Source organism: Aeromonas sp. R10-2 (genome assembly GCF_040908445.1).
Classification (GTDB): Bacteria; Pseudomonadota; Gammaproteobacteria; order Enterobacterales; family Aeromonadaceae; genus Aeromonas; species Aeromonas veronii.
On the sequence record NZ_JBFODS010000043.1, the window covers coordinates 1 to 55,479 of the forward strand.

Here is a 55,479-nt window from a genome sequence, read left to right on the forward strand (position 1 = left end):
GAGCCGGTTGATGCGGGCTTCCAGCTCCTGAATTTTTTGCTGCTCCGGAGTCAGTGCTTTTCCGATTGGGGTTGTACCAGTTCGTTCGGATTGCAATTGCTGAACCCAGCGGCGCAGTACGGTTTCACCGACATCCAGTGAACGGCTGGCTTCAGGGGCAGAATATCCCTGGTCGAGCACCAGGGATGCGGCTTCGAGTTTGAATTCGGCAGTAAATGAGCGACGTAATCTTGTCATTGAACACCTCAGGTCATGGTGGCGACTGTACCACCTAAAATGGTGTCCGGGATGATTAGACCACTACACTTTTTTTGTCTGGTTGGTCGCTCTGGTTGAAAATGCGCCTGCCTTTCCTGGCGGGCAGCCTCTATAATAGAGTCGATTAATAATCAGATGGATATCAGCGTATGGCGAGTATATTGGATTCCGTTGATCAACGAACTCAACTGGTGGGGGAAAACCGCCTCGAGTTGTTGATGTTTCGTCTCGGCACCCGTCAGATGTTCGCCATCAACGTCTTCAAGGTACGGGAAGTGGTCAAGTTGCCCCATCTGAGCAAGATGCCGGGCTCCCATCACAATATCAGCGGGGTGGCCAATATCCGCGGTACCTCGATCCCGGTGATCAACCTGCGCAGCGCCATCGGTATGCGCCCCATGCCCATCGACAGTGAATCCAACCTCATCATCACCGAGTACAACCGCACCATTCAGGGCTTTCTGGTGGGGCAGGTGGCCAACATCGTCAACATGACCTGGAAGGATATACTGCCACCGCCGCGCTCTGCCGGGCGTGCCAACTACCTCACCGCCATCACCCGCATTCCCGAAGATGGAGTGGATCAGATCGTCGAGATCATCGATGTGGAGAAGGTGCTGGCGGAGATCATCACCTATGACATCCGCATCTCCGAAGAGGTGCTGGATCGGGAGATCCTGCCCGAGATGCATGGCCGCAAAGTGCTGATCGTCGATGACTCCAGCACCGCCCGCAATCTGGTGCGCGAGACCCTGGGCCAGCTTGGGCTTGAGGTGATCGAGTGTCAGGATGGTTTGCAGGCGCTGACCCTGCTCAAGGGGTGGTGCGATGCTGGCAAGAAGGTGACCGACGAGATCCTGCTGATGATCACCGATGCCGAAATGCCGGAGATGGACGGCTACCGCCTGACCCACGAGGTGCGCAGCGATCCGCGTATGTCCGATCTCTTTATCACCCTCAATACCTCCCTGAGCGGCAACTTCAACGAAGCCATGGTCAAGAAGGTGGGGTGCGACCGATTTATCTCCAAATTCCAGCCAGACTTGCTGGTCGGCGTGGCCCAGGAGCGGCTGCGCCAGGTGCTGGAAAGCTGAGACGCTGCCTGCCGGTTATGCTAAATCATTAACAACACATCCCGCTTCGGCGGGATGTGTTGTTATTGGGTATTGGCGATGGATTGGTTGAATCAAGGTGCCACGCAGAGATCGTCGACCATTCAAAACATCCGATTTTGGCGGGATATTTTGTTATGGGATATTGGTGATAGACGGCGGGCTTATTGGCTGAGCAGCGGCTCCATAAAGCGGGCGACTTTATCGCGGATTTGGGGCTGGGCCGCCGGGGTGGGATGAATGCCATCGTTCATCATAAGTTCAGGGCGCAGCGCAATATCATCCATAAAGAAGGGCAGCAGGGGCAGATCGTTAGCCTGGGCCAACTCGGGAAAGATCTGTTCGAACTGGCGCAGATAGCGGGCACCGTAGTTGCGGGGCAGCTGGATTTGGGTCAACACCACACGGGTCTGCTGCTCCTTGGCGAGCGCGATCATGCTGGCCAGATTTTGGCGGGTAATGGTCGGTGCGAAGCCGCGCAGGCCATCGTTGCCCCCCAGTTCGATCAGCAGCCAGTCCGGCTTGTGCTCCTTCAGCAGCGCGGGCAGACGGGCCAGCGCCCCTTGTGTCGTTTCACCGCTGATGCTGGCATTGAGCAGGGTGTGTTTTCCCCCCTCCTCCTGCCATTTCTGGTTGAGCAGGGCGGGCCAGCTCTGCTCAACCTGCATCTGATAGCCGGCGCTCAGGCTGTCTCCCAGTACCAGCAGGGTCTGGGCCTGAGCCGACGAGAGCAGGCTGCCGAGGCCAACGAACAAGACAAACAGAATACGCACCATCAATTCAACTCCCGCTATGGATTGTCATCAAGGGATTGGAACAAAGGATACAGAGCATGAGTTCAACCCCCATTATTGTCGTCAAGGGCCTCGGCAAATCGGTTCGCCTCGGCCAGGAAAGCCTCACCATCCTTGAAGGGATCGATCTGCAAGTCAATAGCGGCGAGACGGTGGCTCTGGTCGGTGCCTCCGGCTCCGGCAAGTCCACCCTGCTGGGGCTGCTGGCCGGGCTCGATCTGCCGAGTCAGGGAGATATCGAAATCCTCGGCAAATCCCTTGGCGAGCTGGATGAGGAGGGGCGGGCCCGATTGCGCGCCGAGCAGATCGGCTTTGTGTTCCAGTCGTTCCTGCTGCTCCCGACCATGACGGCGCTGGAGAATGTGATGCTGCCCGCCGAGCTGCGCGGCGAGCGGGATTGCGAACCAAGAGCCCGCGAGCTGCTGGCAGCGGTCGGGCTTGGTGAGCGGTTGCATCATCTGCCGCCACGGCTCTCCGGCGGTGAGCAGCAGCGGGTGGCCATTGCCCGCGCCTTTATGACTCGTCCCAGCCTGCTGTTGGCGGACGAGCCGACCGGCAACCTCGACAGCAAGACCGGCGAGAAGGTGATCGAGCTGCTGTTTGAACTCAATCGCAAGCACGGCACCACGCTGGTGGTGGTAACCCATGACCATCAGCTGGCCGAACGCTGCCAGCGGCAAGTGGTCATGACGGCGGGTCGGCTGGAGCGCGAGGTGCCCCATGATGTGGTGTAACGGGGTGAGCTGCGGGTCAGGTGGGAGATGCAAGGGATGATGCAGTGGCGATTGGGATGGCGACTGCTTCGCCGGGAAGGTTTCAGCGGCGAACTGCGCTGGTTTGTGCTGGCGCTAGCGCTTAGCGTGGCGTGCGTCTTGAGTGTGGCGCTGGTAGCGGATCGGCTCGATGCCGGACTCAAGGCGTCGGGCCGCGACTTTATCGGAGCGGATCGGGTGTTGCGCACTGTCGCTGCACTGCCGGATGGCTGGCTGGCCCGAGCGAAACAGGATGGCTTGGCGGTGCAGACCACCGTCAGCTTCAACAGCATGCTGTTTCACGGTGATGCGTTGCAGCTTGCCTCCATTCGGGCGGTGCCCGACGGTTTCCCTTTCTACGGCAAGCTCATTCTGGAACCTGCCCGCGCCCCGGCTCCCGGCGAGATCTGGCTCTCCGCCCGGGTGATGCAGCTGCTCAAGGCTAAAACGGGGGATGAGCTGGAGGTGGGCAATACGGTGCTCAAGGTGGCAGGCTTGCTTGGCGAGGAGCCGGATCAGGGCTTCAGCCCCTTCCTGCTGGCGCCGCGTGCGCTGATCCACAGTGCCGATATCGAGGCGACCGGCGCCCTGCTCCCCGGCAGCCGCCAGCAGTGGCGCTATCTGTTCAAGGGGCCGCGAGAGTCGCTGGCCCGTTACGAGCAATGGTTGTTGCCGAAATTGCAGGCCGGACAGAAGTGGATCAAACCGGATGACAGCGAATCCCAAGTGGGCCGCTCGCTGGCCAATGCCGAACGTTTCTTCCGGCTCGCCTCGCTAAGCGGGGTGTTGCTGGGGGCGTTGGCGATGGGGATTGCGGTGCGCCACTTTGCCGAGCGCCAGACCAATATGGTGGCGCTGCTCAAGACGCTGGGGGCATTACGTCGCTCGCTCTGGCAACTGATGGGAACCCTGCTGCTGTCGCTGACGCTGATCGGTGCGCTGCTGGGTCTGGTAGCGGGTACCGTCATGCAGTGGATCACCTTGCAACTGCTGGGGGACCTGCTGCCGCCGGATCTGCCGCCCCCCTCCTGGCGCCCCTTTGCGCTGGGGGTGGCGGTGGCGCTCTTTATCACTCTGCTGCTCGCTTTTGTGCCCTTCTTGCGGCTGCTGAAGGTGCCGCCGCTGCGGGTATTGCGCCGGGAGCTGGAGGCGGGGATTCCCCCCTGGCTGGCCCTGCCGGTCGGCCTGTTCGGGCTGTTTGCGCTGGTCTGGGGCTTTACCGCCGATGTGCGGCTGGCGCTGGGTCTGGTGGGTGGCATGGGCTTGCTGATGGGGCTGTTGGCCCTGCTGGCAGCCCTGATGTTGCGGTTGGGGGCAAGAGTGAGCGGGCCTCATGCCTTGCGGCTGGCGCTGGCCCACCTGTCGCGCGAGCGCAGCAGTGGCCTGTTTCAGCTGGCGGGCTTTGCGCTGGCGCTGATGCTGTTTGGCTTGCTCTGGGCGGCCCGGGTCGATCTGCTGGATGAGTTTTCGGCCCGTCTTCCCGTCGATGCGCCCAACCGTTTTCTGGTCAATGTGGCCGAGAACGAGCGGGAGGGGATCCTGAGCGAACTGGCGGCAGCCGGGGCCACCACTTCCGACTTCTACCCCATGGTGCGCGGCAGGCTGACCCATATCGCCGGTGAGGCGGTGGGCGAGGGGGCCAGCAGTGGCCGCGAGGGGGTCGATCGGGAGCTCAACTTCACTACCACGGCAACCCTGCCAATCGACAACAAGCTGGTGGCCGGGAAATGGCTTGCCGGACCCGGCGAGGTGTCGGTGGATAGCGAGCTGGCCAAGCGGCTCGATATCAAGCTGGGGGACATGCTCGCCTTTACCATCGAGGGGCGCAGCTTTGGCGCCAGGGTCACCAGTTTGCGCAGCATCAAGTGGGACAACATGCGCCCCAACTTCTACATGATCTTCTCCGAGGATCTGCTGGCACCCTTCTCCCGTACCTGGCTTGGTAGTTACCGATTGCCCGAGGCGGGGCGCTCTGCCGAGGTGGAGTTGATCCGCCGTCACCCCACGGTGAGCCTTATCGATGTGGATGACCTGATTGCGCGGCTCACTCAGGTCTCGGAGCAGGTGAGTAGGGCGCTGGCGCTGATGCTGGGGCTGGTGACAGTGGCCGCGCTGCTGGTGCTGCTGACCCAGACTCAGGCCAGCATGGCCCAGCGTCGGCGCGAGCTGTTGCTGATGCGCACCCTGGGTGCCAGCAGCGGACTACTGAAAAAGATGCTGCGTTGGGAGCTGGTGGCCAGCGGTGCGCTGGCGGGGCTCTGTGCCAGCATGGTGGTGGAGCTCTGCTCCTTTGGCCTGCAGTGGTGGTGGTTCGAGGGGCAGTGGCAGTTCCACTGGGCCATCTGGCTCGGCCTGCCAACGTTGGGGGCGCTGCTGGTGACGCTGGCGGGGCAGGGGATGCAGCGCCAGCTGCTGGCTGGCACCCTGAGCGATCGGCTGCGGGGTCTGGGCCAGGGGTTGTTGTAATCCCGCCAGCGCGAGCCGATGCACACAAGGAGCAATAGCGCAGCCACAATAAACCAGCAGCCCGGCAATTGGCCGGGCTGCTTGCTATGTGAAGTGCTGACGAGCGGACGCCGCGAGCGGGTGTGAGTTAGCGGGGCTCGCGCAGCAGATTGGCGAGGGCGCTCGGCAGTTCGGGATAGCTGAAGTGAAAACCGGCCTGTTGCAGCCGTGCTGGTATAACCTTTTGTCCGGTCAGCAGCAGATCTGCCGCCTCCCCCATCACCAGTTGCAACAGCGGCGCCGGCACGAAGAAGAGGTGCGGACGGTGCAGCGTGGTGGCAAGGGTCTGGCTGAATTCCCGGTTGCTGACCGGATGAGGGGCAGTGCCGTTGAAGATGCCGCTGCACTCTTCGTGCTCCAGTATGAACAGGATGGCGCGCACCAGATCCTGCACATGGATCCAGCTCATCATCTGGCTGCCCGACCCCATGGGGCCGCCGAGTCCGAGTCGGTATGGGGGGAGCATTTTGGGTAGCGCTCCCCCATCCATGCCGAGCACCAGCCCGATCCGCACGATACAGACCCGGGTCTGCTTGCTTTGTGCTTCCAGTGCCAGGGTCTCCCACTGTTGGCAGAGTTGGTGGGTGAACTCGTCGTTGGGAGAGCGGCACTGCTCGTCGAGGGTTTCGGTGCCCTGTCTGCCATACCAGCCGATGGCGGAGGCGTTGATCAGCACCTTGGGCGGCGTTGTGGAGAGCTTGATGAGATCAACCAGCTGCTCGGTCAGCAGCCAGCGGCTGTCGCAGAGCAGCTGTTTACGCGATTCGCTCCAGCGTCCGGCGGCGATGGGTTCACCCGCCAGATTGATCACCGCATCCACGTCATTGAGGTCATCGAGCCGGTCAAGGTTATCCAATACCTTGATATCGTGACCGAGCAGGGAGTAGGCGCGGCTCCCCTGCCTGCTCAATACCACGACCTCGTGATTGACCTTGAGATGGGCAACCAGCTTGCGGCCGATAAAGCCGGTTCCTCCGGTAATCAGAATCTTCATCGTTGCACGCTCCTGCTGCCGTTTGCTCTACTCTAATGGCGTCGTCCTCCTTCAACAAGTGGACGAGTTTGACACGTTTTGTTCATTCGACTGATGTTAACTCTATCCTCTTCTTGCGACATATTGTTGAACAATAGTTTGAATTGATTGATTTTTGTCGGGTGGACATTTGTTGTTCAATCGCTATTATGGCGACCCTTTCGCCTGTCCACCGGGGCTGTCACCCACCATCCGAGCATCAAAGAGGCCGCCATGCCATTTCGTCGTTTAAAACTTCGCCAGCTTTACTCGAGGATTCTGGTGGCACTACTGATGGGGGGCGGGATCCTGCTGCTGGGGGTTGTTGCCGTTATCTGGCAGACAGTGACCGAGATAGAGCATGATTCCGATTCACGCTTGCAGCATGCCCGGATGATGTTTGATCGCTCCATCGGCCATGCCCGGCAAGCGGCCATCAATGTGGAGGGGATGCTTGGTCACCCCTGCAAGGAGGCGGCACAACTGCTGCGCGAACAGGTGGCCACTGTGCCTGATGTCCGCTCTGCCAATCTGGCTATAGGAAATCGTATCTATTGCACCTCGCTCTATGGTGACTACGATGGCCCCTTCAACCCTGACAGTTATGTGGATGGCAGGCTGCAACTGCTGCCAGGCAATGAGGTCACACCGGATCGCCCCCTGATCGTGCTGCGCCACGAAACGGACAAGGGGAGTGTGCTGATCGGTGTGGATGGCTACTACCTGCGCAATACCCTGGAGATCTCCAGCAAGAACTCCCCGATGGCTCTGGTGGTGGGGCAGAGGGCACTGTTTGGCTCAGGTCAGTTCGGGGCGGCGCCCTCTCCGGCAGAAGAGGGTTATATTGCCCTCGCTTCGGCCGATTTCCCCTATCAGGTCGTCACCCGGATCACGGTGCATGATTACTTGAGCCACGCATGGCGCTACTCCAGAGATACCTTGATCCTCTCTCCACTGCTGGCGCTGCTGATTGGATTCGGCACCTTCAGGCTGATGGGGCGTAGCAGCTCACCAGCGGAGGAGCTCAAGCGGGCGTTGATCGAGGAGGAGTTTATCCCCTACCTGCAGCCGGTGGTCTCCGGTGAGGATGAGCAGTGGCGTGGCTGTGAGGTGCTGATGCGCTGGCAGCATCCCAAGCAGGGGATGATCTCGCCGGATCGCTTTATCCCGCTGGCGGAAGATAGCGGCCTGATCGTGCCCATGGCCAGCCTGTTGATGGCCGAGGTGCGTGACCACTTCTCCCCTTATGCCCGCAAGCTGCCGGCAAAGTTTCATTTTTGCTTCAATATCAGCGCCAAGCACTTCCAGGATCTCGACCTGTTGGCTGACTGCAAGGCCTTTCTCGACGCGTTTAAGGACAATCCCGTTGATTTGGGGTTGGAGCTGACGGAGCGGGAGCTGCTGGTGGCTGATGAGACAACCGCCCGGATGTTTGCCGAGTTGCGCAAACTGGGCGTGTTGATCGCTATCGATGACTTTGGCACCGGTCACTCCAGTCTGACCTATCTGCAGCAGTTTCAGGTCGATGCAATCAAGATTGACCGTAGCTTTGTAGAGATGATCGGTACGGATGCACTCTCCAGCCATATCGTTGAAAACGTGATTGATCTGGCGAAGCGACTTGAATTGATCCTGATCGCGGAGGGGGTCGAGAAGCAGTCGCAGGCGGACTACCTGCGGGCTCGCCACGTTGACTATCTGCAAGGATATCGCTACGGCCGCCCCATTCCGATGAAGCAGTTTTGCAAGACCCTGTTTGGCTGAACGGGTGAATGGGGAGCATAAAAAAAACCAGCGAGCGCTCGCTGGTTTTTTGTTAATACGGTTTGGCTTGGGCGTTCAGAGCATCCGCTGGAGGGAGCGGGCCAGCCGCTTGACCCCCTCCTCGATGGTCGCCTCATCGACGCAGGAGAAGCTCAGGCGCAGGGTGTTCTTGATTTCGGGGCGTACATAGAAGGGGGCGCCGGGCACGAAGGCTACCTTCTCCTTGATCGCCTCATCAAACAGGGCCATGGCGCTGATGTGGGCTGGCAGAGTCAGCCAGAGGAACATGCCCCCTTCCGGTCTGGTGTAGCTGACGCCGGGCGGGCAGTGACGGGCCAGTGCAGCCTCCATGGCAGCACGCTGGCGACCATAGACCTCCTTGATCTTCTCCAGATGGGCATCCAGTGAATTGTCGGTCAGGAAGCGGTGCAGCACCTGCTGGCTGAAGGCGTTGCTGTGCAGATCGGTGGCCTGCTTGGCGATGGTCACCTTCTTGCGCAGCCACTCCGGCACCAGCATCCAGCCCAGACGGAAGGCGGGCACCACGGTTTTGGAAAACGAGCCGAGCAGCACGGTATTGTTTGGCGCCAGCTTGGCAATGGGGGGCAGATGCTCCCCTTCGAAGCGCAGCTCGCCGTAGGGATCATCTTCCACCATCAACAGCTCGTGGCGCACCAGTCGCTCGGCCAGTGCCTCGCGGTTGGCACGGTTGTAGGAGACACCGCTCGGGTTCTGGAAGTTGGGCACGCCGTAGAGCAGCTTGGCATTGGATCCGCTTGCCAGCAGCGCATCCAGCGCCGCCAGATCCAGACCCTCTTCTTCAAGGGTGATCGGCTTGAAGGTGGGTTGATAGACAGAGAAAGCCTGAATGGCGCCAAGGTAACCCGGCTCTTCGATGATGAGATCCTGACCCTCGTCGATCAGCACCTTGCCCAGCAGATCCAGCGCCTGCTGGGAGCCGCTGGTGATGAGGATGTTGTCCGGATTGACCTGCATGCCGTGGCGGGTCAGATAGCGGTCGGCAATATATTGGCGCAGCGGGGCGAAGCCTTCGGTCGCCGCATATTGCAGGGCGGCAGCCCCTTGCTCGCGCAGCACATCCTGACAGGCCTGATCGATCGCCTTGACCGGAAACAGGTGGGGATTGGGCAGGCCACCAGCGAAGGAGATGATCTCCGGATTGGCGGCAACTTTGAGGATTTCACGGATAAAGGAAGGTTCAACCTTCTCGAAGCGCTGGGCAAAAAACGGCTGCATAGACAATTCTCTCGGCATGTGGGCGGTCGCTCCATTCGACCGCCAGGTTATCCGTTTGTATCAGATTTCAGAAATGAGGCAATGATTGTCACAAAAATCGCCAAAAAAGGGCTGGAACGACTCTACTGCGGATTATATTGGTCGGTTAGTCGGTATGGTGATGCCAGTGAGGGAGCAGGGAAGTGGATGGCCGGAATATTTGTTGCGCGAAACACTTGCGCCTTGGGCCTATCTTGGGATAATTCGCTCCCCTGTTTTCGCGGGTCGATGAAATGACGAACCGCGAGCGGTCCCACTCGGGATCGGACACAAGATGTATTACCCGGATTGATGAAATAACGAGACCATTATGCCTGTGACCCAAGATGTATTTAACGAAGACGGCAAGTTCATGCGCAAGATCCGCAGCTTTGTCCGTCGCGAAGGCCGCCTGACCAAAGGGCAGGAGAAGGCCCTGGAAGAGCTCTGGCCGGTCATGGGCATCGATTTCGAGCCAAAGCAGCTCGATCTGGTCGCACTGTTTGGCCGCGAGGCACCTGTGGTGCTGGAGATCGGCTTTGGCATGGGCGCCTCTCTGGTGGAGATGGCCAAGAATGCCCCCGAGAAGAACTTCATCGGCATTGAAGTGCACTCCCCGGGCGTGGGCGCCTGTCTGGGCACCGCTCAGGAAGCGGGCGTCACCAATCTGAAGGTGATCTGCCACGATGCGGTCGAGGTGCTGGAGCACATGATCCCGAACGGTTCACTCTCCTGCCTGCAGCTCTTCTTCCCGGATCCTTGGCACAAGAGCCGTCACCACAAGCGTCGCATCGTACAGCCTGCGTTTGCCCAGGATATTCGCCAGAAGCTGGCCATCGGTGGCGTGTTCCACATGGCGACCGACTGGGAAAACTATGCCGAGCATATGCTGGAAGTGATGAGCGCCGCCGAGGGTTACGAGAACACCTCTGCCACCGGCAACTGGGTGCCTCGTCCGGACTGGCGTCCGCTGACCAAATTTGAACAACGTGGCCACCGTCTCGGCCACGGGGTTTGGGATCTGATTTTCAAGCGTGTCAGCTAAGCTGGCACGTCAACACACCTAGCGTATCAACTAACTTGAGGAGCTATCATGGCCAATCGTAGCCGCCGCCTGCGCAAGAAACTGCGCGTCGATGAATTCCAGGAAATGGGTTTCGACATCAGTTTCAACTTCCCGGTCGGCACTGCCGAAGAGACCATCGATGCGGTAGTCGATGCGATGATCGATGAGGTTGTTGAACCCCGTAAACTGGCTTTTGCCGGCTCCGGTCACCTGGCCTGGGAAGGGATGATCTGCACCCAGCAACTGGGCAAGTGTACCGAAGAAGACCGCGCTGCCGTCAAATCCTGGCTGGAAGGCAAGGGGATGGAAGCCGTGGTCGTTACCGAGCTGTTCGACCTCTGGTACGGTGAACCGGCCTGATACAAGGCTGCCGCATCTGGCGCCTTGTTGTGGGTAACTGAAAAATCCCGCCGCTGGCGGGATTTTTGTCAGTGGGGATGGGATCTCCACCGCTGTTTTAGTCATGGAATCGCTTATTGCTTATGGTGTTGTCATCCGAATTACTGGCCAGCATCCTTGAAGAGGTGCGCCCGTTGCTGGGACAAGGCAAGGTGGCCGACTACATTCCGGCACTGGCTCAGGTGCCTGCCGATCGGCTGGGTATTGCAGTCTGTACCGTCGAGGGGGAGCTGTTCACCGCCGGTGACGCTTTTGAACCCTTCTCCATCCAGAGTATCTCCAAGGCCCTGAGCCTGACCCTGGCACTCACTCTCTATCAGGAGGAGGAGATCTGGGCCCGGGTTGGCAAGGAGCCCTCCGGCCAGCCCTTCAACTCGCTGGTTCAGCTCGAGTTCGAGCAGGGGATCCCCCGCAACCCCTTTATCAATGCCGGGGCGCTGGTGGTGAGCGATCTGCTGGAGACCCGCCTCACTGCGCCCCGTCAGCGTACCCTCGAGCTGGTGCGCCGTCTTTCCGGCAATCCGGCTATCATGGCGGATCAAGTGGTCGCCCGCTCCGAATATCAGCACTCTGCCCGCAACGCCGCCATCGCCTATCTGATGAAGGCCTATGGCAACTTCGAAAACGAAGTGGACAAGGTGCTGCAAAGCTACTTCAATGCCTGTGCCATTCGCATGAGCTGCGTCGATCTGGCGCGGGCATTCATCTATCTGGCCAACCGTGGTGTGCCACTGGGCGAGAGCGTGCCGCTGCTGCCCGCCCGCACCACCAAACAGGTCAACGCCCTGCTCGCCACCTGCGGTCTCTATGATGAGGCGGGCGATTTTGCCTATCGTGTCGGCATGCCGGGCAAATCGGGTGTCGGCGGCGGTATCATCGCCCTGATCCCGGGCGAGCTCTGCGTCTGTGTCTGGTCGCCCGAGCTCAACAAAGCCGGTAACTCGCTGGCGGGCACGGCGTCGCTGGAGCTGCTGGCCGAGCGGCTGGGTCGCTCCATTTTTTAACCTTGTTCACTATGAATCGAGAAATCACCATGAAACGACATCTTCGCTTCCTGCAGGCCGCGCTGGCGACCTTACTGCTCTGGTGTGCCCTGCCCGCCGTGGCAGGGGAGTTGCCACCGCTCTCGCTTGCCGATGCCAAGGCCAAACAGGCTGTCATCCTGGATACCCGCGCCAGCTACTTCTATCAGGGGTGGCCGATGGAAGGGGAGAAGCAGGGCGGTCATGTGGCGGGCGCCGAGAACCTCTCTGCCGAGTGGAAATACAGCGATGAAGAGTGGCCAAAGGCGCTCGAGATCAAGGGGCTGAAAGCCGATCGTCCGGTTGCCCTCTACGGTGCGTCCCGCGAAGTGGCCGAGGTGGCCCGTCTGCTGCGCAAGCAGGGGATCAAGCAGCTGTTCGAGCTGCAAGGGTGGCAAGCCGCACCGCGCGAGTCGCTGGCACGCTGGCAGCAGCTGGTCTATCCGCGCTGGTTGGCGGACCTGCAAGAGGGCAAGCCGGTTGCGGCGGCGCCCAAGGGTGACTGGAAGCTGTTTGAAGTGGATTGGGGTTCACCCAAGGCCTACCTCATCAGCCACATCCCGGGGGCCGGATATATCGATACCAACAGCCTCGAAGAGGAGCCGCTGTGGAACAAGGTCTCTGACGAAGCGCTCAAGAAGCTGCTGCTGGATAACGGCATCCGTCACGACACCACCGTCATCCTCTATGGTCGCAACACCATGGCGGCTGCCCGTGCCGCGCACCTGATGATGTATGCGGGGGTGAAAGATGTACGCCTGCTGGACGGTGGTCTGGATGCCTGGTTTATCCAGCACCTGCGTACCGAAACCGGTCTGCCCAACAAATATGAGCCGGTGAAGGAGTTTGGCGTAGCCATTCCCGCTCACCCCGAGTACTACACCACGTTAAGTCAGGCAAAAGAGCTGCTCAAGCAGCCCGATAGCGCACTGGTCAGCGTGCGTACCTGGGACGAGTTTGTCGGCAACACTTCAGGTTACAGCTACATCAAGCCGAAGGGCGATATCCCGGGGGCCAAGTGGGGTCACGGCGGGGTGGATGCCAACAGCATGAGCGATTTCCACAACCCGGACGGCACCATGAAGCCGGCCCGCGAGATCCTCGCCATGTGGGAGCAGTGGAATATCGAGCCAACTCAGCAGGCGGCGTTCTACTGCGGTACCGGCTGGCGTGCCTCCGAGGCTTTCTTCTACGCCTGGCTGATGGACTGGAAACAGATCAGCGTCTATGACGGCGGTTGGTACGAGTGGAGTTCCGATCCCAAGAACCCGACCGTGACCGGTGAGCGCCAGCCTGCCAAGTCATGATTGCGTTCTTGCGCTGAACAGAAGAGGGCGGACAGAGATGTCCGGCCTTTTTCATTGCGCTCGCCACCCTGCCAGATAACTAGGCTAAGTCGCTGATTATTGACGGCGATCCCGCTTTACTCATCCCGCCATCCCGTGCCGTGCGATTGAACTAGGCTTCAAGAAACATCCTCGTGGTGAGGATGATCGCAGAAGAGGCCGCAATGAAAAAACTGATGATGATCCTGGTGTGTGCCCTGGGGCTGGTGGCATGCAGCTCCCAATACATCATGAGCACCAAGGATGGCAAGATGATCACCACAGAGAGCAAACCCAAGCTGGACGAGAGCACCGGCATGTATCGCTATTACGATCATGAAGGGCGCGAGGTAATGATCAAGAAAGATGACGTGACCCAAATCATGGAACGCTAAGCGCTCTCTTGCCGCAAGGGCCGCTATCTGCGGCTCTTCTCTTTTTGCCGAAAAGTAGTACTGTTTTCTCTGTTGATCCCCGCACATTCGCAGCAAATTCAGCTGTGATACAGCTTCCGTTATGGTTTAGCCCTTATCATCACACTCCATTTTTAATTGGAGGTGTTATGTCCTTGATGTCTATCTGGAATTCCCGTTTTTCTGCACGCAGCTTGCTGGGTGGTGCCTTGCTGGTGGTGGCGTCAGCCAGCCATGCCGGTGACGATCAGTTTACGCTGGGGCGGACTATTTTACTGGGAGCCGGTGATCATGGTGCGACAATTCCTTTGGTGGTTTGCCGTCAGACCAAATATATCAAGGTGAAGGCGGAGCGTGATTTGACCCTGGATCGGGTGGTGGTGACCTATGGTGGTGATCGTACCAAGACCATTCGTTTCGATCGGGAAATGAGCAGCGATAAAGAGACCGAGTGGAAATCACTGGGCTCGCGCCGTTGTGTGAAAAAAATCGAAGTGTACGGTAATTCAGAGCGCAGCAAAGCGGGCGTAAAAGTATTCGGCCGCAAATAATTGATGCGGTTTTTCTGCGCAGACAGATGAGTTAAAAATAATGGCGAGCCGTGGCTCGCCATTATTTTTTATGGTCGGGTTCGCTATTTTTTCGGCCGAAACGGCTTGATGACAGTTTCATTGCACTCGAGATACGGCCCTTCCATCAAATCGATACAGTAGGGGATGGCGGGGAAGACTGCATCCAGACATTCGCGGATTGATTTGGGCTTGCCCGGCAGATTGACGATCAGGGTATCGTCGCGCAGTCCGGCAGTCTGGCGTGACAGAATGGCAGTCGGCACAAATTTGAGGGATTCGGCCCGCATCAGCTCGCCAAAGCCCGGCATCATGCGATCACATACCGCCTCGGTCGCTTCCGGCGTGACATCCCGCTTGGCCGGGCCGGTGCCGCCTGTGGTGACGATGAGACAACACTGCTCCTCATCCGCCAGCCGGATCAGGGTCGCTTCAATCTGATCCTGCTCATCGGGGATCACCTGATAGACAGGTTCCCACTCCGAGGTCAGATAGGCGTTCAGGGTGTCGATGATGGCCTTGCCGGAGAGGTCTTCATAGATGCCCGCGCTGGCGCGATCGCTGACGGTGACGATACCGATTTTTGCCTTGCTCATGGTCTGCTCTTGAATGTCCGATAAAAGTGGCAATTAAAATAACATAATCAGTGAGATATGTTAAACCGTCAGGAGATGACGCGGGTCGGTGAGGGAAGAATAAAGTGTCGAATGAAGCAAAATAAGGCCACCCGGATTTTATTTGCAATAAAAAACAGAAAATCACAACCTAAAATGTATAAGTGTTTTATCTCGCCTGAATTAAAAACAATCGCTTGTTTCCAAACACAATTAAAATAGATAGACACCCTCGTAGTGACCATTGTCCGGTTTAGTCGCCAGTGGATGGATTGAACCCTTTTTAGCCGCGTCGTATATACAGATTTATATGGCTGGGACGTGATGGTGTGGTACCGCAGTGTGTTGCCAGCAATAGTCGCCAAGGAGGGCATATGGAGTTGCCTGATTTTGACACCCTGAAGGAGTTGGCTGCGAGTGAGCCCTCCCGGCTGGATGCGATTCTGGAGCAGCAGATCGACCAGTTGATGGCCCGAGCGAGCCCCGATCAGCAGCGCCGTCTGCGCGGGTTGCAGTTCAAAATTGATGGTCAGCGCCGTCTGGCGAAAAACAATCTTGATAGCTGTATCCGGATTACCAACATGATGCGGGAATCTTTTTATTTGATGCGCAGCGAAATGAGTCAGTTCAGAGAAGAGGGGGTGCCTCCTCCTGAAAGCGATGGCAGTGGTAAAATAATCCGTCTGGCGGACTATCGACGTCGTAAATAATCTGCAATAACCCACTTGGTTGATATTTCAGCCAAATCGGTGAGGCCATGATAAAGGGAATTGCTGGCGACCTGATTGTTATGGTTTTTAATGTTAGTCGTAATGTATTTGTGATGTAATTTCTTTTCTCCTTCTTGTAATAACTTATTAGTCAGGTTGTGATAGGGGTGGATGAATAACAGTAAAAGTTAGGCTAATATGGCCGAAATTTTTATTGCTACGACTCGAAGGGATTATGAGAAGTATCACACCAAGACGGGTGTTGTCGCGGGAGCAACAGACAGAGATCACCCGCATTATCGTCAAGGTGGGTCAGATGTTGGCCCAGTTCGGGGCGGAGAGCCGGATCATCGAGCAGACCACGGTGCGGTTGGGGATGGCACTGGGGCTGGAGAGTGTCGAGATGGCCATCTCTTCCAGTGCCATCGTGCTCACCAGCCTCTATCAGGGGGGCTGTGTTACTACTACCCGGCGGGTGCGTGAACATGGCATCAACATGCAGGTGGTGTGCGAGATCCAGCGGATCTGCATCATGGCGGAGAAAGAGCTGATCGGTGCCCGTGAAGTGCGCCAGCGCCTCGAGGCCATCGTCCCCTTCCACTATCACCCCTGGCTGGTGGTCCCCATGGTGGGGCTCTCTTGCGGCGCCTTCAGCCTGTTGTTTGGTGGTGACTGGCCTATCTTCCTGGTGACTTGCTTCTCGTCTGCCGTGGCGATGCGGGTGCGCCAGCTGATGGCCCGCCATCACCATAGCCCGCTCATCAACTTTGCCGCCACCGGCTTTATCGCTACTTTGCTCTCCTCCAGCGCCACCTTCTTCAACTGGGGTGACCAGCCTTATCTCGCCATGGCGGCCAGCGTGCTGCTGCTGGTGCCGGGCTTTCCGCTGATCAATGCGGTCTCCGACATGGTGAAGGGCTACTTCAACATGGGGCTGGCCCGCTGGGGGACCGCGACTCTGCTGACCATCAGCGCCGCCATAGGTATCATTTTGGCCATGTCGGTCACCGGTATCTGGGGGTGGAAAGTATGATGGACTTACTCTGGCTACTGGCCAAGGATGCCTTCTGGTCCTCCATCCCGGCGGTGGGGTTTGCCATGCTGTTCAACGTGCCACCACGGATGCTGAAGTATTGCGCCATGGGCGGCGCGCTGGCTCACAGCCTGCGTACCTTGCTGATCCACTATGGTATGCCCATCGAGTGGGCGACGCTGGCGGCGGCGACCACGGTCGGCTTTGTCTGCGTCTACTGGTCGCGCCGTCTGCTGGCGCCGCGTCCGGTGTTTAGCGTTGCCTCCATCATTCCGATGATCCCGGGGAGTTATGCCTTCAAGACCATGATTGCGGTGGTGGAGCTCAACATCAACGGCGTGACCATGGAGTTGATCCAGAGTGCGGTGGAGAACGGCCTCAAGGCGCTCTTTATCGTCGGTGCCCTCAGTTTCGGTTTGGCGATCCCCTCTCTGGTCGTGTACCGTAACCGCCCCATAATCTGACAGACGGTGAGAGGCCCCATGAAGATTTCCATGATTGTCGCCATGGCCCACGACAGGGTGATCGGCAAGGACAACCAGATGCCCTGGCATCTGCCTGCCGATCTGGCTCACTTCAAGCGTGTCACCCTCGGTAAACCGGTATTGATGGGGCGCAAAACCTTCGAATCCATTGGTCGACCGCTGCCCGGACGGCGCAATCTGGTGATCAGCCGCAATCCCGACTATCAGGCTGAGGGCATTGAGGTTGTGGACTCCGTCGAGGCGGCGCTGGCGCTGTTGGCAGGCAGCTCGGTGGAGGAGTTGATGGTGATCGGTGGGGGTCATCTCTATGCCGAGATGTTGCCGAGCGCAGATTGTCTCTACCTGACCCGCATCGATCTGGCGGTGGAGGGGGATACCCGCTTCCCTGCTTTTGACGATGGTCAGTGGCAACGCGTTGATTGCGAGAGCCACCCTGCCGATGAGAAGAACCAGCACCCCTATAGCTTCGAGACCTGGCAGCGCCGCTGACGGACGAATGCTAATGGGCAAATAACAACAAGGGCATCTTCGGATGCCCTTGTTGTTTTGTTGGGTTTTCAAGACGGGATTAGATGCCTGAGCCGTCGTTCTCGCCATTTTCCTCGTGCAAACCGCACTCGCGCTTGAGGCCGAAGAAGCGGGTCTGCTCCTCGCTCATACCCGGCTCCCACTTGGCGGTGGTGTGGACATCGCCCACCGAGAGATAACCCTGCTCCCACAGCGGGTGGTAGGGGAGGTCGAACTCCTTGAAGTAGTAGAAGACGTCCTTGTTGCTCCAGTCGATCACCGGCAGGAACTTGAAGCGGCCGCGCTGGATGCCCAGCACCGGCAGCTTGCCACGGCTGCCGGACTGCTCCCGGCGCAGGCCGGAGAACCAGGTCTGGGCCCCCAGCTCACGCAGGGCGCGGTCCATCGGCTCCACCTTGTTGAGCTGGTTGTAGCGGGTGATCCCCTCCCCCCCCTGCTCCCACAGGAGACCGAAGCGAGCCTCCTGCCAGGCAGGGCTGAGTTCGGCCCGGTAGATCTTCAGGTTGAGCGCGAGGCGCTCGGCCAGCTCGTCGATGAAACGGTAGGTTTCGGGGAACAGATAACCGGTATCGGTCAGCACTACCGGCACGTCGGCCCGCTCGCGGCTTACCAGATGGAGCATCAGCGCCGCCTGAATGCCGAAGCTGGATGAGAGCACATGCTCCCCCGGCAGATTGGCCAGGGCCCAGCGCACCCGCTCGGGGGCACTCATGGTATCCAGCTCCCGGTTGAGGGGCGCCAGCGCCTCGACTTGCTCCTCACGGCCGAGGGCCAGCAGTGCCTGCAGGTCAAGGCGGCCATCTTCAGTGACATTAAGCGGCAGATTAAGCGGCATAGAAGTCCCTCGCAGAATCGATAACGGGGGCAATTACCCCAACCCGGATCACGAAGTCGCCGAAGCACTCACCCTGATTTCGCTCGGTGGCCCAGCGGCCGATCAGCGCGTCCAGTTCGGCCAGGATCTGCGGCTCGGTGATGTTCTCCTGATAGAGACGCGGAATGCGGGTGCCCTCCAGGTTGCCCCCCAGATGGAGGTTGTAGCGGCCGGGCGCCTTGCCCACCAGACCCACCTCCGCCAGCATGGCGCGGCCGCAGCCGTTGGGGCAACCGGTGACCCGGAAAATGATGGCGTCATCCGCCAGCCCATGTTTGGTGAGCAAGCCCTCGATGTCGGTGACAAACGCCGGCAGCATGCGCTCCGCTTCAGCCATCGCCAGCGGGCAGGTGGGCAGGGCCACACAAGCCATGGACTGCTTGCGCTGCTCGCTTACTCCGTCATCCAGCAGGCCGTATTGGCGCGCCAGCCCTTCGATGCGGGCTTTCTCGCTGGCAGGTACCCCGGCGATGATCAGGTTCTGGTTGGCGGTCAGGCGAAAATCCCCCTGATGCACCTTGGCGATCTCCAGCATGCCGGTTTTGAGCGGCTTGCCCGGGAAGTCCAGCAGGCGGCCATTCTCGATAAACAGGGTGAGGTGATGCTTGCCGTCGATCCCCTCGACCCAACCGAAGCGATCGCCACGGCTGGTGAACTCATAGGGGCGAACCGGCCCGAACTGGATGCCGGCGCGGCTCTCCACCTCGGCCTTGAAGGCTTCGACGCCGACGCGTTCAAGGGTGTACTTGGTCTTGGCGTTCTTGCGATTGACCCGGTTGCCCCAGTCGCGCTGGGTGCTGACTACGGCCGCCGCCACCTCCAGCACGTGGGAGAGTGGGATGAAGCCAAAGTCGCTCGCCTTGCGCGGATAGGTGCTGGTGTCGCCGTGGGTCATGGCGAGCCCGCCGCCCACCAGCACGTTGAAGCCCACCAGCTTGCCGTTCTCGGCAATGGCCACGAAGTTGAGATCGTTGGCGTGGATATCTACGTCGTTGTGAGGCGGGATGACCACAGTGGTCTTGAATTTGCGCGGCAGGTAGTTGGAGCCCAGGATCGGCTCCTCATCCTGCCCCAGTTTTTCACCGTCCAGCCAGATCTCCACGTAGGCTCGGGTCTTGGGCAGCAGGTGTTCGGATATCTTCTTGGCCCACTCGTAGGCCTCCTGATGCAGCTCGGATTCCACCGGGTTGCTGGTGCAGAGCACGTTGCGGTTCACATCGCCGGCGGTGGCGATGGAATCGATGCCGGTGCTGTTGAGGGTCTGGTGCATCAGCTTGATGTCGCGCTTCAATACCCCGTGGAACTGGAAGGTCTGACGGGTGGTCAGGCGGATGCTGCCGTAGAGGCTGTGCTCTTCGGCGAACTTGTCGATGATCTGCCACTGGGCCGGGGTGATGATCCCACCCGGCAGGCGGGCACGCAGCATGACGTTGTGCAGCGGCTCCAGCTTCTGGGCAGCGCGCTCCGGGCGGATGTCGCGGTCATCCTGCTGATACATGCCGTGAAAGCGGATCAGCTGGAAGTTGTCGCCGTTGAAGCCGCCTGTGAGCGGATCCTGCAGATCTTGCTCAATGGTGCCGCGCAGGAAGTTGCTCTCGCGCTTGAGGCGCTCGTTGTCGGCCAGCGGCCCTTCGACCGGTCCCGCTTTTGGGTGAGAAAGAGGTTGTTTGCTCATCAATAGACATCCCTTTGATAACGTTTGGCACGACGCAATTCGCTCAAATACTCTTCTGCTTCCTCACGGCTCTTGTGGCCGTGTTCGGCAATCACTTCCAGCAGGGCCTCCTGCACATCCTTGGCCATCTTGTTGGCGTCACCACACACATAGAAGTGAGCGCCTGCTTCCAGCCACTGATAGATCTCCTGGCCCGCTTCGCGCAGGCGGTCCTGCACATAAATCTTGTGGGCCTGATCCCGGCTGAAGGCTAGCGAGATCTTCGACAGCAGCCCCGATTTCACATAACGCTGCCACTCCACCTGATAGAGGAAATCCTGGGTAAAGTGGGGGTTGCCGAAGAAGAGCCAGTTCTTGCCCTCGGCTCCCTGGGCTTCCCGTTCCTGCATAAAGGCGCGGAACGGGGCGATGCCGGTGCCCGGGCCCACCATGATGACGGGGGTGTCGGGGTTTTGCGGCAGGCGGAAGTTGTCGTTGTGTTCGACGAATACCCGTACTTCGCCATCCTCAATCAGCCGATCCGCCATATAGGAGGAGGCGGCGCCAGAGCGCACAGTGCCATCTTCCTGCGGGTAACGCACCACACCGACGGTCAGGTGCACCTCCTCTTCCACTTCGCGCTGGCTTGATGCGATGGAGTAGAGGCGCGGGGTGAGCGGGCGCAGCAGGCCAAGCAGCTGCTCGGCAGTGAGCGCGGTCGGGAAGCGCTTCAGTACATCCACAATCTGGGCTGAAGCGACCAGCGCATTGACCTGAACCTTGTCGCCGGCCAGATCTTTCAGCGCCGCGTTGCCTGATATGTCAGCAAGTCCTGCGATAAAGCCGCCGTGCAAGCGCGTCAGTTCCAGCTCGCGGCTGAGCACTTCGCGCAGTCTGCCGTGGGCGGTAGCCTCGTCGCCGGAGAGACCGGCTAGCGCCAGCACTTCAGTAACCAGTTCGGCATCGTTGTCGAACCAGACGCCGAGGGCATCACCCGGTTGATAGGTGAGGCCGGAGTCGGCCAGATTGATCTCGATATGGCGGATATCCTTGGTGGAATCGCGGCCGGTGATCTTCTGATTGACCGACAGGCGGGCAGGGAAGGGGTTCTCCTTGCTGTACTGGCTGTGGCCAACCGCCTGCTGCACCGCGCTGGCTACGCTGCTGCTGGCCGCTCCGGTAGAGAGGGTCGCGGTGATGGCATTGAGCGCCTGTTCGCCCCACGCCTTGGCGGCATCCTGATAATCCACATCGAGGCTGGCGAGTTCATAAATGCGCTCGGCCCCTGCTTTGGCGAGGAAGTCGTCAAAATCTTTGCCGGTCTGGCAGAAAAATTCGTAGGAGCTGTCACCCAGCCCCAGCACCGCGAACTTGAGCCCGTCCAGCTTGCCAAGTTTGCCTTTTTTAAGCTGCTCGAACAGATCGACGGCGCTCTCCGGCGGTTCACCCTCCCCGTAAGTGCTCACTACCACCAGCAGGTGGCTCTCTTTCTTGAGCTGCTTGGGTTTGTAGTCGGCCATCGACGCTAGGGTGACCGGTAGACCGCGGGCCTCGGCCTGCGCCTTGATGGCAGTGGCGACACCTTTGGCGTTGCCGGTCTGGGAGGCGTAGAGAATGGTCAGGCTGCCGCTGGGTGCAGCCACGGCGGCGCTGGTTGCAACGCTCTGCTGACCGGTCTGGGAGAGGCCGTAGAGATATCCGCTCACCCAGGCCAGTTGCTGGGTATTGAGGGTCGAGAGTACCTGACCCAACTGACGTTGCTGCTCGTCAGAGAGGGGGGAGAGGTTGAATGGGGAATCCTTCAATTGCATCACACGCGTCTTCCATGGTCTGATTTTTGGCCAGATTAAAGGGCGTGTTGGATAACAACAAAGAATAAAAATATCTTCTTTATTCCATTATTGAATTTATAAAGTGATTTGGCGGTAAAGGAGATAGAAAAACGCCCCGCAGTCGCGGGGCGTTTTTATTGGCTATCACGCTTGGGATTGACCCAAGGGATTTAGCTGGCTTCTGTGGGCCTTACTTCTGCGGATCTTACTTTTGTGGACGTAAGGCCGGGAACAGAATGACGTCACGGATGGTGTGGCTGTTGGTGAACAGCATGACCAGACGGTCGATACCGATACCCTGACCGGCAGTCGGCGGCAGGCCGTGTTCCAGTGCGGTGACGAAGTCGGCGTCGTAGAACATGGCTTCGTCGTCGCCTGCTTCTTTCTGATCAACCTGATCCTGGAAGCGCTTGGCCTGATCTTCTGCATCGTTCAGCTCGGAGAAGCCGTTGGCCAGCTCGCGGCCACCGATGAAGAACTCGAAGCGGTCGGTTACGTCCGGGTTCACGTCGTTGCGGCGGGCCAGCGGAGAAACGGCAGCCGGGTACTCGGTGATGAAGGTCGGTTGCAGCAGCATGTGCTCCACGGTCTCTTCGAAGATCGCGGTGATCACGTGGCCCAGTTCCCATCCCTTCATCAGATCGATGTGCAGACGCTTGGCAACGGCCTTGGCGCTCTCGAGGGTAGCCAGATCGTCCAGGGTTACATCCGGGTTGAACTTCAGGATGGACTCGACCATGGTGAGGCGCTGGAACGGCTGACCGAAATCGATGGTCAGACCCTCTTCGCCCTCTTTGGCGTAACGGATCTTGGTGTCGCCCAGAATGTCCTGCGCCAGGGTACGCAGCAGCTCTTCGGTCAGGTCCATCAGATCGATGTAGTCGGCGTAGGCCATGTAGAACTCGATCATGGTGAACTCGGGGTTGTGACGAACCGAGATACCTTCGTTACGGAAGTTGCGGTTGATCTCGTAGACACGCTCGAAACCACCGACCACCAGACGCTTCAGGTAGAGCTCCGGAGCGATACGCAGGTACATATCGATGTCCAGCGCATTGTGGTGAGTGACGAACGGACGCGCGGAGGCACCACCCGGGATGACTTGCATCATCGGGGTTTCCACTTCCATGAAGCGCTTTTCATTGAAGAATTTACGGATACCGGCAACCACCTGGGTGCGGATCATGAAGGTCTTGCGGGACTCTTCGTTGGCGATCAGATCCAGGTAGCGCTGGCGGCAGCGAGCTTCCTGGTCGGTCAGGCCTTTGTGCTTCTCGGGCAGCGGACGCAGCGCCTTGGTCAGCAGGCGGATATCGGAAACGTGAACGGAGAGCTCACCGGTCTGGGTCTTGAACAGGGTACCTTCGACACCCACGATGTCGCCCAGATCCCACTTCTTGAACTGCTCGTTGTAGAAACCTTCCGGCAGGTCGTCACGGGTGACGTAGACCTGGATCTTGCCGGCCATGTCCTGCAGGGTGGCGAAAGAAGCCTTGCCCATGATCCGGCGGGTCATGATGCGACCGGCAATCTTCACCCGTTTACCCAGGCTCGTCAGCTCCTCGGCGCTTTTGTCGTCGAACTCTGCGTGCAGATCGCCAGAGAGGCTGTCGCGACGGAAGTCGTTGGGGAAAGGATTACCCTGGGCGCGCAGGGCGGCCAGCTTGGAACGACGCTCGGTCATCTCGTTGTTGAGTTCGAGAGTTTGGTCGACTTCCGGAGTGATGGTTTGTTCAGACATGGTGATTCCTGCTTGTTTACAGACCTGATTTCAGGCTGGCTTCGATAAACTTGTCCAAGTCACCGTCGAGCACCGATTGGGTATTACGGGTTTCGACGCCGGTGCGCAGATCCTTGATACGGGAGTCATCCAGCACATAGGAACGGATCTGGCTGCCCCAACCGATATCAGACTTGGTCTCTTCCAGGGCTTGTTTCTCAGCGTTCTGCTTCTGAATTTCCAGCTCGTAGAGCTTGGCTTTCAGCTGCTTCATACACTGGTCTTTGTTTTTGTGCTGGGAACGGTCGTTCTGGCACTGTACCACGACACCGGTCGGAACGTGGGTAATACGTACCGCGGATTCGGTTCGGTTAACGTGCTGACCACCGGCACCGGAGGCACGGTAGACGTCGATCCGCAGATCCGCCGGGTTGATCTCGATATCGATATCGTCGTCGATCTCGGGGTAGACGAACACAGAACAGAAGGAGGTGTGACGGCGGCCACCGGAATCGAACGGAGACTTGCGAACCAGACGGTGTACGCCGGTTTCGGTACGCAGCCAGCCGAATGCATATTCGCCGGTGAACTTGATGGTGGCGGATTTGATACCAGCCACGTCGCCTTCGGAGCATTCAATCAGCTCGGGCTTGTAGCCGTGGGCATCGCCCCAGCGCAGGTACATGCGCAGCACCATGTTGGCCCAATCCTGCGCTTCGGTACCACCGGAGCCGGATTGAATATCGATATAGCAGTCGGAGCCGTCGTGCTGGCCGGAGAACATGCGGCGGAACTCGAGGTCCACCAGCTTGGCTTCCAGTTGCTCGGATTCGGCGATAGCTTCGTTGAAGGTCTCTTCGTCTTCTCCTTCCACGGCCAGGCTCACCAGCATCTCGACGTCATCCACGCCCTGGGTCAGGGTGTCGATGGTGCCGACCACGTTTTCCAGCGCGACGCGCTCTTTGCCCAGCGCCTGTGCGCGCTCGGGTTCATTCCATACGTCCGGCTGTTCCAGCTCGGCGTTGACCTCTTCTAGACGCTCTTTCTTGGCGTCATAGTCAAAGGTACCCCCTAAGAAGCTCGGTCCGCTCAGACAGCTCCTTAAGTTTATTTAATACGGGATTAACTTCGAACATCGTGAAAACTCTCAGGGTCGATGTGATTTAAAAACGGGATATTCTAGCCAATTGTGGAAGGAATAAACAGGGTTGCCTTGGCTTGTGCGGCTCATGCCGTCAATTTCTGGTGCACTTTTCTCCACCTCGGTAGAAAATATCGCCCGCCGACCCATTTTCAGGTTCAGTTTTGGCCATTCGGGTCGCTAATGACTACGTGTAGTGTTGTGCAATTTAGGGAAAAACCCGCTCCTCACCTCAATAAGAAGAACACATGATGAAAAACCTGTCACTCAAGCAGAAGATACTGTTGTCAGTGGTGATCGCCCTTTCGCTGGTGATCTCGTTGCTCTCCTGGCAGAGCTATAGCAGCCAGAAGAGTCTGTTGCTGCAAGGCAGCCAGGAGCAGTTGCAGCGGTTGGGCACCCAGCAGGCCGAGCGTGTCAGCGACTGGCTCGCCGCCCGTCGCGACGTCATTCAGGCGCTTGGCAACAAGGCCGGTGTCGACCCCCTCAATGCCTTGCAACAGGCACAAGTTTCCGGCCGTTTCCAGCTCACCTATTTCGGTGAGAGCAGCGGCAAGATGAATGACTCCGATCCCTCCATCAACCGCGATGGCTACGACCCGCGCTCCCGTGGCTGGTATCAGGAAGCAATGGGCAAGGGCGGCCTGATTGTCACCAAGCCCTATCTCGACGTGGCTTACAACATCATGGTGGTGACCCTGGCCCAGCCGGTTTCTGGCGGGGTAGTCGGTGGTGACCTCTCCATCGCCTCGCTGGTGGAGGACGTCACCAAGATGAAGCTGCCGGCCGATGGTTTTGCCATCATGATGCACAAAGACGGCACCATCATCGCCTACAAGGATGCCGCCAAGGCGATGAAACCGGCCACCGAGATCGACAACGATCTGACCAATGCGCTGATCGAGCAGAGCAAGGCCAGCAACGGTCTGGTGGCGGCCTACTTCGACAACGAAGGACGTGACAAGCTGCTGTGGGCGGTCGATATCCCCGACACCGACTGGGAACTCGTGTTGGTGCTGGACAAGGCCGCGCTGGAAGCGCCGCTCTCCTCCCTGCTGATGACCCAGCTGGGCATGGCGCTGCTGGTGCTGGTGGGCAGTATCCTCGCTATCTCCTGGCTGGTCAGCATGCTGCTGGGCCCGCTCAGCAAGGTCTCCCAGGCACTGGCACGCATTGCCGATGGTAACGGCGATCTGACCCAGCGCATCAAGATCGATGCCAACGATGAAGTGGGTCAGCTGGCGAACAGCTTCAACCGCTTCGTCGGCAGCCAGCACCAGCTGATCGGTAATATCCGCCAGCTGGCCAACGAGCTGAACGCCGATGCCGAGCGCAGTCTGGTGACCAACCAGGCCGCGGTGGACGAGCTGCAGCGTCAGCAGCAGGAGGTGACCATGGTCGCCACTGCGGTCACCGAGATGGCGAGCGCCACCATGGAGATCGCCGGCAACGCCGAGAACACCGCCGCCGCTGCCCAGCAATCTGCCCAGAGCAGTGAGCAGGGCAAGATGCTGGTGAACAAGACCCGCCAGTCCATCAATGGTCTGGCTGAAGAGGTGGGGCAGGCGACCGAGGTGATCGGCGAGCTGAGCCGTCACGCGCAGGCCATCACCAGCATCCTCTCCACCATTCAGGGGATTGCCGAGCAGACCAACCTGCTGGCGTTGAACGCGGCCATTGAAGCGGCCCGCGCCGGTGAGCAGGGTCGTGGTTTTGCGGTGGTGGCTGACGAGGTGCGGGTACTGTCTCGCCGTACTCAGGACTCCACCCAGCAGATCCAGTCCACCATCGAGACCCTGCAACAGACCACCGCCCGCGCGGTGAGCCTGATGCAGACCAGTCAGGGGCTGGCGGACAACAGCGTGCAGGATGCGGATCAGGCGGTGCGCGCACTGGAAGAGATCACCAGTGCCATCTCCCTCATCTCCGACATGGCGGGCCAGATCGCCACTGCCGCTGAGGAGCAGACCCAGGTGACCGGCGAGATCACCCAGAACACCACCGCCATCAAGGATGTGAGTGACGAGATCACCGCCGCCGCCATGCGCGATCTGGATCAGGCCCAGAGTCTCAAGGGACGGGCAGCTGACCTTAACCAGCAGGTGTCGACCTTTATCCTGTAAGGTGCAACTCTCGGCCTGTTCCGGCTGAGATAAAAAAGCCCCGCCCTCTGTCGAGTGCGGGGCTTTTTGTTGTTCGGGGAAGTGCGGGATATAGGGATTCCGGGTTGCTCGCGGGTCACCCTGGTGGCGGATACGAGCCCCGGCTCTGCCTGCGTCACCTGGCGAGTCGATAACAAACAAAGAGCCCACCGAAAGGTGGGCTCTGATCATATACGTCTGACGGAAAGGGAATTACAGGAATGGCATCGCCATAAACAGCTTGATCACCATGGCGTTGATGATGTCGATAAAGAAGGCGCCCACCATGGGCACCACCAGAAACGCCAGGTGGGAGGGACCGAAGCGCTGGGTGATGGCCTGCATGTTGGCGATGGCTGTCGGGGTGGCCCCCAGGCCAAAGCCGCAGTGACCTGCCGCCAGCACAGCCGCATCGTAATTTTTGCCCATGACCCGGAAGGTGACGAAGATGGCGTAGAGCGCCATCGCCACTGTCTGGGCGGCCAGCAGAATGAAGATGGGCAGCGCCAGGCTGGCCAGATCCCACAGTTTCAGGCTCATCAGTGCCATGGCGAGGAACAGCGACAGGCTGACGTTGCCCAGCAGGGAGACTTCTCGATCGCTCACCTCATGCCAGTTCAGCAGGGTCAGGACGTTGCGCAGCAGCACGCCGACAAACAGCACGCAGACAAAGATCGGCAGCTCGAAGGCGCCCCCTTTGAGGGAAGCAGAGAGCAGCTCGCCTCCCTTGAGGCTGATGGCGATCAGCGCCAGCGTCTCGATGACGCTGAAAGTGGTGAGGGGGCGCTCCATATCGGGCATTTCGAAGCCCTGGGGGGCCTCATCCTGATTGTGCTCCTCACCGGGCACCTGCACTTTCTTCACCAGATAGCGAGCGACGGGACCACCGATCAGGCCGCCCAGCACCAGACCGAAGGTGGCACAGGCGATGGCGAGTTCGGCGGCGGATTGCACGCCGTATTTCTCGGAGAAGGTGGCACTCCAGGCAGCACCGGTGCCGTGGCCGCCGGAGAGAGTGATGGAGCCGGCCAGCAGCCCCATGTGGGGATCCAGACCGAGCAGGGTCGCCAGACCGACACCCAGACTGTTCTGCACCAGCAGCAGGCCGGTGACCACCATCAGGAAGGTAACCACCGCCTTGCCGCCGCGTTTCAGGCTGGCGAGATCGGCGGAGAGACCGATGGAGGCGAAGAAGGCCAGCATCAGCGGGGTTTGCAGGCTGGTATCAAATTGCAGCTCCATCTGCAGGGTGGAGCGCAACAGCAGCAGTACCAGCGCGACCACCAGGCCGCCGGCTACCGGTTTGGGGATGTTGAAGGTACGCAGCAGCCCGACTCGGGTAACCAACACCCGGCCAAGCAGCAATACCAGAGTGGCAGCGACCAGCGTTGCGTAGGAATCAAGTTGTAACATTCAGTACTCCCATGTTGATTGGCTGTGTCTTTCATAGCAAAAGACTTACAGATTCAGCCGGGATGAAAACAGTGTGGCTTATGTGCCAGCAAAGAAGGGGAAACATCTCCCCGCCCCAGGAAAGATGGGGCTTGTGCGGGCCTGAAATGCTCAGGCATCCAGATGAGATTTTAGTAAAATCCGGCGGATTGTAGCAAAAAGCATCGTTTAATTCCATCTTTGTCGTATTAATGCTCGTTTTAGTGGTTTATTGTGACATTTAACACTATGTGGGTAGAGGGCAGAAAAGCCGAAAAGGGTGCATGGAACGGCTGTCATTTGGGGCGCCAGTCTCTATAATTCGCCGGTTTCCGCTGCACGCAGAGGCGCTGGCGGGCGTTGACATTGTGGTTCACCCCGACATGGTTCATGTTTTGGCGGTGTTCACTTCATCAAGAGGAGAGGGTGTGAAGAAGTCTATCTACATTGCCTACACAGGCGGCACCATAGGGATGCAGCGTTCCGATCACGGCTACGTGCCGATGGCGGGCTTTATGGAAGACTGTCTGGCGCGGATGCCCGAGTTCCATCGCCCCGAGATGCCGGATTACCATATCCACGAATATGCCCCTCTCATCGACTCCTCCGACATGACCCCGGCGGACTGGCAGCGCATCGCCGAGGATATTCGCGACAACTACGAGAAATACGATGGCTTCGTGATCCTGCATGGTACCGACACCATGTCGTTCACCGCCTCGGCGCTCTCTTTCATGCTGGAAGATCTGCACAAGCCGGTCATCATCACCGGCTCCCAGATCCCGCTGGCCGAGCTGCGCTCCGACGGTCAGCAGAACCTGCTCAACGCCCTCTATATCGCGGCCAACTACCCGATCCACGAGGTGACGCTGTTCTTCAACAACCAGCTCTATCGCGGCAACCGCAGCAAGAAGGTGCACGCCGACGGCTTCCACGCCTTCGACTCCCCCAACTATCCACCGCTGCTAAATGCCGGGATCGCCATCTCGCTGGAAGCGGGTGAGCTGGGTGTGCCCTCCGCGCGGCCGCTGGTGCTGCACGACATCACCCCCCAGCCCATCGGCGTGGTGACCCTCTATCCGGGGATCTCCAGCGAGGTGATCGCCAACATCCTGCAACAGCCGGTGAAGGCGCTGATCCTGCTGTCGTTCGGGGTTGGCAATGCGCCGCAGAACCCGGCCATGCTGGCGCTGCTCTCCGAGGCCTCTGCCCGCGGCGTCATCATCGTCAACCTGAGCCAGTGCCTGCACGGCAAGGTCAACATGGGGGGTTATGCCACCGGCAACGCCCTGTCGCGGGCCGGGGTGATCTCGGGCTTTGACATGACCGCCGAAGCGGCGCTCACCAAGCTGCACTTCCTGTTGAGCCAAGACTTGCCATCCCACCGCATTCGCGAGCTGATGCAGCAGTCCCTGCGCGGGGAGCTGACTCCCTGAGAAACTGTCCGCGACCTTACTGCGAAGCCGTGATCAAGGCTCATGTGCTGCTCGGAATCCTCACGTATATCTATACGCTCCGGTTCCTGCGCTGCGCTTCACCTTGCTGACGTCTTCTCGCTACAGATCGTGAACAGCTTCTGACCTCCCCACCATGGGGAGAGTGGAAAAAGAGGGGAGCCATCATGGCTCCCCTCTCTGTTGTGGCCGCTGTGAGCGGCCTGCCGGGTCAGGTTCAATGGTTAAGGTCGACCCGGACTATCTCTTCCTCGTCGCGATACTGACGCTTGAGCTCGCTCTTGCTCTTCATCACAATCTCGCCGTCACGACCGATGTTCATATGCTCGGGATTATCGAGATGCATCGCCTGCCAGGCCATCACGGCTTGCAGGGAGGTGGCCTTCTGCTCGTCGGTGAGGGGCTTGCCATCGGGCCACTTGCCCAGCTCGACAGCGGTTTTGAGCCGCTCATACACCTCTTCGGGCATCTGCCTGATAGCTTGTAAAAACTCACCCTGTTGAAACGACATCCGGCCTCTCCTTGAACTATGAGCCATAAACAGCGGGATCTGACGGGTCATGCAGGTAGACCCTATCGGTCTATGCCGGCAGATCCTGGCGGACTACGCCAGCCATCTGCTCCATCACCCGCACTACCTGACAACTGTACCCGAACTCGTTGTCATACCATACGTAGAGCACACAGTGATCTCCTTCGGCGATGGTCGCATGGGAGTCGACGATGCCCGCATAACGGGAACCCACCATGTCGGAGGAGACCAGCTCGGTGCTGGCGCTGAAGTCGATCTGGCGATGGAGGGCCGAGCTTAGCGCCATCTGTTGCAGATAGGCGTTGAGGCTCTCCCGATCGGTGGCCTGCTCCAGCGACAGATTGATAATCGCCAGCGAGACGTTGGGGGTCGGCACCCGGATGGCGTTGCCGGTCAGCTTGCCCTTGAGTTCGGGCAGCGCCTTGGCCACCGCCTTGGCGGCGCCGGTGCTGGTCATCACCATATTGAGGGCGGCACTGCGACCGCGGCGCTCCCCCTTGTGATAGTTGTCGATGAGGTTCTGATCGTTGGTGTAGGAGTGGACCGTCTCCACGTGGCCGTGGCGGATGCCGTATCGCTCCTGCATCACCTTGAGCACCGGGGTGATGGCGTTGGTGGTACAGGAGGCGGCGGAGATGATCCTGTCATCCGGGCCTATCACCTCATGGTTGACCCCGAACACCACGTTCTTCATTTCCCCTTTGCCGGGGGCAGTCAGCAACACCTTGCCGGCACCGCGCGCTTTCAGGTGCTCGGAGAGGCCTGCCTCGTCACGCCATACCCCGGTGTTGTCGACGATCAGCGCATCGTGAATGCCGTAGGCGGTGTAGTCGATGTCGGCCGGGCTATTGGCGTAGATCACCTGAATGAAGGTGCCGTTGGCGATGATGGCGCTGCGCTCCACATCCACCTCGATGGAGCCGTTGAAGGGGCCATGCACCGAGTCGCGGCGCAGCAGGCTGGCGCGTTTTTCCAGATCTCCGTCGCGACCACCGCGTACCACGATGGCGCGCAGACGCAGCGGATTGGCAGCGCCGGTGCGCTCGATCAGCAGGCGGGCCAGCAGGCGGCCGATGCGGCCAAAGCCGTAGAGCACCACGTCGGTCGGCTGCGGCATCTGGCTGCGGCCAAGGGCCGGTGCCAGTCGCGCTTGCAGATAGTCCTCGATCCCCGCTTCATCCTGATGATCCTGCCAGTAGCCGACTGCCAGCTTGCCAAGGTCAACCTCGGCGGCGGTGGGTTTGAGGGCAACGATGGCCTGAAGCAGAGGGAAGCTTTGCTGGATGGGGAGGGGGGCGCCCTGGTGGCGGCGGACGACCCGGTGGGCCTTGAGGATATCGATGGTGGAGGCGTTTTGCAGCGGGCGGCCGTAGAGGGTGATCTCGACTCCTTGTTGTCGGTAGAGGCGACCAATCAAGGGCTGCATGGCTTCGGCGAGCTCCTGGCTCTCCTGCCACGCTTGCAAGTAGTGCTCGTGGGTCATTGACCAGATCCTTTATTTCACGTTGTTGGTGTAAATAGAAAATTCGTCGAATGCAGATCAGTGTAGGGGTGTATATTTCGTTATATTATTCTGCAATCGCGGCCTTATATGGCGCGCGCATTGTAATGGATATGTAACCGGTTTGCTAGCCGGAGGTGGCCCGTAAAGGCGCCAGTTGTTACCAACCCGCGTTACCAACAAGATGTGAACCATGGCCAATTTCCCCCTGCGACAGACCTTCATCATGCTTTCAGTCGGCCTTGCCGTGGCTGGCTGCAATGACGACCGGATCCACAACATCTGTGGCAATCATCCCGAGCTCTGCCAGGATCTGGTGGACGATGGCTGGTGTCGCTACGAGCGTACCGATGTGATCCGCAGTCGCTTCTATCTCAAGGAGGAGGGGACGGATCGGCGCAAGTATGAGCTGATGCGTAACCTTGAGCGCTATCTCAAATGTGCCGAGCGTTCCACCAGCATTGAATACAAGAATGCCCGCGAGCAGAAGAGTCCACGGGTCGAGGGCATGCTGGCGGCCGGGGATCAGTTGGCTCAGCTCGATGCGGCGACCCGCAATTCGCAAGATCCCTACCTGCTGCTCTGGCACTGGACCAACAACACCAACGAGCTGGCTCGCCAGCAGTTTATGGCGCTGGAAGGTACCAAGGCGCTGGATGAACCCGAGCTGCAACTGGCGCTCGGCGGTATCTACGCCAAGAGCGACCCCGAAAAGGCCATCGCCACCCTGCAGCACGGCCTATCCCTCTATCAGGAGGGGGATAAGGTGAACAGCCGCATATTCACCTCCCTCAGCACCCTCTATATGGGCCAGAAACAGTATGGGCTGGCCTATCTGTGGGGCAAGGTGAGCGAGTCGTTTCAGGATGCGCCAGAGATCTCTGCCAAGCGTTTTGGCATCTACCACACCCTGAGCAAGACAGAGCAGGATGGCTACGATGTGCGGGCTGCCGAAATTGTCGAGCAGCTCAAGCATGGCAACTACCGGCCCTGAGGCAGTGATGACGACGCTCTCCCCGGCCAGCTGCTGGCCCAATCCGTTCGATCTCTCTTTCGTTCATGGCGAGATACGTACCGATGGCCGCACGCTTGAGCGCCTCACGGTGCGTGCCGTGGTGCCCCGTGGCGACGAGCTGCTGCTGGTCCACTCCCGGGTCAACGGCGATCTGATGTTCCCCGGGGGCGGCATTGAAGCGGGGGAGAGCCACCATGTGGCGCTCGCTCGCGAGCTGCTGGAGGAGTGCGGTGCCGAGCTGCGGGAAGTGGGGGGCCTGCTTGGCGAGACCCGTGAATATCGCGCCGCCCGCGAGCCGGGGTTCGATGCCTACTGCATCCGCTCGCTCTACTACTTGTGCCGGATTGGCGATCAGCTGGTGGCCCCGCAGCCGCAGCCCTACGAGATCCGCCTTGGCTTCGTGCCCGGCTGGTTTGCCCTCGACGAAGCGTTGCAGACCAACAAGACCCAGCTGGCGGGGCCCTGTCCCCAGTGGACGGCGCGAGAGACCCGGGTGCTGGCCCAGCTGCAACGCTGGCATCAGCAGGGGATCTTCGACCACGGCTACTGAAGTAGATCAAGCCGCAACGGCCAGTGATACCAACAAAAAGAGCGCCAATAGGCGCTCTTTTTAATTGAGATGGAGGCGGTTATTTAGCCACTCTGTCGTGCGAGATCACTTGACCTCTTCGCCCTTGGCTTGCAGATCAGCATGGTAGGAAGAGCGAACGAAAGGACCACAGGCTGCGTGGGTAAAGCCCAGCTCCATGGCGACATCTTTCAGCTCGTCAAACTCTGCTGGCGGCACGTAGCGTTTCACCGGCAGGTGGTGGCGGCTCGGCTGCAGATACTGACCCAGGGTCAGCATGTTGACGCCGTGGGCGCGCAGATCCTTGAGCACCTCGACGATCTCTTCGTTGGTCTCGCCAAGGCCCATCATCAGACCGGACTTGGTCGGCACGTGGGGGTGCATCTCTTTGATGCGGCGCAGCAGCTCCAGCGACCACTTGTAGTCGGCGCCCGGGCGGGCGACGCGATACATGCGCGGTGCGGTTTCCAGGTTGTGGTTGAAGACATCCGGCGGGGTTTCGCGGAACACCTCCAGCGCCTGCTCCATCCGGCCACGGAAGTCCGGGGTCAGGATCTCGATGCGGGTCTGCGGGCTGTGCTCGCGGATCTCGCGAATGCAGTCGGCGAAGTGCTGGGCACCGCCGTCGCGCAGATCGTCGCGGTCCACCGAGGTGATCACCACATACTTGAGGTTCATCTCCTTGATGGTCAGCGCCAGCTTCTTCGGCTCTTCCGGATCGAGTGCCAGCGGGCGGCCGTGGGCCACGTCGCAGAAGGGGCAGCGACGAGTGCAGATGGCGCCCATGATCATGAAGGTGGCGGTGCCGTGGTTGAAGCACTCCGCCAGATTGGGGCAGGAGGCCTCTTCACAGACCGAGTGCAGCTTGTTCTTGCGCAAGGTGCTCTTGATATGTTCGATCTTCTGGCTGGAGGGGGGCAGCTTGATCCGCATCCAGTCCGGCTTGCGAAGGAGTTCTTCGTTGGGATCCGGCATGAATTTCACCGGGATCAGGGCCATCTTGTCGCCATCGCGCAGCTTGACGCCCGGCTCCATACGAACGGGTTTGCTCATGATTCACTCTCGGTGTTTGTTATTGTTTGATAGCCAATCAGGCGGGCCAGCTCGGCCACCAGAATGGATTGCGCCTCGGCCACGCTTTGCGGGCCGCCCAGGGCGCTGGTCTGGGTCATGGCCATGCCCGCATAGCCGCACGGATTGATGTGCAGGAAGGGGGTCATGTCCATGTTGATGTTGAGGGCCAGCCCGTGGAACGAGCACCCCTTGCGGATGCGCAGACCCAGCGAGGCCAGTTTTGCCTCCATGCCAAGGTCATTTTTCACATAGACCCCGGGGGCATCGGCCTTGGCATAGGCCTGGATATCGCTTTTGGCGAGGGTGTTGATGATGGCTGTCTCCAGCGCGGTCACCAGCTCGCGAACCGAGAATTTGCAGCGGCGGACATCCACCAGTACGTAGAGCACCAGCTGGCCCGGGCCGTGATAGGTCACCTGACCGCCGCGATCGCTCTGCACCACCGGGATATTGCCCGGATTGAGCAGGTGTTCGGCCTTGCCGGCCTGACCCTGGGTGTAGACGGGATCGTGCTCGACCACCCAGAACTCGTCCGGGGTGTCGCTGGTGCGGTTGTCGGTGAAGGCTTTCATGGCGTCCCATACCGGCTGGTAGGGGCGGCGACCCAGCTGCCTGACAATCAGGCTGGACTGGGCGGGGATCTGGGATGACATGGCGTCCTCGCGGCGTGCTGCGGCCAAAAACAGTCGCCCCGCAGAACGGGGCGAGAGAGAAATTACAGTACGTATTTCACCAGCTCGATCTTGCCAAGGGCGTGGTACATCGCTTCGATGTGCTCTTTGCTCTGGGCAGTCACGGTCACGCGGACCGAGTGGTAGTTGCCCTTGGAGCTGGGCTGGACTGTCGGGCTGTAGGTGCCGGGGGCGTGCTGCTGCAGCACTTCAACCACCATTTCCGGCAGTGCCGGGTCGGCAACGCCGAGTACCTTGAACGGGAATTTGCAGGGAAACTCCAGCAGTTCATCAAACTTGGTATTCATTTACTCACCTTTTGCGTCATCACCGGGATGACTTCATCTTGGATGGCTAGTGGCCGATGGCCCGTGGAGGCCGCCATTTCAAGTCTATATGGGCACGGCTCATAACTATATGGGCGCTGCCCGGACCGGGATCAAGGCCAGGATCGGTCAGACAAGGATGGAAGTGCTGCTTTTTACCACAAATCAGGGTGAGGCGGAACCTGCAGTTTACAGGGTTATTCACTGCCTTTATCCGTCACAGACAGCAGCGGCGCCTGTTGGCGCCGCTGTTTGGTGAGGATTGTGCGTTGGATTACTTGAACCAGCTGGTGACCAGCAGTACCAGGTAGTCCCACAGACGGCTCATCAAGCCACCTTCCTGCACCTCTTCCAGGGCGACCAGCGGCACCTGCTTGATCTCTTTATCGCCCTGCTTCAGGAACACGGTACCGACGCGCTGACCCTTGGCCAGCGGCGCTTTCAGCTCGCTGTCGAGCTGGAAGTCAGCCTTCAGGTTGTTGCCCTGGCCGCGGGTGACCAGCACGGAGACATCTTTGTCGACGCCCAGTTTCACTTCCGGTTTGTCGCCCATCCAGACCTTCTGGGTGACCAGCTCGGTGCCTGCCTTGTACGGGGTCAGGCTCTGGAAGAAGCGGAAGCCATAGGTGAGCAGTTTTTTGCTCTCGGCGGCGCGGGAGGCTTCACTGCTGGCGCCCAGTACCACGGCGATCAGGCGCATGCCTTCGTTGTTGGTGGCAGAGGAGACCAGGTTATAGCCGACCTGGCTGACGTGGCCGGTCTTGATGCCATCCACTTGCAGGGATTGATCCCACAGCAGGCGGTTGCGGTTGTGCTGGGTGATGCCGTTGAACACGAAGGATTTCTGGGAGTAGATCTTGTACTCCTCCGGCAGGTCGCGGATCAGCGCCTGACCCAGACGGGCCATGTCGTGAGCGGTACTGTAGTGACCTTCCGCATCCAGACCGTGCGGGTTCATGAAGTGGCTGTCGTTCATGCCGAGCTTGGCGGCCCAGCTGTTCATCAGGCTGGCGAAGGAGTCGGTGCTGCCCGCCAGGAACTCGGCCATGGCGACGCAGGCATCGTTGCCGGACTGGATGATGATGCCCTTGTTGAGATCATCGACGGAGACCTGCTTGCCCACCTCGATAAACATCTTGGAGGAGTCAGAGTAGTTCTTGGACCAGGCGTTCTGGCTGATGGTCACCATATCGGTGCGCTTGATGTTCCCCTTCAGCAGCTCCTGGCCGATGATGTAGGAGGTCATCATCTTGGTCAGACTGGCGGGCGGCAGACGCTCTTCGGCGTTCTGCTCGGCCAGCACCTGACCTGAGTAGTAGTCGATCAGAATATGGGCCTTGGCGGAGATCTCCGGCGCGGCGGGAACCACCATGGGCATGGCATTCGGGGTCGGTGTCGGCACCGGCGTATTGGCCTGGGCGGTTACGCTGATCAGTGAGGCCAGAAGAACTGAACGGGCAAATTTGGACATCTTGAAATTCCTGCGAGCCAGATGGGGATAAAATGCGGGCCTAACTATACCAGATGCGCCCGCAGGTTATAGCCCGAGATGGCAATCAGAACTGGTTTTTTATCCATCACTCCCTGTCATCACGCCATAAAACGACGTGATGACAGTGAGTAAGCGGTTAGTCACATCCGCAGCAAAGGGCGGCGATCAGGGCACGATAAAGGCCTGTTCCAGCCCGCCCTGACGTACTTTTTCCAGCACACTTGCCTGCTGGTCGGCGGCGACCGGGCCAATCAGCACACGGAAAATGGCGCCATGAGCATCGATCCGGTAAGGCACGCCGTAACGCTGGGTCATCACCTTGCCCATCGCCTCGGCCCGATCCCGGGAGCCGCTGGCCAGTACCTGGATCATCTTGCCATCACCACTGTTGGCAGGAGCTGCGGTCTTGGCGGGAGCTGGTTTGACAGGTGCCGCTTTGGCGGGCTTGGCCGTGGGTGCCTTGACGGGAGCGGGTTCGGCAGCGGGAGTGGCCATCGCCAGCGCAGTCGGTTCACCCAGGAAGCCATCTTGCGACAGCGTGTTGGAGGCCGCAGCTGGGGTGGTCGGAGTCATTTCGATGGGCTTCATCGGCTCCATGATCACCATCTGATCCGGGGTGTCGCTGATCAGTTCCAGCCGTACTCGGGCCTCACCACTGTCGACCATCTCCAGCTGCTTGGCCGCTGCGTAGGATAGGTCGATCAGGCGCGGGCTGTTGAACGGGCCGCGATCGTTGACCCGCACTATGGTCTCCAGCCCGTTGTCCAGATTGGTAACCCGCACATAGCTCGGGATGGGCAGGTTGCGGTGGGCGGCACTGAACAGCTTGCTGTCCAGCACATCGCCGTTGGCGGTCTTCTGGCCGTCCAGATCCGGCGACAACCAGCTGGCGGTGCCCTCTTCGCTGTAGTGTTTGATGTCGCGCCACACCTCGTGCTTCTGCTTGCCGATCCAGTAGTCCCGGTTGCCGCTGGCACTCAGGGGCTCGGGGCGCGGAATGGCGCCGGTGGCTTGCGGGATCTCGATAACGGGTGGCTTGCTGACCGGTGCTTGCGGCTCGACGGGGGCGCTCTGTTCCGGCTGGCTGCTACAGGCGGCCAGCAACAAGCTCAGGCTGAGCGGGAGGAGTTTGTGACGAAGATGCATACGCTTCCTGAATGGCTTGGCTAAGTTGATACACCGCCATCGCATAGAGTGGGCTGCGATTGTAACGGGTGATCACATAAAAGTTATGCCGTGCGACCCAGTATTCCGGTCCATCGGCTTGGGCAAACGCCAGCAACTTGACCGGCGTCTGTGGGGCCAGCGGCGTGGCGAGCTCAATCCCTGCCGCCGCCAGTTCTGACCACTGTTGTGTTAACTCGGGCTCAGGCCTGAGTAGAGGTTCGACTGCCATCAACCCGATCTGGGCCGGTTCCACCACGGATTCGCCCCAGCGCCACTGGTGGCTGGCAAAATAGTTGGCCACGCTGCCGATGGCATCGACCGGGTTGGCAAACAGGTCCCGCTTGCCATCCCCGTCAAAATCGACGGCGTAGTGGCGGTAGCTGGAGGGCATGAACTGCCCCATCCCCATGGCGCCGGCATAGGAGCCCTTGAGGGCATCGAGTTGCCACCCTTCCTCTTTGGCCAGCACCACCAGCTGGGCAAACTCCTTGGCAAAGAAGTCGCTGCGCTCCGGGTAGTGGAACCCCAGGGTGTAGAGGCTATCGAGCACCGGATGACGGCCCATCTGGCGACCGTAGAAGGTTTCTACCCCTATGATGGCCACGATGAGCGAGGCGGGCACCCGATAGGTCTGCTCCGCGCGAGCCAGCGTCTGGGCATGTTGCTGCCAGAACTGCTGGCCATCACGGATGCGATCCGGGGTAACAAACAGCGGCCGGTAGCGATGCCAGGGTTTGGCCTCCCACGGCTTGCTGATGGTGTCGAGCACCTCCTGCCGTAACTGGGCGCGGGCGACGGCAGCCTGCAGCTCCGCCAGCGGCACCTGCTGCTGGTCGGCGAGCAGGGCCAACCGATCCGGCGCCACGGCGGCGGTCGCCATCGTGGTGGCGAGCGAGAGCAGCAATCCGACCCGTCTCATCAGGCGAGCAGTCTTCTATGAGTCTGGATGGACATCAGGATACCGAATCCAGCCATCAGGGTCACCATGGAGGTGCCGCCATAGCTCACCAGCGGCAGGGGCACCCCTACCACCGGCAAGATGCCGCTCACCATGCCCATGTTGACGAACACATAGACGAAGAAGGTGAGGGTGATGGCACCACCCAGCAGTCGCTCGAAGCTGTTCTGGGCCTGCATCGAGATAAACAGGCAGCGGCTGATGACGTAGAGGTAGAGCACCAGCAGCAGGGCAACCCCCACCAGACCGAACTCTTCGCTGAATACCGCGAAGATAAAGTCGGTGTGGCGCTCGGGCAGGAACTCCAGCTGGGACTGGGTCCCTTGCAGCCACCCCTTGCCAAAGACGCCGCCGGAGCCGATGGCAATTTTGGACTGGATGATGTGATAGCCGCGGCCGAGCGGGTCTTTCTCCGGGTCGAGCAGCATCAGCACCCGCTGGCGCTGGTAGTCGTGCATCAGGAAGAACCAGAGCACCGGCATAAAGGCCAGCATCAGCAGGACCGCCAAGCCGATCAGCCACCAGCTGAGCCCCGCCAGGAAGATGACGAAGAAGCCGGAGGCGGCCACCAGAATGGAGGTGCCAAGGTCAGGCTGGGCGGCGATCAGCAGGGTGGGCAGCAGCACCATGATGAGGGCGATCACCACATGGCTGAACTTGGGGGGCAGCGAGTGGCGACTGAGCCAGGCGGCCACCATGATGGGCATGGAGAGCTTCATCACCTCGGAGGGCTGGAACTTCATAAAGCCCAGATCGAGCCAGCGCTGGGCCCCCTTGCCGATGTGGCCGAACACGTCCACCGCAATCAGCATCAGCACCACCACGGCGAACAGCGGCACCGACCAGCGGGCGTAGAGGGAGGGGGGCAGCTGGGCCAGGCCGATCATCAGGGCAAAGGCGAGACCGCCGCGCACCAGCTGGCGCACGATGGAGTCCATATCCTGACCGGAGGCGGAGTAGAGCACCACCATGGAGAGGGTCATCACGGCCAGCAGACCGAGCAGCAGGGGCAAGTCGATATGCAGCTTGTACCAGATGCTCTGCTGGCGGGCAGAATTACTCATTGGGAGCGACCTCACTCGGTTGGGACGGCTTTTCCGGTGCCGGTGGCAGTTGCGGATCAGGGGGCAGCAGATAGGCATCCAGCATCTGGCGTGCAATGGGCGATGCAGCTCGACCACCACCACCTCCGATGGAGTTTTCCAGTACCAGAGCTACCACCGCTTTGGGTGCCTCGAAGGGGGCATAAGCAACGAACAAAGCGTTATCGCGATGCTCCGCCTTGACCGTCTTGATGTTGTAAACCTGATTTTCCTTCAAACCGACTACCTGGGCTGTGCCCGATTTGCCGCCTGAGGAGTAAGGCGCCTTGGCAAACGAGTGACGGCCACTGCCTTCACTGCCATGGTTGACTCGCCACATCCCATCCTGCGCCACTTTCCAGAAGCTGTCGTTCTTGAGCTTGAGGGCGATATTGGGGTTGATGGGGGCATCGACCACCCCCGCCTGGGAGGCGGTGCTCTTGAGCAGGTGCGGGGTGACGTCGTGACCATTCTGGGTCAGGATGCTGATCGCCTTGGCCAGTTGGAGCGGGGTGGCGCTCCAGTAGCCCTGACCGATACCGACAGAGATGGTGTCACCCTGATACCAGGGCTGGCGCCAACGGGCCATTTTCCAGTCACGGGACGGCATGACACCCTTGGTCTCTTCATAGAGATCGACCCCGGTGTACTGACCGAAGCCGAACTTGGTCATATAGCTGTGGATCTTGTCGATGCCGACCCGATAGGCGAGATCGTAGAAGTAGGTATCTGCCGAGACCTCGATGGCGCGATAGACGTCGAGCCAGCCATGACCCCAGCGGCGCCAGTCGCGAAACTTCTTGGTGGTACCGGGAATGGAGAAGCTCGGGCCGCCGAAATAGCGGTAGCCCGGGGTGATGGCCCCCTCGTTGAGACCCATGATGGACATCATGGGCTTGACGGTGGAGGCAGGGGCATAAATGCCCTGAGTGGTGCGGTTCACCAGCGGCCGCGCCGGATCGTTGAGGAGCGCCGAGTAGTTGGCGCTGGAGATACCGGTCACAAACAGGTTGGGGTCGTAGCTGGGGCTCGACTCCAGGGCCAGGATGGCGCCGGTTTTCGGGTCCATCATCACGATGGCACCGCGCTGGCCAGCCAGCAGTTGCTGGGCCTTTAGCTGCATCCGGACGTCGATATTGAGGTAGATATCCTTGCCCGGAATAGGTGGCTGGAACTTGAGGGTGCGGACAATCCGGCCGCGGTTGTTCACCTCGACCTCCTGATAGCCCGCCACACCGTGCAGCTCATCTTCGTAATACTTCTCCACCCCCTGCTTGCCGATATCCTTGGTGGCCGCGTAGTTGGCGAGTTTTTCTTCCTTCTCGAGGCGCTCCACGTCACGGGTGTTGATCTTGGCCACATAGCCCAAAGCATGGGTGAGGGTGTCACCAAACGGGTAGTAGCGCTTGAGGTAGGCCTCGATGCTGGCGCCCGGGTAGTTATGCTGGTTGACCGAGAAGAGGGCCACCTGATATTCGGTCAGCTTCTCGTAGAGGGCGACCGGCTTGAAGCGGCGCTGGCGCTTCACTTCTGCGAGGAACTTCTCCTTGGTGCCTTCCGGCAGACCCAGCAGGGTGATCAGCTGGTCGGCGGTTTTTTCGAGATCTTTGGTCTCTTCCGGCACAATTTCCAGACTGTAGACCGGGCGATTTTCCGCCAGCAGCACACCGTTGGTGTCATAGATGAGGCCCCGTGGCGGTGCCACCGGTACCACGCGGATGCGGTTGGAGTTGGAGCGAGTCTGGTAGGTGTCGTAGGACTCGACCTGCAGATAATAGAGATTGCCCAGCAGCACCAGCATCAGCACGACGATACCGATGTAGGCTACCAGGGTGCGCCGGAAGAACAGATTGCCCTCGGCACTGTGATCGCGCATTTCGATGCGTTGTTTCAGCATGCCTTTACCTCAAGACCCTTGGGGGCAATAAGAGCAGGAACTGCATTGTTCACTCTCTGTGATAGGGGTGAATATGAGCGGTGAGACTCCAGAGACGCATGGCTCACTCTCTATGATACGGATGATTGGTGGTGATGCTCCAGGCCCGATAGAGGCTCTCTGCCACCAGCACCCGCACCAGCGGATGGGGCAGGGTGAGCGGTGACAGTGACCAGCTCTGTTCGGCGGCAGCTTTGCACTCGGGGGACAAGCCTTCCGGCCCGCCTACCAGCAGCGCGACATCGCGGCCATCGAGTTTCCACGCCTCCAGCTGGGTCGCCAGCTGCTCCGTGGTCCAGGGCTTGCCCGGAATGTCGAGGGTGACGATGCGCGAGCGCCCCGCAGCCGCCAGCATGGCTTCCCCTTCCTTCTGCAGGATGCGCGGAATGTCGGCATTTTTGCCCCGCTTGCCTGCGCCAATCTCGACGAGTTCAAACGGCATGTCTTTGGGGAAGCGGCGACGATACTCTTCGAAGCCATGCTCTACCCAGGCGGGCATCTTGGTGCCCACCGCAATCAACTGGATCTTCATGGTCGTTACACTTGTGCTCTTATTGCGTATTCATTTGAGCGGCACCGCTCCACAGCTTTTCCAGTTGGTAGAAGTCACGGTGTTCATCCTGCATCACATGCACGATCACCGAGCCCATATCTACCAGCACCCATTCACCGCTCAGTTGCCCTTCCACGCTCAGCAGATCCAGACCCGCGTGGCGGGCCTCGCTGGCCAGATGGTGGGCAATGGCGCTGACGTGACGACTGGAGTTGCCGGAACAGATGATCATGGTGTCAGTAATGCTGGATTTGCCGCGTACATCGAGGGTGATGATGTCGCGGCCTTTCATGTCATCGATCTTGTCGATGATAAAGGCATGCAATTCTTGGCCTTGCAATGAGTCTCTCCTGTATTCCGGCGCGCAGCGTTTGCGTCAGGGCGGCGGATTATATCATGGTCACTCCCGTTTCCCATCGGGTGGGGCGGGATTACGACAGGGGCTAGCGGCGGTTGGCGCGGTAGAGCCCCTGTTGATCAATATAGTGCGCAACCGACTCGGGCAAGAGGTAGCGGGTGTCTTGTCCCGCATCCAGCAAGGCCCGCAGTCGGGTGGCTGACAGTTCGATGGGCTGGTTGTCCGCCAGCCAGATATGACCGGCCAGACGCAGATGCAGCGCGTTGGCATCCGTGGTGTGATGGCGCGCCAGCAACTGCGCCACCTCGGCCGGATAATCCGGTTGCCAGCCCGGCCGTACGTTCACCACCAGATGGGCATAGTCGAGCAGCTCCTGCCAGCGGTGCCAGCTTGGCAGGCTCAGCAGGGAATCCATCCCCATCAGAAAACAGAGCGGGGTATCGGGCAGTTCACGACGCAGCTCGATCAGGGTATCGATGGTGTAAGAGGGCTTGTCCCGTCTCAGCTCCCGCTCATCCACCACAAAGTGGTGGTTCTCCGCTGCCGCCAGTTTGACCATGGCGAGACGCTGTTCGCTGGAGCAGAACGGATTGGCACGGTGGGGCGGGATATGGTTCGGGATCAGCCGCATCTCGGCCAGCCCGAGGGCATCGCGCGCCTCGATGGCCGGGCGCAGATGACCGATATGGATGGGGTCGAAGGTGCCGCCAAGCAAACCGACAGGCGCCTTCAGCATGGCGCACTCTCCATCACCAGCGGCAGCGGGGTGCCATCACGAAAGCCGAGGGCAATGGTCTGCAGCATCAGCCACGCCTGCTCGGTATCGAAGCGGCGCTGGGCATCGTCCAGCTGGGCCATCAGCTGCCACAGTTGCTGCAACTTGGCAAACGGCAGTCGGGTCAGTGCTTGCTGAATGAGCTGCTGGCGGCTCTGCCAGATGCGCAGGCGGCTGAAGTGCTCACCCAGCGGCTGGCCGTTGCGCATCGCCAACGACAGCTCGGTCAGCTGCTCCAGCTCGCGGCAGAGGGTCCAGGCCAGCATCCCTGGCTCGGTACCTTCGGCCCGCAGAGCGGCCAGAATGCGCTGGGCCCGGTTCACCTTGCCCTCCAGCAGGGTATCGACCAGCTGGAACGGGGTGAAGTGGGCGTGGCGGATAATGGTCTCTTGCAGATAGGTGACGCTGATGGGCTGGGGCGGCGAGAGCAGGGTCAGCTTCTCGATCTCCTGACTGGCGGCCAGCAGGTTGCCCTCGTAGGAGTGACACATGAAGTTGATGGCATCCGGCAGCGCCTTGAGGCCGAAACGCGCAAAGCGGGCGCTCATCCAGCGGGGGAAGAACTTGGGCTCCGGATGGTTGACCGGCACATAGGTGCCAATCTGGTAGAGCTTGTCGAACCAGGCTGCCTTCATCTGGGTCTGGTTGAGGCGACCGCCACTCAGCACCAGCAGCAGGTCGGGATGAAGCTGCTTGCCAATTTCGCTGATGCGGGCAGCGAGATCCTTGTCCACCTTGGCGGGCAGCTCCAGCTCGATGATCTGGCGGGCGGAGAAGAGGCTCATGGCCTGACAGGCATCGTAGACCTGATTCCAGTCCAGCCCCTGTTCCACCACGAAGGTGTGGCGCTCATCGAAACCCTGCTTGCGGGCGACCTGACGGATGGCATCGATGGCCTCCAGTCGCAACAGGGGCTCGTCGCCAAAAACGAGATAGCAGGGCCGAAGCCCTGCTTTGAGGTGGTCGCCAAATTGTTCCGGGTAGATCCGCATCAGAAGCTGACCTGACTCAACTGCCGGATCACCTGATTGGCCGCCTGCTCCTGCATTTCGCGGTTGAGCTGCTCCTGCTCACGGGAGGAGGCGAGCGCTGCATCCGGCTTGTTGAGGAAGCTGCGGTTGAAGTTGATGGGGAAGACCTGAGTTGGCTTGCCCGGTACCGAGATAGTGAACTGGGTACCAAAGCCCAGCACATATTCGGTGTCCGTCCCCAGCGCGTTGACCGAGGCGACCTGACTGGTGCTGCCTACGCCGCCCAAAGTGAGCACCGGAATGCCCTCCTTGTCGGCCAGGGTCACGCCAGAGGCCTTCAGGCGGGTGGTGACCATCCGGTAGAAGTCGCTCTTGTTGTCGCCCACGACCTTCATGGTCATCAGCTCGCTCGGAATGCCGTTGCCGCGCATGTGAAAGCCGCAGCCTTGCAGCAGCAGACCAACCAGCACGATGGCCATCCAGCGGGTGAAGATGGTGCCCATAGAAAATCCTCTTTGCATTAAGGGAAAGCGGCGGGCGCAGGGCCCGCCGTTATCATCCGTTTGCTGTTACAGATTGGCAATGATCAGTTGGTAACCAATCAGTTGGCAGCCAATTAGTTAGCGACAATATTGAGCAGCTTGCCAGGTACATAGATCACCTTGCGCACGGTCAGCCCGTCGGTGAACTTCTGTACCGAGGCATCGGCCATCGCCAGCTTCTCGACGTCGGCTTGGCTGATCTCGGCCGGAACGGTCAGCTTGCCGCGCATCTTGCCGTTGATCTGCACCACTACCAGCTTCTCGGTCTCGACCATGGCCGCTTCATCGGCCACCGGCCAGGCTGCGTGATCGATGTCGTCGCCCTTGCCCAGCATCTTCCACAGCTCGAAGCCGATGTGCGGGGTGATGGGGTAGAGCATGACTACCACAGCTTCCAGCGCTTCCTGCATCAGGGCGCGGTCCTGCTCGTCGTTGCCCAGCTTGGAGAGATTGTTCATCAGCTCCATGATGGCGGCGATGGCGGTGTTGAAGGTCTGACGGCGACCCACGTCATCACTCACCTTGGCGATGGTCTTGTGCAGTTCACGGCGTACCGCTTTCTGCTCGTTGGTGAGAGCCGCTACATCGAGTGCGGCAACGGCGCCACCGGAGACGTGCTCGAAGGTGACGCGCCACAGGCGACGCAGGAAGCGCTGGGCACCCTCTACGCCGGAGTCGGACCACTCCAGGGTCATCTCGGCCGGGGAGGCGAACATCATGAACAGACGGACGGTATCGGCGCCATAACGCTCGACCATCAGCTGCGGGTCGATGCCATTGTTCTTGGACTTGGACATCTTGGTCATGCCGGAGTGCATTACCTCACGGCCTTCGTTGTCGATGGCCTTGGTGATGCGACCCTTCTCGTCACGCTCTACCTTGACGTCGGTCGGGCTGACCCAGACGTTGCCGCCCTTCTCGTCTTTGTAGTAGAAGGCGTCGGCAAGCACCATGCCCTGGCAGAGCAGGCGCTTGAACGGCTCGTCGCTGTTCACGAGGCCTGCGTCACGCAGCAGCTTGTGGAAGAAGCGGGCATAGAGCAGGTGCATACAGGCGTGTTCGATACCGCCGATGTACTGATCCACCGGCAGCCAGTGGTTGGCAGCCGCCGGATCCAGCATGCCCTTGTCGTAGTCCGGGGAGCAGTAGCGCGCGTAGTACCAGGAGGACTCCATAAAGGTGTCGAAGGTATCGGTCTCGCGGAACGCTTCCTGACCGTTGTAAGTGGTCTTGGCCCACTCGGCGTCGGCCTTGATCGGGCTCTGGATGCCGTCCATCACCACATCTTCCGGCAGCAGTACCGGCAGCTGGTCTTCCGGTGTCGGCACCACGGTACCATCAGCCAGAGTCAGCATCGGGATGGGGGCACCCCAGTAGCGCTGACGGGAGACGCCCCAGTCACGCAGACGGTAGTTGACGGTGCGCTTGCCCTTGCCGAGCCCTTCCAGCTTGCTGGCGATGGCATCGAAGGCGCCCTGGAAGTCGAGACCGTCAAACTCGCCGGAGTTGAACAGCACGCCTTTCTCGGTGTAAGCGGCTTCGCTCACGTCGACGTCGCCATCAACCGGCTTGATCACAGCCTTGATATCGAGGCCATATTTGGTGGCGAATTCGAAGTCACGCTGATCGTGGGCCGGAACCGCCATTACGGCGCCGGTGCCGTAGTTCATCAGCACGAAGTTGGCGACCCAGACCGGTACCTTGCGGCCATCCAGCGGGTGAATGGCGTAGAGGCCGGTGGCCATGCCTTTCTTCTCCATGGTGGCCAGCTCGGCTTCGGCTACCTTGGTGTTCTTGCACTCTTCGATGAAGGCGGCCAGCTCAGGATTGTTCTGGGCTGCTTGCAGCGCCAGCGGGTGACCGGCGGCGATACCCACATAGGTGACGCCCATGAAGGTGTCCGGACGGGTGGTGTAGACCTCCAGCTGATCAGCATGACCCTCGATATTGAAGCTGATGTTGACCCCTTCGGAGCGGCCAATCCAGTTGCGCTGCATGGTCTTGACCATCTCTGGCCAGCCTTCCAGATTGTCGATGTCGCTGAGCAGCTCTTCGGCGTAGTCGGTGATCTTGATGAACCACTGGGGGATCTCTTTCTGCTCCACCGGGGTGTCACAGCGCCAGCAGCAGTTGTCGACCACCTGCTCGTTGGCCAGCACTGTCATGTCGTTCGGGCACCAGTTGACGGAGGAGGTCTTCTTGTAGACCAGACCCTTCTCGTAGAGCTTGGTGAAGAACCACTGCTCCCAGCGGTAGTAATCCGGTTTGCAGGTGGCGACTTCACGATCCCAGTCATAACCCAGACCCAGCATCTTCAGCTGGTTCTTCATGTATTCGATGTTTTCGTAGGTCCAGGGCGCCGGTGCGGTATTGTTTTTGATCGCGGCGTTCTCGGCCGGCAGACCGAATGCATCCCAACCTATGGGTTGCAGCACGTTCTTGCCATTGAGGCGTTGATAACGGGAGATCACATCACCTATGGTGTAGTTACGAACGTGCCCCATGTGTAGTCGACCAGACGGATAGGGGAACATGGACAGGCAGTAGAACTTCTCCTTGTCTACCTTCTCCACGGCCTTGAAGGTTTTCTTGGCATCCCAGTGCTTTTGCACTGCTGGTTCGATTGATTGGGGAACGTATTGCTCTTGCATTGGTGACATCCGGATCTGTGAAATGAATAGATAAATCAGCTGGGAAATCGCAATAGAATACCCATATCCTGCGGCGGCAACAACCGCCAGCGTCCCTTGGGCCTTAAGCCGGGCCAGATCAGGGTTTAGTAGAGGAGTAACAGCCATGGACAAACGTCAAAAAGGGTACGAAGCCTTCATTGCCGAGCTGCAAAAACAGTGGCAAGAGACTGAAGAGTTCCAGGGGGAGCGCCTCAACCGGATGATTGCCAAGGTGCAGGCCTATCTGGAGGCTGCCAGTGACCTGACCCAAGACGAACTGGCGCTCATCGCCGAGTACGTGAAGCGGGATCTGGGCAACTATGACGAGGGGCGCCATGACGATAGTGCGCAGGTGGAAGAGTCTGCCTTTATGTTGGCCCTCAAAGACACCGCGTGGTCCTGGCTGGCGGATGTGACCGACCGCGCCCAGGTGGAGTGGCGGGAGCTGGCCGACGAGTTGGAGCACAAGGGGGTTTACGAAGCGGGTGACTGGGTAGGGCTCGGGGTCATGGTGTGCGACCAGTGTGGCTGGCGCCATACCGTGCTGCATCCCCAGCAGCTCGATACTTGCCCCGAGTGCGGCTGCGCCGAATATCACCGCGAGCCGCTTTCGCCCTGAGTCATGCCATCAATGTGGACGAGACAACGAGCAAAAAGGCGCCATCAGGCGCCTTTTTCTTACTTGCAGGTTTCGTCGGGACGTTTACTTGCCCGCGACGGAGAGGCCGCCAAAACGGATCTGCGGGGCGTAGAAGCCCTTGCCATCGTTGTGGTGCAGGGTGTCACCGACCGCTTCCAGCTCGCCCAGCAGGCGGTAGAAGTTGCCTGCTACCGTGATGCCGCGCACCGGCTGCAGGCGAACTCCATCGCGGCAGAGGAACCCTGACGCGCCAAAGGAGAAGTCACCGCTCACCGCATCGGCACCCGAATGCAGGCCATCCAGCTTGACCAGCTCCAGATAGTCGCCGCTTTGCACTTCCGCTTCGCAGTGGGGGCCCGCGCCAAACACCAGGTGGCGAGCGGTCACATCAAGGGCGCTGCGGGCACCGCGAGCGGCCGAGCCGTTGCTGGCGACGCCAAAGTGGCGGGCGGTGGCGCTGTTGTGGAGCAGGGTTTTCAGCTCCCCTTCGCCAATCAGCAGCAGATCCGAGCTGGCCGCCCCCTCGCCATCAAACGCCTTGATGTTCATGCCGCCTGGCATATAGACCCGGCTTTCCAGAGTAAGCCAGCGTGACGCTACGCTCTGGCCGACCTTGCTGCGCCAGGGGTTGATCCCCTGCTGGGCCCACTTGCCCGACAGCACGCCTTGAAAGCAGCCAAACAGGCTGGCAAAGCAGTTGGTACTGAAGATGACGCTGTAGCGACCGCTCGGCACCGCTTCACCGGGCAGCAGACCATCGGCGATGGCGTAGATCTGCTCGATTAGGGCCTGACTATCCAGCTCGTCGAAGCGACGGCCATACTGCCCCTGCGAGTGCATCGACTGGCGGCTATCCCGTTCCACCAGCGCCGAGGTGTAGCAGCCGACGCTGAACTCGCCGTGCTGGCAGAGGGTACCCTGACTGTTGGCGAGCCAGAGCTGGCTCTCACCTTCGAAGAAGCTGTTGTAGGGGGCGCCGCTCACATCGGGCATGGTCAGCATGTCTGATTCGAGGCGCAGGGCCAGGGCGATCTTCTTCTCAACCGGCGTGGTATCGGGCTGGTTGATCTCGGCGCAATCTGTGGTGATCCGGCTATTGGCCACCGAGATGCGCTGATCCGGATCCACCTTGGCAAAGCGGCTGGCATCGAGCGCATCCTGCAGCATGGCATCCAGCGCCAGCTCATCGAGGGATTCCGAGTAGGCGATGCCGACCCGACCCTCTTTGATCAGGCGAATACCGAGCTGCTGGCTGCTGGTGACCTTGTATTCACCCAGCTCGCCCTTGTCTGCCTTGAGGGAGAAGGCCTTCTCCTGATTGGCGATGATGTCTGCCTCGGCGTTGAGGTCGGCCACCTTGTCGAGCAGGCGGGTGAGCAGTTGATTCATGTCGATGGTGCTCATCAGGCGTTCCCTCCCACCAGAATGTTGTCCACTTTCAGCGCCGGCTGGCCCACCGAGGTGGGCACCGAGCCCGAGACCGAGCCGCACATACCGGCGGCCAGCGCCAGATTGCTGCCCACCATGGAGATCTCTTTCAGCACCTGCGGGCCGGTACCGATCAGGGTGGCTGACTTGAGCGGCTTGGTGATTTTGCCGTGCTCGATGAGGTAGGCCTCCTGTACATTGAAGTTGAACTCGCCGGTGCCGGGCTGTACCGAGCCGCCCCCCATCTTCTTGGCGTAGATGCCGTGCTCCACCGTGGCTAGCATATCGTCGAGGCTGTGGTTGCCCGGTTCGATATAGGTGTTGCGCATGCGCGAGGTGGGGGCGTACTTGTAGGATTCGCGCCGCCCCGAGCCGGTGCGGGCGTAACCGGTCTTGAGGGCGCCCATTCTGTCCACCAGAAAACCGGTCAGTACGCCGTCCTTGATGAGCTGGGTATGCTGGGTCGCCATCCCCTCGTCATCGACGTTGATGGAGCCCCAGGCGTTGCCTTGCAGTCCCTCGTCCACCGCATTGACCACCGGATTGGCGATGAGCTGGCCCATCTTGTCGTGGAATACCGATGCCTTCTTGGCCACCGAGGTGGTCTCCAGCAGATGACCGCACGCCTCGTGGAAAATGACGCCGCCAAAGCCGTTCTCCATGATGACCGGCAGGGTGCCGCTCGGGCAGGGAGCCGCGCCCAGTTTCACCAGTGCCTGACGGGTGGCGGTGAGGGCCAGCTCGCGCGGATCGATGCGATCGGCATGCTCCCAGCCCATCAGGGCGCCGGGGGCCTCGTAACCGACGCTCTGCTCGCTCCCTTCCATGGCGATAGTCTGGGCCATGATGCGGTTGTAGTGGCGGCGATCGGCCACTTGCAGCCCTTCGCTGTTGAAGATCTCCACCTCCTGCTCCCAGCCCAGCACGTTGCCGGAGAACTGGCTCACCTTGTCGCTCTCGGCGCGGGCCGCCGCATCCATGGCGTGCAGATAGGCGATCTTCTGCTCCAGCAGCTTGTCTGCCGACAGGGGCAGCGCGACCGGGTTGCGATCGCTCAGGCGGGTGAAATCGAAGGCGGTGGCGGTCACCACGGGGTCGCGGCGGTCTTTGGCCGCCAGAAGGGTGACGATGCGCAGCAGCTCGTCGCGGTTGGCCAGATTGGTGTAGCCGTAGAGCACCTTGTGGCCGTAACAGAGGCGTACGCCGATGCCGAAATCGAGGCCGCCGCTGATGTTCTCTATCTGGCTGGAGAGCAGGCTGAGCTGGCTGCGGCGCTTGCGCTCGACAAACAGCTCGGCAAAATCGGCACCCAGCGCCAGCGCGTGATCGAGCACGTCACGGGCGATGGCGGGGGCCAACAGGGAGAATGGAGTCATAGAATATCCTTTTCTGGTCTGTCCGTTTGCTTCCGACATCCGGCTCTGATTGTTATGGGATGTCGAGTCCATTGTTGCAGACCAGCACAAAAAAGTCGCTATAGCGTCATGCGATGATACCGATTGAGAAAATCGGTGCGATAACTGCGCCCGGCGGCCAGGGCCAGGCGCTCAGGGTCGTTTTGCCAAAACGTGGGAAAGATCAGAGCAGGGCGTGAATTTCGCTCAGGATCTGCTCGACCCACTGCTCGATGCGCGGATCGGTCTGGTCATATTGGTTGGCATCATCGAGGGCCAGCCCGACGAAGTGACGGCCATCATCGATCAGTGCCTTGGAGGCATCGAATTCGTACCCTTCGTTGGGCCAGTAGCCCACCAGCTTGACTCCTTTTGGCACCAGCTGGTCGTGCAGCATGCCGAGGGCGTCCTGGAACCATTCGCCATAACCGAGCTGATCGCCGAGGCCAAACAGGGCCACGATGCGTCCCTCCAGATGGAGGTCGGCGATATCTTCCCAGCGGGACTCCCAGTCCTCCTGCAGTTCGCCAAAATCCCAGGTGGAGATGCCGAGGATCAGGATCTCGTAATCCTCCATCCGGCGCAGGGAGACATCCTTGATATTGTGAATATCCACCAGCTCGGGGCCGATGAGGGCGCGGATCTTCTCGGCAGCCATCTCGGTGTAGCAGGTGGTGGAACCGTAAAACAGACCAATCTTCATCGCTCTTCTCTCTGTTGGCGCTTTCTCGCTTGCTTTTGGCGCGTTCTCGCATGCTCGTGTGGGCTGCGCCATGTTGGCAACACGATGGGTAACGTAAGGGGAGGGCGCCAGTCTAGCAGATTGCCATTCGACCTTCACCGCCCGGCAAGGGGCGTGGCAAACGTGCCTTATCTTTCCAATGAAAGTGCCTTGTCTTTCCAAGGAGTTGGCGCGTTACAATGGGCCATCGATCCCCTGATTGCAGCGCACCATGAGCAAACCCGACCCCCATCCCCTGATTGAACCCTTTCTCGATGCCCTCTGGCTGGAGCGGGGATTGTCTGACAACACGGTCAGCTCCTATCGCAGCGATCTGGAGAAGTTCTCCCTCTGGCTCGACGAGCAGGGGAGCTCGCTGCTGCTGGCAGGGATGGACGAGATCCAGCACTACCTCGCCTGGCGGGTCGATCACCAGTTTGCGGCCAGCAGCACAGCCCGCTTCCTGTCGGCCCTGCGCCGCTTTTACCAGTATCTCAACCGCGAGAAGCTGCGCAGCGACGATCCGACCGTGCTGCTGGAGGGGCCCAAGCTGCCGAAAAAACTCCCCTCAGATTTAAGCGAAACGGAAGTGGAAGCTCTGCTGAGTGCGCCGCTGGTGGATGACCCGCTGGAGCTGCGGGACAAGGCGATGCTGGAGCTGCTCTACGCCACCGGGCTGCGGGTTTCCGAGCTGGTGGGGCTTACTGCCGAGCATGTCAGTTTGCGTCAGGGTTTGGTGCGGGTGGTGGGCAAGGGCAACAAGGAGCGGTTGGTGCCGATGGGCGAGGAGGCGATGCACTGGCTGGAGCGTTACTACCGCGAGGCCCGTACCCTGCTGCTGGGGGGCACCAGCTCGGATGTGGTGTTTCCCTCCAAGCAGGCCCGTATGATGACCCGCCAGACCTTCTGGCATCGCATCAAGCTCTATGCCCTGCGGGCCGGGATCAACGGTGAGCTGTCCCCCCATACCTTGCGCCACGCCTTTGCCACCCATCTGCTCAACCACGGCGCCGACCTGCGGGTGGTACAGATGCTGCTGGGCCATGCGGATCTCTCCACCACCCAGATCTACACCCATGTCGCCAACGAGCGGCTCAAGGCCCTGCACGGGGAGCACCACCCCCGCGCTTAAGCCCGTTGCAGCCGATTTTTGCCCGCTTGTTTAGCCTGATAAAGGGCTGCATCGGCGCGGGCCATCACACTGTCTGGCGCATCATTCAGGGATTCGGCAATGCCACCGCTAAAGGAGACGCTTAAGCCCTTTTCACGCCAATCCTGTTGCCCCATGCTGATACGCCACTGCTCCATCAACTTCTGCGCGTTGGCAATATCCGTCTGTTCAAAAATAGCGACCAGCTCTTCCCCCCCAAAGCGGCACAGGGTTGCCTGTTCCTCCAGCAATTGGCTACCGAGCTGAGCGGTGCGCTTCAAAACGGCATCACCGATGGGATGACCATAGGTATCATTTATTTTTTTGAAGTTATCAATGTCGATAATTGCCAATATGTATTGGCTATTTTCTTTATGTAGAGTGGCGAGCGCCTCTTCCAAATGACGGCGGTTGTACAAGCCGGTTAATGCATCACGCAGCGATTTTTCTGTTTCGGCCTGCATTTTGTCTGAAATCAGCACAATTTCATCCTCCAGCTCCTCTATGCCTGCCAGCTTGGGGATAATAATCTGTTGCCCTGGAGGAGTGATACGCAATTGTCTAACAACTTGTACCAATGTGCTGATGGTATGCTCCAGACGTTGCCTGAAAATAATAGCAACCAGTGTGAAGATCGATAATGATAATACCAGAGTGATAAATATAGTAGGCAGTATCTCACCAATCAAAATATCGCTCTTGAATGGAAATACAGTAATAACCAGCCACGATGGGTTGTTGTGAAGGGCGTGATATGAAATGAGATCACCATTTTTACTCATTAAGGTACCATTCCTGCCTTTCAATTCAGAAATCCATGGTTGGTCAAGTCGACTGCCGTTTTCCTGAGGGTCGCTGTGAGCCACAATCATCTTACTGCCTCGGTCAAAGAGCATATATACAACATTGTTACTACTCTCCAGAATCCGCCCTATACGTGCTGAAAATACTTTCAAGTTCAGGTCGATGCCAATCACGCCAAGAAATTTCCCCTGATTATTAAAAACAGCATGGGAAAGGGTGACGACCGGCATTTTTTCAATCGCGTCAATGTAAGGGGAACTCCAGATATTGATGCCGGGATGCTCGATAGCATTGCGGTACCATGGACGTTCCGACTCTTTGAACTCAATCGGGGTAGGATGAAGAGAGAAATTGATATGCTTGTTATCCTGAAGCATGTAGTACACGGTTTTTATTGGGCCATCAGGGTAAAGAAGGTATTGCCAAATGTCGCGATAACGTTGTTTTAATTCCGGGGGAAGATCTCCATTATTCTCAGTAATGTCGGCAATGATGATATTTATTTGCCTCTCAACCGAAGAGAGTGAGTTATCCCATTGCTGCGCAGTACTATCGTTAAAAAATCTGCAGGGCGGGATCGCACTTTGTTAATGAAATTTGAACAGGCAGATCGTCTGTGATCTAATCGCGTCTCCATGCAGGAGGCACGCGCTATGACGTTGATTGAACACCTTACCCTTGTCGAAGAAACTCGCTCTGAGATCAATCGTAAACATAACCTGGTTGATGTCATGTTCCTTGTCATCAGTGCCATCATGAGTGGTGCCGAGGGCTGGAATGACATCGAAACCTATGGCGATTCAAAGATCGATTGGCTCCGTCAGCATCGCCCCTTTGCCAACGGCATCCCGCGGCGTCACACGGTTGCCCGCATTCTGCGCTGCATTGTCATCGATACCTTGCTTGAAGCGTTGCTGTGCTGGGTCAATGAACAGCGCACTCATCAGGGCAAACCCATCATTGCCTTTGATGGCAAGGTGTTACGCGGCTCCTTTCGGGGAAATGCCAAGGATGCGCTTCAGTTGGTCACGGCTTACGATACCGAAAATGGGCTGGTGTTAAGCCAGAAAGCAACCCCTAACAAGAAGGGGGAAATCGAAACCGTCAAAGATATGCTGGACATTCTTGAGCTAAAAGGAGCCGTTGTCACACTCGATGCGTTGCATTGTCAGCGTGAGACACTGGAGAAAATCAGCGAGAAGAAGGCTCATGTAGTGGTACAGGTCAAGAATAATCAACCGAAGCTGTATCAAGCGGTTCAATCGC

51 protein-coding genes and 1 pseudogene are annotated in these 55,479 nt (G+C 59.5%); 21 read left to right on the forward strand and 31 right to left on the reverse strand.

The genetic code is table 11. From position 1 onward, the window contains the following. Window positions 1–237 (reverse strand): transposase (locus AB5Y97_RS10495; RefSeq protein ID WP_368157839.1); only part of this gene is annotated, 237 nt, incomplete at its 3' end. Window positions 238–407: 170 nt separating this feature from the next. Between AB5Y97_RS10495 and AB5Y97_RS10500 the strand changes: the two genes are divergently transcribed. Next, window positions 408–1,352, forward strand: a complete 945-nt coding sequence (locus AB5Y97_RS10500; RefSeq protein WP_005335238.1) for a chemotaxis protein CheV — start codon at window positions 408–410, stop codon at window positions 1,350–1,352. Window positions 1,353–1,534: 182 nt separating this feature from the next. On the opposite strand, the gene AB5Y97_RS10505 is transcribed toward AB5Y97_RS10500, so the two are convergent. Then, window positions 1,535–2,146, reverse strand: a complete 612-nt coding sequence (locus tag AB5Y97_RS10505) for an arylesterase (RefSeq protein ID WP_106842862.1) — start codon at window positions 2,144–2,146, stop codon at window positions 1,535–1,537. 56 nt (window positions 2,147–2,202) lie between these two features. Here AB5Y97_RS10505 and AB5Y97_RS10510 point away from each other — a divergent pair, with 56 nt between their 5' ends. Both AB5Y97_RS10510 and AB5Y97_RS10515 read left to right on the forward strand, forming a co-directional pair. Further along, a complete protein-coding gene (locus tag AB5Y97_RS10510) occupies window positions 2,203–2,898 on the forward strand; it encodes an ABC transporter ATP-binding protein (RefSeq protein ID WP_139410242.1) in 696 nt (231 codons plus the stop codon). Between the two features lie 36 nt (window positions 2,899–2,934). Then, window positions 2,935–5,382: an ABC transporter permease gene (locus tag AB5Y97_RS10515; protein WP_201946357.1), complete on the forward strand. Its 2,448-nt coding sequence runs from the start codon at window positions 2,935–2,937 to the stop codon at window positions 5,380–5,382. Between the two features lie 127 nt (window positions 5,383–5,509). Here AB5Y97_RS10515 and AB5Y97_RS10520 read toward each other — a convergent pair whose 3' ends face one another. Continuing rightward, complete coding sequence (locus tag AB5Y97_RS10520; protein ID WP_201946352.1) at window positions 5,510–6,415, reverse strand: TIGR01777 family oxidoreductase; 906 nt, start codon at window positions 6,413–6,415, stop codon at window positions 5,510–5,512. A 252-nt stretch (window positions 6,416–6,667) separates the two neighbouring features. On the opposite strand from AB5Y97_RS10520, the gene AB5Y97_RS10525 reads away from it, so the two are divergent. Then, window positions 6,668–8,197: an EAL domain-containing protein gene (locus AB5Y97_RS10525; RefSeq protein WP_368157841.1), complete on the forward strand. Its 1,530-nt coding sequence runs from the start codon at window positions 6,668–6,670 to the stop codon at window positions 8,195–8,197. A gap of 75 nt (window positions 8,198–8,272) precedes the next feature. Here AB5Y97_RS10525 and AB5Y97_RS10530 read toward each other — a convergent pair whose 3' ends face one another. Beyond that, window positions 8,273–9,454: a PLP-dependent aminotransferase family protein gene (locus tag AB5Y97_RS10530; protein ID WP_201946349.1), complete on the reverse strand. Its 1,182-nt coding sequence runs from the start codon at window positions 9,452–9,454 to the stop codon at window positions 8,273–8,275. Window positions 9,455–9,803: 349 nt separating this feature from the next. On the opposite strand from AB5Y97_RS10530, the gene trmB reads away from it, so the two are divergent. From trmB to AB5Y97_RS10560, 6 genes are all read left to right on the forward strand, one after another. Further along, window positions 9,804–10,517: a tRNA (guanosine(46)-N7)-methyltransferase TrmB gene (gene trmB / locus AB5Y97_RS10535; protein ID WP_005335228.1), complete on the forward strand. Its 714-nt coding sequence runs from the start codon at window positions 9,804–9,806 to the stop codon at window positions 10,515–10,517. A 48-nt stretch (window positions 10,518–10,565) separates the two neighbouring features. Then, window positions 10,566–10,898 (forward strand): YggL family protein, encoded by a 333-nt coding sequence (locus AB5Y97_RS10540; protein WP_005348158.1) that lies wholly within the window; start codon window positions 10,566–10,568, stop codon window positions 10,896–10,898. A 122-nt stretch (window positions 10,899–11,020) separates the two neighbouring features. Then, entirely contained in the window at window positions 11,021–11,941 is a 921-nt protein-coding gene (gene glsB / locus AB5Y97_RS10545; RefSeq protein ID WP_201946347.1) for a glutaminase B, read from the forward strand. A 29-nt stretch (window positions 11,942–11,970) separates the two neighbouring features. Then, the gene (locus tag AB5Y97_RS10550; protein WP_005362453.1) at window positions 11,971–13,266 is read left to right on the forward strand and encodes a sulfurtransferase; all 1,296 of its coding nucleotides are present in this window, start codon (window positions 11,971–11,973) and stop codon (window positions 13,264–13,266) included. A 203-nt stretch (window positions 13,267–13,469) separates the two neighbouring features. Continuing rightward, window positions 13,470–13,679, forward strand: a complete 210-nt coding sequence (locus AB5Y97_RS10555) for a YgdI/YgdR family lipoprotein (RefSeq protein ID WP_005335219.1) — start codon at window positions 13,470–13,472, stop codon at window positions 13,677–13,679. A 167-nt stretch (window positions 13,680–13,846) separates the two neighbouring features. Further along, entirely contained in the window at window positions 13,847–14,248 is a 402-nt protein-coding gene (locus AB5Y97_RS10560) for a DUF2541 family protein (RefSeq protein WP_005335217.1), read from the forward strand. An 83-nt stretch (window positions 14,249–14,331) separates the two neighbouring features. Here AB5Y97_RS10560 and mog read toward each other — a convergent pair whose 3' ends face one another. Further along, on the reverse strand, window positions 14,332–14,862 hold the full coding sequence (gene mog, locus AB5Y97_RS10565; RefSeq protein WP_201946345.1) for a molybdopterin adenylyltransferase: 531 nt from the start codon (window positions 14,860–14,862) through the stop codon (window positions 14,332–14,334). A gap of 392 nt (window positions 14,863–15,254) precedes the next feature. Between mog and AB5Y97_RS10570 the strand changes: the two genes are divergently transcribed. From AB5Y97_RS10570 to folA, 4 genes are all read left to right on the forward strand, one after another. Beyond that, window positions 15,255–15,590 (forward strand): DUF3135 domain-containing protein, encoded by a 336-nt coding sequence (locus AB5Y97_RS10570; RefSeq protein WP_201946343.1) that lies wholly within the window; start codon window positions 15,255–15,257, stop codon window positions 15,588–15,590. Window positions 15,591–15,825: 235 nt separating this feature from the next. Further along, entirely contained in the window at window positions 15,826–16,623 is a 798-nt protein-coding gene (locus AB5Y97_RS10575) for a threonine/serine exporter family protein (RefSeq protein WP_005348133.1), read from the forward strand. Beyond that, on the forward strand, window positions 16,620–17,087 hold the full coding sequence (locus AB5Y97_RS10580) for a threonine/serine exporter family protein (RefSeq protein WP_026035076.1): 468 nt from the start codon (window positions 16,620–16,622) through the stop codon (window positions 17,085–17,087). The genes AB5Y97_RS10575 and AB5Y97_RS10580 overlap by 4 nt, the downstream gene beginning before the upstream one ends. 18 nt (window positions 17,088–17,105) lie before the next feature. After that, window positions 17,106–17,597 (forward strand): type 3 dihydrofolate reductase, encoded by a 492-nt coding sequence (gene folA, locus AB5Y97_RS10585; RefSeq protein ID WP_201946341.1) that lies wholly within the window; start codon window positions 17,106–17,108, stop codon window positions 17,595–17,597. Between the two features lie 79 nt (window positions 17,598–17,676). Here the strand turns inward: folA and AB5Y97_RS10590 are convergent, their stop codons facing one another. The 5 genes from AB5Y97_RS10590 to prfB form a co-directional block, all read right to left on the reverse strand. Further along, window positions 17,677–18,471 (reverse strand): phosphoadenylyl-sulfate reductase, encoded by a 795-nt coding sequence (locus AB5Y97_RS10590; RefSeq protein ID WP_201946340.1) that lies wholly within the window; start codon window positions 18,469–18,471, stop codon window positions 17,677–17,679. Next, entirely contained in the window at window positions 18,461–20,185 is a 1,725-nt protein-coding gene (gene cysI, locus AB5Y97_RS10595) for an assimilatory sulfite reductase (NADPH) hemoprotein subunit (RefSeq protein ID WP_201946338.1), read from the reverse strand. The genes AB5Y97_RS10590 and cysI overlap by 11 nt, the downstream gene beginning before the upstream one ends. Continuing rightward, window positions 20,185–21,975, reverse strand: coding sequence for an assimilatory sulfite reductase (NADPH) flavoprotein subunit (locus AB5Y97_RS10600; RefSeq protein ID WP_201946333.1), 1,791 nt, complete (start codon window positions 21,973–21,975; stop codon window positions 20,185–20,187). The genes cysI and AB5Y97_RS10600 overlap by 1 nt, the downstream gene beginning before the upstream one ends. A gap of 226 nt (window positions 21,976–22,201) precedes the next feature. After that, entirely contained in the window at window positions 22,202–23,737 is a 1,536-nt protein-coding gene (gene lysS / locus AB5Y97_RS10605) for a lysine--tRNA ligase (protein WP_127005945.1), read from the reverse strand. Window positions 23,738–23,753: 16 nt separating this feature from the next. Continuing rightward, a protein-coding gene (gene prfB / locus AB5Y97_RS10610; protein ID WP_100645262.1) for a peptide chain release factor 2 occupies window positions 23,754–24,852 on the reverse strand; the annotation gives its coding sequence in 2 pieces (ribosomal slippage) (window positions 23,754–24,776 and window positions 24,778–24,852; 1,098 coding nt in all). Between the two features lie 256 nt (window positions 24,853–25,108). On the opposite strand from prfB, the gene AB5Y97_RS10615 reads away from it, so the two are divergent. Then, complete coding sequence (locus AB5Y97_RS10615) at window positions 25,109–26,980, forward strand: methyl-accepting chemotaxis protein (RefSeq protein ID WP_201946356.1); 1,872 nt, start codon at window positions 25,109–25,111, stop codon at window positions 26,978–26,980. Window positions 26,981–27,211: 231 nt separating this feature from the next. On the opposite strand, the gene gltS is transcribed toward AB5Y97_RS10615, so the two are convergent. After that, window positions 27,212–28,411, reverse strand: a complete 1,200-nt coding sequence (gene gltS, locus AB5Y97_RS10620) for a sodium/glutamate symporter (RefSeq protein WP_005348115.1) — start codon at window positions 28,409–28,411, stop codon at window positions 27,212–27,214. A gap of 446 nt (window positions 28,412–28,857) precedes the next feature. Here gltS and ansA point away from each other — a divergent pair, with 446 nt between their 5' ends. Beyond that, window positions 28,858–29,865, forward strand: a complete 1,008-nt coding sequence (ansA, locus tag AB5Y97_RS10625) for an asparaginase (protein ID WP_042054747.1) — start codon at window positions 28,858–28,860, stop codon at window positions 29,863–29,865. A gap of 235 nt (window positions 29,866–30,100) precedes the next feature. On the opposite strand, the gene AB5Y97_RS10630 is transcribed toward ansA, so the two are convergent. Both AB5Y97_RS10630 and AB5Y97_RS10635 read right to left on the reverse strand, forming a co-directional pair. Continuing rightward, window positions 30,101–30,394 (reverse strand): YeaC family protein, encoded by a 294-nt coding sequence (locus AB5Y97_RS10630; protein WP_005335194.1) that lies wholly within the window; start codon window positions 30,392–30,394, stop codon window positions 30,101–30,103. A 70-nt stretch (window positions 30,395–30,464) separates the two neighbouring features. Further along, window positions 30,465–31,898, reverse strand: a complete 1,434-nt coding sequence (locus AB5Y97_RS10635) for a glyceraldehyde-3-phosphate dehydrogenase (RefSeq protein WP_201946331.1) — start codon at window positions 31,896–31,898, stop codon at window positions 30,465–30,467. 211 nt (window positions 31,899–32,109) lie between these two features. Between AB5Y97_RS10635 and AB5Y97_RS10640 the strand changes: the two genes are divergently transcribed. Next, window positions 32,110–32,910 carry a DUF2989 domain-containing protein gene (locus AB5Y97_RS10640; protein WP_236325194.1) on the forward strand — a complete coding sequence of 267 codons (801 nt, stop codon included), beginning with the start codon at window positions 32,110–32,112 and terminating at the stop codon, window positions 32,908–32,910. Between the two features lie 7 nt (window positions 32,911–32,917). Continuing rightward, window positions 32,918–33,481 carry an NUDIX domain-containing protein gene (locus AB5Y97_RS10645; protein ID WP_368157846.1) on the forward strand — a complete coding sequence of 188 codons (564 nt, stop codon included), beginning with the start codon at window positions 32,918–32,920 and terminating at the stop codon, window positions 33,479–33,481. A gap of 105 nt (window positions 33,482–33,586) precedes the next feature. On the opposite strand, the gene lipA is transcribed toward AB5Y97_RS10645, so the two are convergent. The 14 genes from lipA to leuS all read right to left on the reverse strand — a co-directional run bounded on the left by lipA (window position 33,587) and on the right by leuS (window position 48,055). Next, a complete protein-coding gene (gene lipA / locus AB5Y97_RS10650; RefSeq protein WP_005335190.1) occupies window positions 33,587–34,552 on the reverse strand; it encodes a lipoyl synthase in 966 nt (321 codons plus the stop codon). After that, a complete protein-coding gene (gene lipB / locus AB5Y97_RS10655) occupies window positions 34,549–35,226 on the reverse strand; it encodes a lipoyl(octanoyl) transferase LipB (protein WP_040066806.1) in 678 nt (225 codons plus the stop codon). Before lipB ends, lipA begins: the two co-directional genes overlap by 4 nt. Before the next feature lie 62 nt (window positions 35,227–35,288). After that, window positions 35,289–35,552, reverse strand: coding sequence for a DUF493 family protein YbeD (gene ybeD / locus AB5Y97_RS10660; protein WP_005335178.1), 264 nt, complete (start codon window positions 35,550–35,552; stop codon window positions 35,289–35,291). Window positions 35,553–35,844: 292 nt separating this feature from the next. Then, the gene (locus tag AB5Y97_RS10665) at window positions 35,845–37,041 is read right to left on the reverse strand and encodes a serine hydrolase (protein ID WP_368157843.1); all 1,197 of its coding nucleotides are present in this window, start codon (window positions 37,039–37,041) and stop codon (window positions 35,845–35,847) included. A gap of 186 nt (window positions 37,042–37,227) precedes the next feature. Then, entirely contained in the window at window positions 37,228–38,208 is a 981-nt protein-coding gene (locus tag AB5Y97_RS10670; RefSeq protein ID WP_201946329.1) for a septal ring lytic transglycosylase RlpA family protein, read from the reverse strand. Further along, the gene (gene mltB, locus AB5Y97_RS10675) at window positions 38,150–39,148 is read right to left on the reverse strand and encodes a lytic murein transglycosylase B (protein WP_201946328.1); all 999 of its coding nucleotides are present in this window, start codon (window positions 39,146–39,148) and stop codon (window positions 38,150–38,152) included. Before mltB ends, AB5Y97_RS10670 begins: the two co-directional genes overlap by 59 nt. After that, the gene (gene rodA, locus AB5Y97_RS10680) at window positions 39,148–40,251 is read right to left on the reverse strand and encodes a rod shape-determining protein RodA (RefSeq protein ID WP_005335170.1); all 1,104 of its coding nucleotides are present in this window, start codon (window positions 40,249–40,251) and stop codon (window positions 39,148–39,150) included. The genes mltB and rodA overlap by 1 nt, the downstream gene beginning before the upstream one ends. Beyond that, window positions 40,244–42,166, reverse strand: a complete 1,923-nt coding sequence (gene mrdA, locus AB5Y97_RS10685) for a penicillin-binding protein 2 (RefSeq protein WP_005335168.1) — start codon at window positions 42,164–42,166, stop codon at window positions 40,244–40,246. The genes rodA and mrdA overlap by 8 nt, the downstream gene beginning before the upstream one ends. A 103-nt stretch (window positions 42,167–42,269) precedes the next feature. Next, entirely contained in the window at window positions 42,270–42,737 is a 468-nt protein-coding gene (rlmH, locus tag AB5Y97_RS10690; RefSeq protein WP_005335166.1) for a 23S rRNA (pseudouridine(1915)-N(3))-methyltransferase RlmH, read from the reverse strand. A 19-nt stretch (window positions 42,738–42,756) separates the two neighbouring features. Next, window positions 42,757–43,098 (reverse strand): ribosome silencing factor, encoded by a 342-nt coding sequence (gene rsfS, locus AB5Y97_RS10695; protein ID WP_005335165.1) that lies wholly within the window; start codon window positions 43,096–43,098, stop codon window positions 42,757–42,759. A gap of 103 nt (window positions 43,099–43,201) precedes the next feature. Further along, the gene (gene nadD / locus AB5Y97_RS10700; protein WP_075115451.1) at window positions 43,202–43,852 is read right to left on the reverse strand and encodes a nicotinate-nucleotide adenylyltransferase; all 651 of its coding nucleotides are present in this window, start codon (window positions 43,850–43,852) and stop codon (window positions 43,202–43,204) included. Then, window positions 43,846–44,883, reverse strand: a complete 1,038-nt coding sequence (gene holA / locus AB5Y97_RS10705; RefSeq protein WP_075115452.1) for a DNA polymerase III subunit delta — start codon at window positions 44,881–44,883, stop codon at window positions 43,846–43,848. Before holA ends, nadD begins: the two co-directional genes overlap by 7 nt. Next, window positions 44,883–45,365 (reverse strand): LPS assembly lipoprotein LptE, encoded by a 483-nt coding sequence (gene lptE / locus AB5Y97_RS10710; RefSeq protein WP_075115453.1) that lies wholly within the window; start codon window positions 45,363–45,365, stop codon window positions 44,883–44,885. The genes holA and lptE overlap by 1 nt, the downstream gene beginning before the upstream one ends. A 113-nt stretch (window positions 45,366–45,478) precedes the next feature. After that, entirely contained in the window at window positions 45,479–48,055 is a 2,577-nt protein-coding gene (gene leuS, locus AB5Y97_RS10715) for a leucine--tRNA ligase (RefSeq protein WP_075115454.1), read from the reverse strand. Between the two features lie 145 nt (window positions 48,056–48,200). Here leuS and AB5Y97_RS10720 point away from each other — a divergent pair, with 145 nt between their 5' ends. Then, the gene (locus tag AB5Y97_RS10720) at window positions 48,201–48,695 is read left to right on the forward strand and encodes a zinc ribbon-containing protein (RefSeq protein WP_005335155.1); all 495 of its coding nucleotides are present in this window, start codon (window positions 48,201–48,203) and stop codon (window positions 48,693–48,695) included. 84 nt (window positions 48,696–48,779) lie between these two features. On the opposite strand, the gene AB5Y97_RS10725 is transcribed toward AB5Y97_RS10720, so the two are convergent. The 3 genes from AB5Y97_RS10725 to fldB form a co-directional block, all read right to left on the reverse strand. Continuing rightward, window positions 48,780–50,120 (reverse strand): TldD/PmbA family protein, encoded by a 1,341-nt coding sequence (locus AB5Y97_RS10725; RefSeq protein ID WP_201946324.1) that lies wholly within the window; start codon window positions 50,118–50,120, stop codon window positions 48,780–48,782. Then, on the reverse strand, window positions 50,120–51,520 hold the full coding sequence (locus AB5Y97_RS10730; RefSeq protein WP_201946322.1) for a TldD/PmbA family protein: 1,401 nt from the start codon (window positions 51,518–51,520) through the stop codon (window positions 50,120–50,122). Before AB5Y97_RS10730 ends, AB5Y97_RS10725 begins: the two co-directional genes overlap by 1 nt. Before the next feature lie 202 nt (window positions 51,521–51,722). Beyond that, on the reverse strand, window positions 51,723–52,241 hold the full coding sequence (gene fldB, locus AB5Y97_RS10735) for a flavodoxin FldB (RefSeq protein ID WP_005335151.1): 519 nt from the start codon (window positions 52,239–52,241) through the stop codon (window positions 51,723–51,725). Window positions 52,242–52,491: 250 nt separating this feature from the next. On the opposite strand from fldB, the gene xerD reads away from it, so the two are divergent. After that, window positions 52,492–53,391 carry a site-specific tyrosine recombinase XerD gene (gene xerD / locus AB5Y97_RS10740; RefSeq protein WP_005354107.1) on the forward strand — a complete coding sequence of 300 codons (900 nt, stop codon included), beginning with the start codon at window positions 52,492–52,494 and terminating at the stop codon, window positions 53,389–53,391. Here the strand turns inward: xerD and AB5Y97_RS10745 are convergent. Next, window positions 53,388–54,791, reverse strand: a complete 1,404-nt coding sequence (locus tag AB5Y97_RS10745; protein WP_368157847.1) for a diguanylate cyclase — start codon at window positions 54,789–54,791, stop codon at window positions 53,388–53,390. The genes xerD and AB5Y97_RS10745 overlap by 4 nt on opposite strands. A gap of 75 nt (window positions 54,792–54,866) precedes the next feature. Between AB5Y97_RS10745 and AB5Y97_RS10750 the strand changes: the two are divergent. After that, window positions 54,867–55,479: pseudogene (locus AB5Y97_RS10750) on the forward strand (ISAs1-like element ISAs1 family transposase); the annotation flags it as partial.

What these genes read in the sequence shown, in the direction of transcription:
- AB5Y97_RS10520 (WP_201946352.1), bottom strand. Translation starts at nt 6,415, where the DNA reads ATGAAGATTCTGATTACCGGAGGAACCGGCTTTATCGGCCGCAAGCTG.
- cysI (WP_201946338.1), bottom strand. Translation starts at nt 20,185, where the DNA reads ATGAGCAAACAACCTCTTTCTCACCCAAAAGCGGGACCGGTCGAAGGG.
- mog (WP_201946345.1), bottom strand. Translation starts at nt 14,862, where the DNA reads ATGAGCAAGGCAAAAATCGGTATCGTCACCGTCAGCGATCGCGCCAGC.
- lptE (WP_075115453.1), bottom strand. Translation starts at nt 45,365, where the DNA reads ATGGGCACCATCTTCACCCGCTGGATGGCCATCGTGCTGGTTGGTCTG.
- mrdA (WP_005335168.1), bottom strand. Translation starts at nt 42,166, where the DNA reads ATGCTGAAACAACGCATCGAAATGCGCGATCACAGTGCCGAGGGCAAT.
- AB5Y97_RS10635 (WP_201946331.1), bottom strand. Translation starts at nt 31,898, where the DNA reads ATGACCCACGAGCACTACTTGCAAGCGTGGCAGGAGAGCCAGGAGCTC.
- AB5Y97_RS10570 (WP_201946343.1), top strand. Translation starts at nt 15,255, where the DNA reads ATGGAGTTGCCTGATTTTGACACCCTGAAGGAGTTGGCTGCGAGTGAG.
- AB5Y97_RS10725 (WP_201946324.1), bottom strand. Translation starts at nt 50,120, where the DNA reads ATGAGCACCATCGACATGAATCAACTGCTCACCCGCCTGCTCGACAAG.
- xerD (WP_005354107.1), top strand. Translation starts at nt 52,492, where the DNA reads ATGAGCAAACCCGACCCCCATCCCCTGATTGAACCCTTTCTCGATGCC.
- AB5Y97_RS10720 (WP_005335155.1), top strand. Translation starts at nt 48,201, where the DNA reads ATGGACAAACGTCAAAAAGGGTACGAAGCCTTCATTGCCGAGCTGCAA.
- AB5Y97_RS10615 (WP_201946356.1), top strand. Translation starts at nt 25,109, where the DNA reads ATGAAAAACCTGTCACTCAAGCAGAAGATACTGTTGTCAGTGGTGATC.
- AB5Y97_RS10525 (WP_368157841.1), top strand. Translation starts at nt 6,668, where the DNA reads ATGCCATTTCGTCGTTTAAAACTTCGCCAGCTTTACTCGAGGATTCTG.
- ybeD (WP_005335178.1), bottom strand. Translation starts at nt 35,552, where the DNA reads ATGAATACCAAGTTTGATGAACTGCTGGAGTTTCCCTGCAAATTCCCG.
- AB5Y97_RS10580 (WP_026035076.1), top strand. Translation starts at nt 16,620, where the DNA reads ATGATGGACTTACTCTGGCTACTGGCCAAGGATGCCTTCTGGTCCTCC.
- trmB (WP_005335228.1), top strand. Translation starts at nt 9,804, where the DNA reads ATGCCTGTGACCCAAGATGTATTTAACGAAGACGGCAAGTTCATGCGC.
- gltS (WP_005348115.1), bottom strand. Translation starts at nt 28,411, where the DNA reads ATGTTACAACTTGATTCCTACGCAACGCTGGTCGCTGCCACTCTGGTA.
- AB5Y97_RS10505 (WP_106842862.1), bottom strand. Translation starts at nt 2,146, where the DNA reads ATGGTGCGTATTCTGTTTGTCTTGTTCGTTGGCCTCGGCAGCCTGCTC.
- AB5Y97_RS10555 (WP_005335219.1), top strand. Translation starts at nt 13,470, where the DNA reads ATGAAAAAACTGATGATGATCCTGGTGTGTGCCCTGGGGCTGGTGGCA.
- AB5Y97_RS10510 (WP_139410242.1), top strand. Translation starts at nt 2,203, where the DNA reads ATGAGTTCAACCCCCATTATTGTCGTCAAGGGCCTCGGCAAATCGGTT.
- lipB (WP_040066806.1), bottom strand. Translation starts at nt 35,226, where the DNA reads ATGTCATCCCAGATCCCCGCCCAGTCCAGCCTGATTGTCAGGCAGCTG.
- nadD (WP_075115451.1), bottom strand. Translation starts at nt 43,852, where the DNA reads ATGCTGAAGGCGCCTGTCGGTTTGCTTGGCGGCACCTTCGACCCCATC.
- AB5Y97_RS10575 (WP_005348133.1), top strand. Translation starts at nt 15,826, where the DNA reads ATGAGAAGTATCACACCAAGACGGGTGTTGTCGCGGGAGCAACAGACA.
- rlmH (WP_005335166.1), bottom strand. Translation starts at nt 42,737, where the DNA reads ATGAAGATCCAGTTGATTGCGGTGGGCACCAAGATGCCCGCCTGGGTA.
- AB5Y97_RS10600 (WP_201946333.1), bottom strand. Translation starts at nt 21,975, where the DNA reads ATGCAATTGAAGGATTCCCCATTCAACCTCTCCCCCCTCTCTGACGAG.
- mltB (WP_201946328.1), bottom strand. Translation starts at nt 39,148, where the DNA reads ATGAGACGGGTCGGATTGCTGCTCTCGCTCGCCACCACGATGGCGACC.
- AB5Y97_RS10590 (WP_201946340.1), bottom strand. Translation starts at nt 18,471, where the DNA reads ATGCCGCTTAATCTGCCGCTTAATGTCACTGAAGATGGCCGCCTTGAC.
- AB5Y97_RS10645 (WP_368157846.1), top strand. Translation starts at nt 32,918, where the DNA reads ATGACGACGCTCTCCCCGGCCAGCTGCTGGCCCAATCCGTTCGATCTC.
- rodA (WP_005335170.1), bottom strand. Translation starts at nt 40,251, where the DNA reads ATGAGTAATTCTGCCCGCCAGCAGAGCATCTGGTACAAGCTGCATATC.
- AB5Y97_RS10515 (WP_201946357.1), top strand. Translation starts at nt 2,935, where the DNA reads ATGATGCAGTGGCGATTGGGATGGCGACTGCTTCGCCGGGAAGGTTTC.
- leuS (WP_075115454.1), bottom strand. Translation starts at nt 48,055, where the DNA reads ATGCAAGAGCAATACGTTCCCCAATCAATCGAACCAGCAGTGCAAAAG.
- AB5Y97_RS10640 (WP_236325194.1), top strand. Translation starts at nt 32,110, where the DNA reads ATGGCCAATTTCCCCCTGCGACAGACCTTCATCATGCTTTCAGTCGGC.
- AB5Y97_RS10670 (WP_201946329.1), bottom strand. Translation starts at nt 38,208, where the DNA reads ATGCATCTTCGTCACAAACTCCTCCCGCTCAGCCTGAGCTTGTTGCTG.
- AB5Y97_RS10630 (WP_005335194.1), bottom strand. Translation starts at nt 30,394, where the DNA reads ATGTCGTTTCAACAGGGTGAGTTTTTACAAGCTATCAGGCAGATGCCC.
- AB5Y97_RS10500 (WP_005335238.1), top strand. Translation starts at nt 408, where the DNA reads ATGGCGAGTATATTGGATTCCGTTGATCAACGAACTCAACTGGTGGGG.
- glsB (WP_201946347.1), top strand. Translation starts at nt 11,021, where the DNA reads ATGGTGTTGTCATCCGAATTACTGGCCAGCATCCTTGAAGAGGTGCGC.
- AB5Y97_RS10530 (WP_201946349.1), bottom strand. Translation starts at nt 9,454, where the DNA reads ATGCAGCCGTTTTTTGCCCAGCGCTTCGAGAAGGTTGAACCTTCCTTT.
- lysS (WP_127005945.1), bottom strand. Translation starts at nt 23,737, where the DNA reads ATGTCTGAACAAACCATCACTCCGGAAGTCGACCAAACTCTCGAACTC.
- AB5Y97_RS10550 (WP_005362453.1), top strand. Translation starts at nt 11,971, where the DNA reads ATGAAACGACATCTTCGCTTCCTGCAGGCCGCGCTGGCGACCTTACTG.
- folA (WP_201946341.1), top strand. Translation starts at nt 17,106, where the DNA reads ATGAAGATTTCCATGATTGTCGCCATGGCCCACGACAGGGTGATCGGC.
- fldB (WP_005335151.1), bottom strand. Translation starts at nt 52,241, where the DNA reads ATGAAGATTGGTCTGTTTTACGGTTCCACCACCTGCTACACCGAGATG.
- lipA (WP_005335190.1), bottom strand. Translation starts at nt 34,552, where the DNA reads ATGAGCAAACCCGTTCGTATGGAGCCGGGCGTCAAGCTGCGCGATGGC.
- AB5Y97_RS10730 (WP_201946322.1), bottom strand. Translation starts at nt 51,520, where the DNA reads ATGACTCCATTCTCCCTGTTGGCCCCCGCCATCGCCCGTGACGTGCTC.
- AB5Y97_RS10560 (WP_005335217.1), top strand. Translation starts at nt 13,847, where the DNA reads ATGTCCTTGATGTCTATCTGGAATTCCCGTTTTTCTGCACGCAGCTTG.
- AB5Y97_RS10540 (WP_005348158.1), top strand. Translation starts at nt 10,566, where the DNA reads ATGGCCAATCGTAGCCGCCGCCTGCGCAAGAAACTGCGCGTCGATGAA.
- holA (WP_075115452.1), bottom strand. Translation starts at nt 44,883, where the DNA reads ATGCGGATCTACCCGGAACAATTTGGCGACCACCTCAAAGCAGGGCTT.
- AB5Y97_RS10665 (WP_368157843.1), bottom strand. Translation starts at nt 37,041, where the DNA reads ATGTCCAAATTTGCCCGTTCAGTTCTTCTGGCCTCACTGATCAGCGTA.